We start from the raw sequence: 49,609 nt of genomic DNA, 5'->3' as shown, positions 1-49,609 counted from the left end.
CGACGACCGGCAGTCCTGCGGCGGCGAGGCCGGCGGCGACGACGGTCTCGAAGCCACCGGTGGCTTCGAGACCGATGGCTTTGGGCTGAAGCGGCCGCAGGCGCTCGACGAGGGCGGCGATGCCGTCAGCGTTGCGGGACACGGCGAAGGGCTCCGCCTGAGGATAGCAACAAACGTCGAGCCGATCCTTCGAGACATCGATACCAATGACGAGGGCGTCCATCTTTACCCATCCTTGCGCAAGCGGGCTTCGCGAGCGGCCCAGGCGACTGTTCGGGTTCGATGGAACGGCAGGCGAAGACCCTTGCTCTCCTACGGGCTTGGGGGCCCTCAGGGCTGTCGGTCTCTCGCCTGCCACCGCAACCGGTAGTCTACCAGATGTGGATGAGCCGAAGTTACAAGGGTTCGTCTCCCTCTCCGCCCTCCGGGGGGAGAGGGCCGGGGTGAGGTGGGGAAGCCCGGTGTCGCCCGTTTCTCTCAACCTTACTTCTGCAGCGCCGCCTGCGCCGCGGCAAGGCGGGCGATCGGCACGCGGTAGGGCGAGCAGGAGACATAGTCGAGCCCGACCTTCTCGCAGAAGAAGATGGAGGCCGGATCGCCGCCATGCTCGCCGCAGATGCCGAGCTTGAGGTTGGGCCGTGTCGCCCGGCCGCGCTCGGCCGCGATGCGGACCAGCTCGCCCACGCCGTCCTCGTCGATCGAGACGAAGGGGTCCTTCTGGAAGATGCCGGCGCGCAGGTAATCGTCCAGGAAATGGGCGGCGTCGTCGCGCGAGATGCCGAAGGTGGTCTGGGTCAGGTCGTTGGTGCCGAAGGAGAAGAATTCCGCCGATTCGGCGATCTCGCCGCCGCGCAGCGCCGCGCGCGGCAATTCGATCATGGTGCCGATCAGATAGGGGATGTCCTTGCCCTTTTCGGCCGCGACCGCCCTGGCGACGATGGCGATCTTGCCCTTCAGGATGTCCAGCTCGGCCTTGGTCGCGACCAGCGGGATCATGATCTCGGGCGTCACGGTCGAGCCGGCGCGCTCGCCGACCTCGATCGCCGCCTCGAAGATCGCGCGGGCCTGCATCTCGTAGATCTCGGGATAGGTGATGCCGAGACGGCAGCCGCGATGGCCCAGCATGGGGTTGGATTCCGCCAGCTCATGGGCGCGCGACTTGATCACGCTGACCGGCACCCCGGCGGCGGCGGCGACCTCGGCCAGTTCCGCGTCGGTGTGGGGCAGGAATTCATGCAGCGGCGGATCGAGCAGGCGGATGGTGACCGGCAGGCCGGCCATGATCTCGAACAGTTTCACGAAATCGCCGCGCTGCACCGGCAGCAGCTTGGCCAGGGCGGCCTCCCGGCCCTTGATGTCGCTCGACAGGATCATTTCGCGGACGGCGAGGATGCGATCCGCCTCGAAGAACATATGTTCGGTCCGGCACAGGCCAATGCCCTCGGCGCCGAAGCGCCGCGCGGTTTCGGCATCGAGCGGGGTTTCCGCGTTGGTGCGCACCTTCAGGCGGCGGACAGAGTCGGCCCAGCCCATCAGGATCGAGAAATCGCCGGAGAGTTCTGGCTGCACCGTCGGCACTTCGCCCAGCATGACCTCGCCGGTCGCGCCATCGATGGTGATGACGTCGCCGCGCTTCAAGACCTTGCCCAGCACGGTCATGGTCTGGGCGGCGGCGTCGATCTTCAGGGCGCCGGCGCCCGAGACGCAAGGCCGGCCCATGCCGCGCGCGACCACGGCGGCGTGGGAAGTCATGCCCCCGCGCGAGGTGAGAATCCCCTGCGCCGCGTGCATCCCGTGGATGTCTTCCGGCGAGGTTTCGGCGCGCACCAGAATGACCTTGCGGCCCGAAGCTGCCAGCTTCTCGGTATCGTCGGCGGTGAAGCTGATGATGCCGGAGGCGGCGCCGGGCGAGGCCGGCAGGCCGCGCGTCAGGATTTCGCGCGGGGCCTTGGGGTCGAGGGTCGGGTGCAGCAGCTGGTCCAGCATCTGCGGGTCGACGCGCAGGATCGCGGTCTCGCGGTCGATCAGGCCTTCACCGGCCAGTTCGACGGCGATCTTCAGCGCGGCCTTGGCGGTGCGCTTGCCCGAGCGGGTCTGCAGCATCCACAGCTTGCCGCGCTGGACGGTGAATTCGATGTCCTGCATGTCGCGGTAATGCCGCTCCAGCGTGTGGAACACGTCGACCAGCTGAGCGAAGACTTCCGGCATGCTCTCTTCCATCGAGGGCTTGGTATCGCCCGCGCCGACGCGGGCCGCCTTCGACAGATATTGCGGGGTGCGGATGCCGGCGACGACGTCCTCCCCTTGCGCGTTGATCAGATATTCGCCGTAGATCTCGGCGGTGCCGGTCGACGGGTTGCGGGTGAAGGCGACGCCGGTCGCCGAGGTCTCGCCCATGTTGCCGAAGACCATGGCCTGGACGTTGACCGCCGTGCCCCAGCTTTCGGGAATATCGTTCAGGCGGCGGTAGGTCTCGGCCCGGGCATTGCGCCACGAGCCGAAGACGGCGCCGATGGCGCCCCACAGCTGCTCGTTCACATCGATCGGGAAGGGCTTGCCCAGTTCCGCCGCGACCTTGGCCTTGTATTCGGCGATCAGGGCCTTCAGGTCGTCGGTGGTCAGGTCGGTGTCGAGGGTGTAACCCCGCTCTTCCTTGTGGATCTCGAGGATTTCCTCGAAGTGATGATGGCCGACGTCGAGCACGACGTCGGAATACATCTGGATGAAGCGGCGATAGCTGTCATAGGCGAAACGCTCGTCGCCCGCCTGTCTGGCGAGGCCGGCCACGGTCTCGTCGTTGAGGCCGAGGTTGAGGACCGTGTCCATCATGCCCGGCATCGACGCCCGCGCGCCCGAACGGACCGAGACGAGAAGGGGATTGTCCTTGTCGCCGAAGATCGCGCCGACCTTGGCGCCGACATCGGCGACGGCGGCCCGGACATCGCCGTTCAGCGTGTCGGGATAGGTTTTGCCGTGGTCGTAATAATAGGTGCAGACTTCCGTCGTGATGGTGAAGCCCGGCGGCACCGGCAGCCCCAGATGGGACATTTCGGCGAGGTTCGCGCCCTTGCCGCCCAGAAGGTTCTTCATCTCGGCCCGGCCGTCGGCCTTGCCGTCACCGAAGGTATACACCCACTTGGTCATGACCTTATCCCTCGATACGCGAGAAATCGGCGATCCCGTCAAGGGCCCCGCGGATTTCCGCAAGCAGCTTCAGGCGATTGGCGCGAAGGGCCACATCGTCGGCATTCACCGTCACCTTCTCGAAGAAGGCATCGACGGGGTTACGCAGCAGCGCGAGCGCCTGCATGCATTCGGCGAAACCTTCCTTCCGCAGGGCCGCGAGGGCCAGCGGCATCGCCTCGTCGAGACGGGCGCCAAGCGCCTTTTCCTCTTCGGCGGCGAACAGGCTTCGGTCGGCCGGGCCCTGGTAACGCGCGCCATCCTTCTTTTCCTCGATGCGGAGGATGTTGGAGGCACGGCGATAGGCGGCCAGCAGGTTCCGCCCGTCCTCGGTCTCGAGGAAGGACTTCAGCGCCGAGACCTTTTCGACAAGGCGGGTGAGGTCGTCTTCCGCCCCGGTGCCCAGCACGGCGTTGATCAGGTCATGGGCGACGCCCTGATCCTTCAGCGAGACCTTGAGCCGGTCGTGGAAGAAGTCGAGCAGGCTGTCGGCGACCGCGCCGAACAGCGGCCGCAGCGGCAGGCGAAGGCCGTTCTCGACGATCAGCCGGATGACGCCGAGCGCGGCGCGGCGCAGCGCGAAGGGGTCCTTGGAGCCCGTCGGCTTTTCGTCGATGGCGAAGAAGCCGGTGAGCGTGTCGATCTTGTCGGCGAGGGCGACGGAGACCGCGACGAGGTCGGACGGGCATTTGTCGGACGGGCCCTGCGGCTTCCAATGGTCGGCGATGGCCTCGGCGACCACCGCGTCCTCGCCGTCCTTCAGGGCGTAGTAACGCCCCATGATGCCCTGGACCTCGGGGAATTCGCCGACGATGTCGGAAACGAGATCGGCCTTGGCCAGCAGGGCGGCGCGGGCGGCCTTGGTGGGGTCGGCGCCGATCGTGCCGGCGATCTCGACCGCCAGCTTCTCGATCCGCTTCACCTTCTCGCCCACGGTGCCGAGCCTGGCGTGGAACACGATGCTGTCCAGCCTGGCGACGCGGGATTCGAGGGTGGCTTTCAGGTCCTGATCCCAGAAGAATTTGGCGTCCGACAGGCGCGCGCGCAGCACGCGCTCGTTGCCCGCCGCGATGGCGGCGCCGCCGTCCCTGGCCAGCAGATTGGCGACGGTCAGGAAGCGGGGCGCCATCTTGCCGGTCACGGGATCGCGCAGGGCGAAATACTTCTGGTTGGCCCGCATGGTCGAGGTCAGGACCTCGGCCGGGACTGCCATGAAGGCATCGTCGATGCGGCCCATCAGGGGCACCGGCCATTCGACGAGGCCCGCCACTTCGTCGAGGAGGGCGGGATCGGGCGTCACCTCGAGGCCGGCCTGGGCAGCGATCTTCTCGGCGTCGGCCCAGATGATCTTCTTCCGCTCATCGGGGTCGATGATGACATAGGCGGCGCGGAGCCGGGCCTGATAATCGGCGAAACCGCTGACCTCGAACGTCTCGCGGCCCATGAAGCGGTGGCCGGCGGTGACATTGCCGGCCCTGATGCCATGGCCGGTATCGTCATTGCGGGCGAGGCTGAAGGGCACCACGTCGCCGCCGAACAGGGCGATCACCGTGTGGATCGGCCGCACCCAGGTCAGTTTCGACGATGGACCGGCGGCCTCGGCACCCCAGCGCATGGACTTCGGCCAGGGGAAACTCCACAGGGCGCCGGTCAGCAATTCGGCGATCACCTCGGTGGTCGGGCGGCCGCGCCGCTCGATCTGGGCGATATAGAAATTGCCCTTGGGGGTTTCCTGGACCTGCAACGCCTCGCGGGCGACGCCGGCCGAGGTGCAGAAACCGGCGATGGCGGCTTCCGGCGCGCCGACGCGGGGGCCACGACGCTCTTCCCGCAGGTCGGCCTGGGCCGCGTCCAGCTCCTCGATCACGACGGCGAGGCGGCGCGGGGTCGAATAGGCGCGGGCGGCACCGAATTTCAGGCCGAGGGCGGTGAAACCGTCGGTGAAGATGCGTTTCAGGTCGTCGGCGGCCTTCACCTGCATCCGGGCGGGGATTTCCTCGGAGCGGATCTCGATCAGAAGCTCGGGCATCACTTCGCCTCCTGCGTAACGACCCAGGCTTCGCAGCAGCCCTTGGCGAGGGCGCGCACCCGGCCGATATAGGCGGCGCGTTCGGTCACGGAAATCACCCCGCGGGCGTCGAGCAGATTGAACAGATGACTGGCCTTCATGCATTGGTCATAGGCGGGCAGGGGCAGGGCCTTCGCGAGAAGGGCGGCGCATTCGGCTTCCGCGTCGCGAAAATGCTGGAACAGCACCTCGGTATTCGCGTGCTCGAAATTATAGGCGGAGAATTCCTTCTCGGCCTGGAGGTAGACGTCGCCATAGGTGACGCCGCGGCCGTTCCAGTCGAGGTCGTAGACCCGCTCGACACCCTGCACATACATGGCGAGGCGCTCGAGACCATAGGTGATCTCGCCGGCCACGGGATCGACGTCGATGCCGCCGACCTGCTGGAAATAGGTGAACTGGGTCACCTCCATGCCGTCGCACCAGACTTCCCAGCCGAGGCCCCAGGCGCCCAGCGTCGGGCTTTCCCAGTCGTCCTCGACGAAGCGGATGTCGTGATTGTCGACATCGATGCCGAGCGCCTTCAGGGAGCCGAGGTAAAGGTCGATGACATTGTCCGGGCTCGGCTTCAGGATGACCTGGAACTGGTAATAATGCTGGAGCCGGTTCGGGTTCTCGCCATAGCGGCCGTCCTTGGGCCGGCGCGAGGGCTGGACATAGGCCGCGTTCCAGGGCTTGGCGCCCAGGGTGCGCAGCGTCGTCGCCGGGTGGAAGGTACCCGCGCCGACCTCCATGTCGTAGGGCTGCATCAGGATGCAGCCCTGACGGGCCCAATAGGTCTGAAGGGTCAGGATGAGATCCTGGAAGGGCGGGGCTTTCGCCGCCGTCTGCGCCGACATGAGATGGGCTACCTGAACAAGGCGTGAAGGTGGCCGCACGTTAATGACGCGCCCCCCCTCGGGTCAACCCTGCCCTTCGGCGGCGCTCCCGCCCGGTGAGCGCATGGCGGCGCCCTCAGCTCCGGTTGGTCGGGCAGTCGGGGGCGGCGCAGGGCTGGCCGGCGGCGTTATAGGTGCCGCAGGCCGGGCAGCGCACCATGTCGTCCGCCTCGATCACCGGGGGTTTTTTCGCCGGCTGCGGCGGCACTTCGGCCGCCTTCTTGCGCTGCGGCAGGAAGGCGCGCTTGATCGAGACATAAGCAAGGCCGAGGGCCAGCAGAATGGCGAAGGCCTTGATCAAGAGGCCGAGCATGGCCGAATTCCCCCAGGGTCATTTTCAGAACGATTGAACAGGAACCTTCGTCGCTCCGGCGAAGGCCGGAGCCTTTTTACGAGAAAGGCTCCTTTGCCGGAACGAGATCCCGGCCTTCGCCGGGATGACGACGAGCTGGCCGCGTCGCTTCCGCCATGCTTCTAGAGACCGAAACGGGACCACAGGCCGCGCGCCTCGACCGTCGACAGCGCGTCGCCTGCCAGACCACCCCCATCGAGACCACCCCGGCGCGTCAGCAGCCGGCCGAGGGCGAACATACGCTTCTTCGGCGCGATCGGCACCAGCCGAACCTTCTCGCCCAGTTCCGCCTTCAGGGTCGAGCGAATCTCGCCCAGTCCGTCGATCAGGCCGAGCTCGAGGGCGCGGCGCCCGGTCCAGACGTCGCCGGTGAAGAGATCGCCCGCCGTCTCCTTCAGGCGCAGGCCCCGGCGGCCGGTGACCATGTCCTTGAAGATCGCGTGGATATCGGCCTGCAGGCTTTTCAGGTGGGTGATATCGTCCGGGTTTTCCGGCAGGAAGGGGTCCAGCCGGTGCTTGTTGGCGCCGGCGGTATAGATCCGCCGCTCGATTCCCAGCTTGCTGATCGCCTTGTCGAAGCCGAAACCGCCGGAAATCACCCCGATCGAGCCGACGATGGACGTGGGATGGGCGATGATGCGGTCCGCCGCCAGCGCCAGCATGTAGCCGCCCGAGGCCGCGACATCCTCGCAGAAGGCATAGACGGGCACCTTCTTTTCCTCGGCGAGGAGGCGAATGCGCTCGTGGATCAGGGCCGACTGGGTGGCGGCGCCGCCCGGCGAATTGATGACGAGGGCGACCGCCGACAGGGGCCTGACCTTGAAGGCGCGGTCGATCAGGGCGGCGGTGCCGGCGATGGTGAGGCCCTGACGCAGGCCCCCCATGGCGCCGATGACGCCTTCGAGGCGCAGCACGGCGACGGTGGGCGGACGCTTGCCGCCCAGGAAGGACGGCAGCAGGCGGCGGAGGGCGGTCGATACGGACATGATGGCGACAACATGGGGCGCGGCCGCCGCCGGCTCAAGCCCTATCGCCGCCCAGCGTCATCAGCGCCGTGGTGACGATGGCCAGCGCCCGGTCCACCGGCTTGTCCCGGCGCCGCGCCAGGGCGATGACCCGGGGCAGGGCCGGGTCCAGCGGCCGGACCACCAGTTGATCGCGGGCGACGCCATCCTTCGTCGCTTCCAGCTGGATGATGGAATAGCCAAGACCGGCGGCGACGATCGCCTTCACCGCCTCCAGCCCGTCGTATTCCAGGATGGGCGCGGGGGTCACGCCGCCGGCCGCCAGCCAGTCGAGGACGAGCCGGGTCAGGTTCGAGCCCCGGTGCTCGATGACCAGGGGCAGGCCCTCCAGATCCGCCGGGCGCAGAACCGGGGGCAGGGCGCCCTGCGCCGCCGGCAGGATGGCGACCAGTTGCTTGGTGTCGATCACCGTCAGCTCGATGCCCGGATGGCTGACCGGCAGGGTGACGATGCCGATATCCATCCGGTTGGCCATCAGGTGGTCGATCATGTCGTCGGTGGTGCCGGTCGCGACCGAAACCTCGATCTGGGGATAGGCGCCGCGCAGATCCCGCAGCACGGGCGGCAGCAGATAGGTCAGGGTGGCGGCGCCGGTGCCGATTCGCACCCGGCCCAGCCAGCCGTCGCGGTGCCGGCGCATGGCCGATTCCGCCGCCTCGACCGCCGCCATGATGCCCTGGCCGTGTTCGACCAGTTCGGCCCCGGCCGCGGTCGGATGGGCGCGTTTGCCCAGCCGGTCGATCAGTCGCAGGCCCAGCCGGCTCTCCAGCTCGCGGATCTGCACGCTGACCGCCGGCTGTGACAGGTTCAGCCGCCGCGCCGCCGCGGAAAAGCCGCCGGCCTCGACAACCGCGAGGAAGGCGCGCAGCTGGTCGAGGTTCAGGTCACGCATTCATAAACAATGACTATGATTTCAATAAAAACAATAAAATTGCCGAATTATCAGCCTCATGGTCCTGTGTCGTCAGGCCGGGTCCTGACGGGGCCTCGCCCCTCGAAACACAGTGAAACGATCCATGGATGGCGCACCCCCGCGCCCTGAAGGAGGAGTCATGTCCAAGGCCAGCACCCTGTCGCAGGTCGTCCCTCGCCGGTCGCGGCCGCCCGGCCTTCGCGCCCTGGTGGCGGCCTTTCTCGCCTATCGGGAGCGGCGGCGGGCGGCGCGTTATCTTGCCGGGCTCGATGATTTTCTGCTGGCCGATATCGGCGTTCAGCGCGCCGATATCGAACGGGTGGTGCGCGGCGCGTGATCAGCCGAGGCGCTGGCCGCCGCGCAGGATCGCCTCAGCCGCCGGGGTGAAGCGACCGTCCGCCTCGTGAAGGACGAGGCCGGGCAGCAGCCGCGCCGGTGTCCGCCGGTCCAGCCGGCCGGTGACGATGACACGGCGCGCCTCGGCTCCCGCCTTCGGCCACAAAGGCAGGATCTCGATGGCGCCGAGGCGGGGCGCGATCAGGGCCAGGATCTCGGGCAGGCGATCGGCCCGATGGATGATGTGCAGGCTGCCCTTGGGGCGCAGGGCGCGGATCGCCTCGTCCAGCCAGCGGGCAAGGTCGGCGCGGCCTTCCATATGGGCATCGCGCCTTACGTTCGCCGGGGCGGTGCCTCGACCGGGGTCGAGATAGGGCGGATTGGTCATCACCGCGTCGAAGGCCTGGCGCGGCAGGCCATCCTCGACCGCCTGGCGCAGGAAGGTGCTGCGACCGGCCATGTCGTTCAGGGCGGCGCTGCGCTCCGCCAGGGCGAGGGCCGTTTCATCGGCGTCCAGCCCGACAAGGCGAAGATCCGGCCGCCGCCAGCCGAGGCAGAGCAGGGCGGCCCCGGTGCCGCAGCCGAGGTCCAGCACCCGCGCGCCTTCCGGTATGGCGACCGATGCCGCCAGCAGCACGGGATCGATCGCCGCGCGGTAGCCGTCCTCGGGTTGCAGCAGGCGCAGGCGCCCGCCCAGCAACAGGTCTTCCGTCACGGTCATGGCGGTCACGGCCAAAAGCCGGTGCCTTTCTCGTGCAATTCCTGGCCAAGGCCCGCTTCGGTCAGCAGGCGGCGGGCCCGCGCCTGATCGTCGTCGCCGACCATCAGGCGGCGCGGCACCATGCCGATCGAGCCATCGATCACCGACGAATGCGAATCGAGGACCAGAAGCGGGATTCCCTCGGCCTTCAGCAGGCTGTCGACATAGGAAATCAGCACGAGATCATTGGTCCGGATCAATTCCTGCACCGTGATCCCCTTCGATGGTTTAATGAGGCGCGAGGCGCGCCGCTACCGCTGCGGTTGACCGCCCTCTTCGGGCGCTCCTATGCTGCGCCCGCATCTTACCGGCAGGAGCATGGGTTTGGGCGTGGTCGTATCACTGGAAGAGGGGCGGGACAAGGACAGCCAGGGCGCGGCGCCGGCCAATGCGCTCGAAGTGCTGCTGCGTCTCGTCGCCGAGGATTTCGCCAAGGTCGATACCGAGATCCGCACCCGCATGGTCTCGGACGTGCCGCTGATCCCGGAACTCGCCGGCCATATCATCGCCTCCGGCGGCAAGCGCCTGCGCCCCGTGTTGCTGATCGCCGCCGCGCGGCTCTGCGGTTATCAGGGGGAGCGGCACATCCGCCTCGCCGCCTGCGTCGAATTCATCCATACCGCCACCCTGCTGCATGACGACGTGGTCGACGAATCGGCCCTGCGCCGGGGCCGGGCCACCGCCAATATCGTCTGGGGCAATCAGGCCAGCGTCCTCGTCGGCGATTTCCTGTTCAGCCGCTCGTTCCAGCTGATGACCCAGGATGGTTCGATCGCCGTGCTCGGCATTCTCTCGGAAGCCTCGGCCATCATCGCCGAGGGCGAGGTGATGCAGCTGACCACCGCCAACAACCTGGCGACCACCGAGGACGATTACCTGCAGGTGATCGCGGCCAAGACCGCCGCCCTCTTCGCCGCCGCGACCCGCGTCGGCGCCGTCGTCGCCGGCCGCCCGGCCGAGGATGAACTGGCCCTCGCCGACTATGGCCGCTATCTCGGCATCGCCTTCCAGCTGATCGACGACGCCCTCGACTATCAGGCCGACGAGGAGACGCTGGGCAAGACCGTGGGCGACGATTTCCGTGAAGGCAAGATCACCCTGCCGGTCGTCCTCGCCTTCGCCGCCGCCGACGAGGCGGAACAGGCCTTCTGGCGCCGCTGCATGGAAGCCCGCGACCAGAAGGACGGCGACCTCGAGACCGCGCTGCGCCTGATGCGGCAACACGACACGCTGGACGCCACCGTCGACCGCGCCCGCCACTATGGCAACATGGCCCGCGCCGCCCTCTCCCGCTTCCCCGACGGGGAGTATCGCCGCGCCCTCGAAGGCGTGATCGATTTCTGCATCGAGCGGGCCTATTGAGAATTCTGAAACATTGGCTTGAACAGGGCCGGCCCCGGTGCTACAAGGCCGGCCTCCCGGTCGGAGTGTAGCTCAGCCTGGTAGAGCACTAGCTTCGGGAGCTAGGGGCCGGAGGTTCGAATCCTCTCACTCCGACCAATCTCTTCACAGAGATTATGTGCAAGGCCGCCTTCGGGCGGCCTTCTCATTTGTGGGGTTTGCCCGTGTAGCCGCCGCAGCCGGGACTATCGTGGGCAAGAGTTGAGGACTGCGGCCGGGGAAATTCGCGCTCACGGCCGCATTACCGCTTCGTCCACCACCGAATCGGTGGGCCTATGAGCTGTGCGCGGAGATGCTTATCATTGCCGCGCGGTAGCCAGCGGCGGATCATCCAGCGACAATGTGGGAATGGTGCCGTATCGGTCACGACGGTGTGCATTTCGGAGGGGCGAGCTTGACTGATCAAACGCGCGCGCTGGCGGAACCTGACGCCTTGGCCGCAGGACCCGAGGCGGATGGCGCCCAGGCCTCGGTGTTGCTTACGGCCCAGCTCGTAAGGGCCTATTGCATCGGTAACAAAGTCACGACCGCCGACCTGCCCGCGCTGATTGCTCGCGTCCACGCGGCGCTCGACGACTTGGGGCCGCCGCCGCAGGCGCTCGCAGCGCCCGATGTCCCGGCAAAGCCCGCGGTCCCGATCAAAAGCTCGATCAGCGACACGCACCTCGCCTGCCTCGAAGACGGTCTGAAGTTCAAGTCGCTGAAGCGGCACCTGCGCGTCAGCCACGGTCTCACGCCGGACGAGTACAGACGGAAATGGGGGCTGGACGATGCCTACCCGATGGTGGCCCCCGCCTATGCACGCTATCGCTCCGCCCAGGCCCTGTCGCTTGGCCTCGGCAACAAGGCTTCCGCCGATGCAAAGGGACCGGAGGCCGACGTCGCGCCGCCGGGCCTCCCGAAGAAGACACCTCGAAGGGCCGGCGCCAAAGCATCGGCCCCGACCGAGACCGGCCCGGTCAAGCAACCGGCGAAGCAACCCGTGACGTCCCCGGCGGCATCGAAAGCCAAGACGAGTCCAGATGCGAAAGCGACGGCCGGCGAGACAAAGACGCTCCCGCCCTTCCGCTATCCCGCCAGCCGCTACGCGAAGAAACCCGACTGACGGCAGGTCCGGAGATCGCCGACCCTCAATAGAGGTCTTTTCTGTTTGACGGAAGCCGTGAAACGCCTTGTCGTCATCCCGGCGCAGGCCGGGATCTCGTGCCGACAAAGGCACCTTCCTCGTAACCAGGCCCCGGCCTTCGCCGGAGCGACGAGCGTTCTCACTCAATCATCCTGAAACAGGCCCCAGGGTGTTCGCTTTTTGGGCCGCCCGCGACAGCAGCGCGCCCAGGTCTCCCTCCGGCACCGCGTTGTCCGAGGCAGCGGATCAGATCACTCGGCTTCGAGCAGGGCGTCGAGATGGTCATGCTCCGAAGACATGCGGCCCGCCGCGATGGCCTCGACTTTCTCGGAAGGCAGGTCGGCAGTGGCAAACGAGTGGCCTGCCAGCGCCTTGTAGCGTTGCAATTCTTCAAACTCGACCGCTGACATGAAGTAACCTGCGGCGCGTCCGTGACTGGTAACGGCGATCGGCTCGCGCTGGGCGATTTCCCGATACTGACCGAAGTTCTTCGCGAGCCCGGTCGATGGAGCCTCACGCATGTTTGCCTCGCTTGAATTTCCGCAACTTGCGGACTTTGCGGAATTATCGAGAGGTAATCGCGCGGACAAGCAGGGGGGGACGCCGTGGCCCGCAGGTCAACCCCGCCGGATCATCTCGCGAAACGCTTCCCCCCACGTGTTGGCGCCGGTTTCCTTAGACGAAAGTCGCGCATGCCCGTCGAAAAATTTTCACCTGACATGGTTCTTCGAGACCTGTGATTGATTGAAGTCAATGTCCATAGCTCAAAAATTGCATTCACTCCGAAAGCGAATTCAAGTTGAGCGCGACCCCTGCGCCGGCTCGCTTCTCGGGAGGGCATGTCATGTACATCCGGACGGGTCCCGCACTCATCGCGAACGCGGAGGCGCAGGCCGCGACGGTCGATAACGCTGGCATGACCGAATTCTTTTTCCAGACAGGGGGGCGCCAGAGCTTCATCGTCAGCGGACTGGAAATTGACCGGTCCGGCCGCATAATCGACCGGGCGGGGCAGGTGCTAGGGGTTGGATATACCGATCCATCCCTACCGAAGATATATTCCCATCCATACGGTCATGGCGCCAGTGATCCGACCATGCAGTTTACTTCCGCCTTGACCGAGGCGAACGGATCGATCCTGCTGTTCTCGCTGAACCAAAGGTCGACTCGCTCCTATGATGAAGAATATAGTTCGCCGTATATCTATGTGACATCCAATCTCAAACATCAGATTTTCACAGCCTATCGTCTCGGTGACATGGCTCCCGGGGAAAACGGGCTTATCTCTTATGCAGACTATGCCTTTACCATCGTGGGAAATTCCGAAGTTGCTCACGACGAGCTCATTTGGGAGGACGAATCGCATATTTTGGATGGCGTGAGCTCGACCGAAATCGTGGATCGGTCGGTACTCACCTTCGACAGCGGCGCGATGCTGGTGTCTTACCGTCTCGACATGAAGGCCGATGGTTCGATCATCACGGAATACTGGCCGGACCCGCCAGTTGAAGGTTCATATCACACCGAGTCCTCCACGATTTCCTACCAGTTCGTCGACATGAATGCGGAGACCACGCCGGCTGCCGTCGTGCTCGATGATACGCCAGTCGGCGTCAGTGTCGTCGTCGATCGACCTGCCGATCAGCTCGGTGTCATCTGGATCGACTCCGCCAGCAGCAGCCTCTTTCGCCTCGCGATGGTGTCGGTCGACGCCACGGGACAGGTGGCGCGCAATTTCAGGACTTATATCGTTGCTTCGGACCTCGAGGGCGCCCCGACGCTCGGCGACATGACCGTGCTCGATGCCGCTGCCGCCGTCGATGGCAGCATCGTCGCCATCATCGAGAACGCCGGCCGTCCCTACCTCGCCTTGTTCGACCGCGGCCTGCATCTGCAGGGTGAAATCTCGGCGATTATAGGTGGACGTTGGGCCGGCTCTTCCGCCGAGCACGTCAGCGAGACTTCGATCGTTCGGCTTCCCGATGGTGGCTTCGTACTGGGGCTATCGCTCGAAACCGATCTGATCGCGGGTGGCGCGGATCATCGTCTCCTCATTCAGCAATACGACTCCGATGGCGTACAGATCGGCCGGTCGGTGAAGGTTTCCGCCGATGGCGCCTGGTTCAACCTCTCAGACATGGGCGATGGCGTCCTCAGTCTTGCCTGGACGGATGGCGGCAATACATATTCCGAGATTCTCGACACACGGCTGGCCGGGATAACGGAGGTGGGCACGGATGGCGTGGATCTCCTGCTCGGCACCGCGTTCGGTGACGTTCTCCAAGGCTATGGGGACGCCGACCTTCTCATCGGGGCCGCTGGGCGTGACCAGTTGTACGGCGGTGCCGGCAACGATGTGTTGATCGGCGGTGACGGCGCCGACCGGCTGGACGGCGGCGAGGGGCGCGACACTGCCCGTTACGATGCCGCTGTCATTGTCGACCTTCTCGATCGCAGCCTGAACGCCGGACAGGCCCGCGGCGATCTCCTGATCTCGATAGAAAAGGTGAGCGGTTCGTCCGAGGCCGACAGTTTCTTCGGCTCCGACACGGTCGATACCCTGGAGGGCAAGGGTGGCGACGACACTCTGGTCGGACGCGGCGGTGACGATATTCTCATCGGCGGCGTCGGAGCCGACCTGTCGCGAGGTGGCGCCGGGGCGGATCAGTTCCGCTTCACGACCCTTTCCGATGGCCGCGATACGATCGCCGATTTCGTCTCCGGCGAAGACAAGATCGCCATCAGCAAGGCTGGCTTCGACATCGGAGCGATCAATCTCGTAACCAACATCCAGCCGAGCCCGTCCGACGCCGCCCCAGTGTTTCTCTTCGAAAGGGACACCGGTCTGCTGTCCTTCGATGCAGACGGCAATGGCGTCGGCAAAGCGGTGGACATTGCCTTTCTGGTCGGCGTCACTCAACTCCACATCGAGGATTTTCTCCTGATCTGATCGGTCATAGGCGCTCGTTGAGCGGGGCTGAGTCCGTCGAAAGCCCTGAGTGGATGGCATCGCCATCCGAAGGTGTTGCGCCAAGGGCCGGCCAGATCGTGCCCGAAAAGCGCTCCCCGCTCCCTGCCGCCGGTTTCCTTAGACGAAAGTCGCGCGTAGCCCGTCGAAAAATTTTCACCCGGACTGCTGGACAATCGCACCCGACCGCATCTAGCCTTGAAACCAAGAGATCGGATGGGCCGACTGGAAAACCAGCGCCATCCAGGAGGGGTGATCTTGGGTGATGGCGTAGGCTCCTGTACTCCCGCGATCGAGGCACGCTCGGTCGTCAAATCCTTCCCGGGCGGGGCGGTCGCCCTCGATCACGTCTCGATCGATATCCGCCCGAATGAATTCTTCACGCTTCTCGGGCCTTCAGGCTGCGGCAAGACCACCTTGCTGCGCCTCATCGCGGGTTTCGAGCAGCCGACCGCGGGCGAGATCTATCTCGACGGCGAGCGGATCGAGCATCTGCCGCCCTTCCGCCGGCCGATCAACACCGTGTTCCAGTCCTATGCCCTGTTCCCGCATATGACCGTGGGCCAGAACATCGCCTTCGGCCTCGAGATGCAGGGCATCCCGAAGGCCGAGATCAAGCGCCGGGTCGGCGAGATGCTGGCCCTCGTGAAGCTCGAGGGCTTCGAGGGGCGGAAGGCCGACCAGATGTCCGGCGGCCAGCAGCAGCGCGTCGCATTGGCCCGCGCCCTCGCCAACAAGCCGAAGGTCCTGCTGCTGGATGAGCCGCTGTCCGCCCTCGATCTCAAGCTGCGCAAGGAAATGCAGTTCGAGCTGAAGCGCCTGCAGACCGAGACCGGCATCACCTTCGTCTTCGTCACCCACGACCAGGAAGAAGCCCTGACCATGTCGGACCGCATCGCGGTCATGTCGGCCGGGCGCGTGCTCCAGGTCGGGGCGCCGCGCGATATCTACGAGAATCCGGAACACCGCTTCGTCGCCGATTTCATCGGCGAGACCGATTTCCTCGACGCCATGGTCGAATTGTCGGACGAGGCCGGGGTGCGCTACCGCCTGTCGTCCGGCGCCTTCATCGATGGCCCGGAGCAGGATTTCAATCCGGGCGCCAGCGTCGCCCTGTCGACCCGGCCGGAGCGGCTGCACCTCGGCGCCGCCGAGGGCGAGGGCCTGGCCGGGGTGATCGAGGCCCTGGTCTATTTCGGCACCGACACGACCTTCCATGTCGCCCTCGACGGCGGCGCGGGCACGATCCGCGTGCGGGAGCAGAATATCGCCGGCAAGCCCTTCGCCTTTTGCAAGGGCGACCGGGTCTCGATCCAGTTGCCCCGGGCCGCCGTCCGCGCCTTTCGCGACTTCAAGGGCTGAGGCGGGGGGGCGAAGATCGTGATCGACTACTTCCGCCGTACCCCCGCCGCCCGCCGCACCGCCCTGGTCTCCCCCGCCGTCGGGGCGATCCTGCTGTTCATGGTGCTGCCGCTCGGGTTGATGCTGATCTATTCGTTCCTGCAGCGCGCGACCTATGGCGGCGTGATCTGGACCCTGTCGTTCCAGAGCTATATCCAGTTCCTGTTCGAGCATGATCTCGACGACAGCCTGATCTTCAATTCCGCCTATCTGCAGATCTATGCCCGCTCCTTCATCCTGGCGGGCATCACCACCGTGCTCTGCGTCATCATCGGCTTTCCGACCGCGCTCTATCTCGTGCAGCAATCGGAGAAGCGGCGGAACATCCTGATGTTCCTGGTGACGATCCCGTTCTGGACCAACCTCCTCGTCCGCACCTATGCCTGGATATTGCTGCTGCGCCGGGAAGGGCTGGTCGACTATGGCCTGCAGGCGGCGGGCATAACCGACGCGCCACTGGGCCTTCTCTATACCGATGTCGCCAATCTCATCGGCCTCGTCTATTCCTTCCTGCCCTTCATGGTGCTGCCGATCTATTCCAGCCTCGAGAAGCTGGATTTCCGCCTGGTCGAGGCGGCCTACGACCTCGGCGCCAACCGGATCACCGCGCTGCGCCGCATCGTCATTCCCCTCGCCATGCCCGGGATCGCGGCGGGCTGCATCCTCGTCCTCGTGCCTTGTCTTGGCGCCTATGTCACGCCCGAGCTGCTCGGCGGCGGCAAGGCGCTGATGATCGGCAACCTGATTCAGCAGCAGTTCGGCGCCTCGCAGAATTGGCCCTTCGGTGCCGCCCTGTCCTTCGCCCTGCTGGCGATCGTGCTCGTCGCCCTCATCGCCTATTCGCTGCGCTTCGGCCGCGGCGCCCTGACGGAGGGCCGCTGATGTCCGACAACCCCTTGCGCCGCTTTCCCGGCACCGGCACCGCCGCGCTCGCCTTCTTCGTCTTCCTCTATGCCCCGGTCATCGTTCTCATCGCCCTGTCGTTCAATTCCGGGCGGGCCTCGACGTTATGGGAAGGCTTCACCTTCCGTTGGTATGCCGTCGTCCTCGACAATCCGGACATCCTGCGCGCGGCCAAGAATTCGCTGATCGTCGGCTCGATTTCGACCGTCCTGTCGACAATGCTGGCGACGATCGCGGCGATCGGCCTCGACCGGGCGCGCTTTCGCGGCATGAACGCGGTCAATTCGGTGATCGCCCTGCCGCTGGTGGTGCCGGAAATCGTCACCGCCGTCGCGACCCTGATCTTCTTCCTCTCGATCGGGCTGAAGCTCGGCCTCGGCACGGTCATCCTTGCTCATGTCGTGTTCTGCATTCCCTTCGCCTATCTGCCGATCAAGGCCCGGCTCGAAGGAATGCCCGTCGCCTATCGCGAGGCGGCGGCCGATCTCTATGCCAACGAATGGCAGACCTTCCGGCGGGTGACCCTGCCGCTGCTGTGGCCCGGGGTGATCGCCGGGGCCATGCTGGCCTTCATCACCAGCCTCGACGATTTCGTCATCACCTATTTCGTCGCGGGGCCGGGGGCGTCGACCCTGCCCATCTACATCTTCGCCAGCCTGCGCATGGGCGTGACGCCCGAGGTCAATGCGATCTCCTCGCTCATGCTCGTCGTCTCCATCCTGTTCGTGTCCGTTTCGGCCTGGATCGGCCGCCGGTCGAAGTGACCGGCTTTTCCCAAACCTGAGGAGGCTCACATGTCGCTCAATCTGTTGAAGGGTGTCGCCGGGGCGGCGCTCACCGCCGTCGCCGTGCTGGCCATGCCGCTCGCGGCACAGGCCCGCGAACTGGTGCTCTACAACTGGTCGGATTACACGCCGCCCGAGCTGCTGAAGCGCTTCACCGCCGAAACCGGCATCAACATCACCCTCGACCTTTACGATTCGAACGAGTCCATGCTGGCCAAGCTGAAGGCCGGCGGTTCGGGCTATGACGTCGTCGTGCCGTCCGACTACATGATCAAGATCATGGCCGACGAGGGCATGTTGATCGATATCGGCGTGCACGACATGCCGAACTTCAAGAATGTCGAAGGCCCGCTGAAATCGCCCTATTTCGATCCGGAGCGGAAATACACCGCGCCCTACATGTATGGCACCACCTCCTTCTCCTATGACACCGGCGCCATCAAGGGCCTCGAGGCGAGCTGGAAGGAATTCTTCGAGCCGCGCGAGGAGTTGCGCGGCAAGATCGCCGTCCTCAATGACCAGGTCGAGGTCATCAACAATGCCTCGCGCTACCTCGGCCTGCCGCTGTGCAACGAGAACCCGGCCGACATGAAGAAGGTGCAGGAGCTGCTCCTGAAGCAGAAGCCCTTCGTCGCCCTCTACAATTCGGACGGCACCCACGAGCGCCTGGCGGCCAAGGAGGTCGTCATGCACATGCAGTGGAACGGCGCCGCCCACCGCGCCAGGATGGCCCTGCCCTCGGTCGAATATGTCTATGCCAAGGAAGGCATCAGCCTCTGGGCCGACAATTTCGCCGTGCCCGTGGGCGCCAAGAACATCGAGGAAGCCAAGGTCTTCATCAACTGGATGATGGATCCGAAGAATATCGCCGAAGCCTCGAACTTCACCGGTTACATGGGCGCCATTCCCGCCGCAGCGCCCTATCTCGACGACGCGATGAAGGCCGACCCGGCCGTGGTGCCGCCCGAAGGCATGGACAAGCTGTTCGTCATGGCCCCGCCCTGCGGCGTGAAGGCCAAGGAGCTGATGGACAAGGTCTGGACCAACGTCCGCAAGTAAGTCGGCGGCTCCCTATGGCCCCCTCTCCGCCCGCTCGCGGGGGGAGAGGGCGGGGGGGGAGGTGGGTCTGGCCGGGTGATTGCCGGGTGTGGGTTTGTGACCATATGGATATCGGCGCCGCCCACCTCACCCCGGCCCTCTCCCCCCTGAAGGGCGGAGAGGGAGATGAGACGGGAAATGTCTGAAACACTGACCATCGCCCTCTGGGCGACCAATCTCGAACCCGCTCTGTCGTCGATGGACGCCTGGGCGGCCGGGGTCGAGGCGATGCTGGCGCGGGCGGCGGCTGACGGCGCCGCGCTGCTGGTGATGCCGGAATATGCCTCGGCGCAATGGCTGGCTTTCGCGCCCGCGCTGCCGCCCACGGGGGAAATTCCCTGGCTGGCCGCGCAGGAGACGGCGGCGCTCGACCTCCTTCGCCCGCTCGTCGCGCGTCATGGCGTCGCCCTGCTCGCCGGGACGATCCCGCATGATGACGGCGCCGGGCGTTACACCAACCGGGCCCATGTGCTGTTTCCCGACGGCAGCCACCTCGTCCAGGACAAGATGGCCCTGACCCCGGGGGAGCGCGACCCGGCGGCCTGGTGCCTCGGCGCCGGCGCCACCCTGAAGGTGATGGAGATCGCGGGCTGGCGTTTCGCCGTCGTCATCTGCCTCGACATCGAATTGCCGGCGCTGTCGGTCGTTCTCGCCGGGCTCGATCTCGATTTTATCGTCGTGCCGTCGATGACGCGGCTCGCCTCCGGCAATGCAAGGGTCTTCGGCTGCGCCAAGGCGCGGGCGGTCGAATTGATGACTGTCGTTGCCGCCATCGGCGCCATCGGCAACCGCCCCCTGTCGGGGGAGGCGCATCCCAACACCTCGGGCGCCGCCGTCTATTACCCTTGCGAGGAAGCCCTCGGCTTCACCGGGCTCGGCCCCGCGACCGCCATCGCCGAAAAGGCGGCGGGGGCGGGCCCCTATCTGCTCTGCCGCGACCTGCCGCTCGGGCTCGTCCGAGCCCTGCGCCATCAGGGCGCGGAAGTCTGGCCCGGCGCCTGGAGCGCGGGCCATCTCGTCATCGAGGACCTGTGATGAAGACGATTTTCAACGCCGACCACAAGCTGCACGACGCCGCCTTCGAGCTGATCGGCGGCAAGATGATGCCCGCCTTCGAATGCCCGCGCCGGGCCGAGATCGTGCTGGAAAAAGTGACCGAAGCGAAGCTGGGCCCGGTGATCGCCCCCACGGCGACGGGCATTTCCGCCGCGGCCAAGGTGCATGATCCCAAGTTCGTCGCCTTCCTCGAAAAGGCCTGGGGCCTGTGGTCGGAAGAACATGGCGACAGCGATGCCCTGCCCATGACCTGGCCCGCCCGTTCGCTGCGCCAGATCGAGCCGGATTCCATCGACGGCAAGCTGGGCTTCTATTCCTTCGACGCGGGCTGCGGCCTGACGAAAACCTCGTTCCAGGCCATCGCCGCCGGGGTCGAGACGTCACTGACCGGCGTCGACCTGATCCTCGCGGGCGAGATGTCGGCCTTCGCCCTCAGCCGGCCGCCGGGCCATCACGCGACCTCGGACCAGATGGGCGGCTATTGCTATCTGAACAATGCGGCGATTGCAGCCCAGGTCCTGGCCGAGGCCGGGCGCCGGGTCGCCATCCTCGATGTCGACTATCATCACGGCAATGGCACGCAGGCGATCTTCTACGAACGGGGCGACATCTATTTCGCCTCGATCCACGGCCATCCGACTCAGGAATATCCCTACTTCCTCGGCTATGCCGACGAGACCGGGGCGGGCGCGGGCGAGGGGGCGAATCTCAATCTGCCGCTTTACTGGGGCTCGGCCTGGGACGCCTATGGTGCCGCGCTGGACAAGGCCTGCGAGGGCATCAGGGCTTTCGGCGCCGATACTTTGGTGGTCTCCCTCGGCCTCGATACCTTCGAGGAAGATCCGATCTCCAAATTCAAGCTGAAGTCCGAGGATTACCTGCGCATGGGCGAGAGGATCCGCAAACTCGGCCTGCAGACCCTCTTCGTCTTCGAGGGCGGCTATGCGGTCGAGGCGCTGGGTATCAATACCGCCAATGTCCTGATCGGCTTCGAGAGCTGAGACGTCATGCCCCCGCCGCCGGCCCCTGGTGGATCGGCAGGCGGGCGGCCTCTTCCATGTCCGCCCGCAGCCGCGCCCGCAGCCAGTCGCCGAAGCGGCGCACCGCGGGCGAGGGGCGTTTGCGCGGCGGCGCGACCAGCCAATAGCCGTGATCCTGCATGGCGGCCCGGGTGAGGCGGATCAGCCGGCCCGCCGCCCGGTCGTCGAAATCGAGCACGGAATCGCCGAGCGCGATGCCCTGGCCGAGGGCCGCCGCCTCGATCGCCAGATGGGTGTCGTGCAGCATCAGGCCGGACGGCGCGGCGGCCGTGACCTCGCCGCCGGTGAAACGGCCCCAGCGTGCCCAAAGCTCGCCGTCCTCATGCAGCAGGGTGAAGGGGCGCAAGGATTCCAGGCCGGGCTCCGCCGGCAATCGCGCGGCGATGGCGGGGCAGGCGACCGGATAGACTTCGACCACGGTCAGCAGTTCGGCCTCGACGCCGGGCCAGCCGCCCCTTCCATAGCGGATGCCGAGGTCGATGCCTTCCGCCTTCAGGTCGGCGAGACGGTCGCTCGGCGCCAGCACCAGCTCGACCTCGGGCGCGAGGGCGCGGAAGTCGGCCAGCCGGCGCAGCAGCCAGCGCTGGGCGAAGACCGGCTCCACCGTCACCATCACCCGCTGGGTGAGGGCGGCCGCCGGCCGCTCCAATTCGAAGGCGGCCGTCATGGCTTCGAACGCCGGGGCGAGGGCGGCGCCCAGCCGCTGGCCGGCGGCGGTCAGGGCGATACCCCGGGGTTTTCGCTCGAACAGGGCAAGGCCCAGCCAGATTTCCAGATCGCGGACATGGCGGCTGATCGCGGCCGGGGCGACGTTCAGCTCCTCGCCCGCGCGGGCGAAGGACTGGTGCCGGAACGCCGCCTCGAAGGCGCGCGCGGCATTGAGGGGCGGCAGGCTGCGGCTCATGGTCAAGGCTAACTTTTTGTTGGGCATGGCGCAACGGGACGGCGTTTGAGCGAGGACGCCCCCGGGCCGATGCTGTGCCCGGACCACAGGAGATCCCGCCATGTTCACCTTCATCTACGAAGCCTTCGCCCTGTTCCTCTCCGCCCTTCTGTCGGGGCCATCCCGGCCGGGCGGCGGCCGCGACTATTGACCGGGGCTTGCCATACGTCGTTTTAATCGCTGGAATAGCGTTGGTGGGGTCTCTCCGATCCCGCCCCCGAAGGGACAGTGATTTGGCACGCGAGAGCACCCAGCGCCACAAGGCCGACAACAGGACGTCCGAGACAGCGGAGCAATTGCTCCTCGCCGCCGCCGCCCTGATGACCGAACGCAACACGATCGATGTGCCGGTCGCCGATGTCGCGTCCCGCGCCGGGCTGAACGCGGCTTTGGTGAATTACTATTTCCGCACTAAGACCGGGCTGCATATCGCCCTCGTCCGGCGCGACGCCGCACAGTCGGTCGCCGAAATGCAGCGCCTGCTGGCGACCGATCTGCCGCCGGCCGAGAAAATGCGCCGTCACCTGACCGGCATCATCCGCACCTTCTATCGCTGCCCCTATCTCTACCGGCTGATGCGGGCGCTGATGCGCGATGCCGATTCCAAGGCGGCGCGGGAGCTGAGCGAATTCTTCAGCCGCCCGGTGGTCGAGACCCAGAAGGCGATCATCGCCGAAGGGGTGGCCACGGGCGCCTTCCGGCCGATCGACCCGATGATGTTCCACCTCTGCGCCATCGGCGCCTGCGACCATCTCTTCGCCGAGTCGAGCACGCTGCGCTATACGTTCGGCGTGACCGAGATCGACCAGGACCTGTGCAACCGCTATGCCGAGACGGCGGTCGATCTCCTGATGAACGGTTTCCTGGCGAAAACCGCCTGAGGGGTCAGACCAGCTTGCGTTCCGTCATGAACAGGCGGAGGGCAAAGCCGAGGAAGATCACCCCGGACAAGGCCTCGACCCCGGCGCGGAACCAGCGGTTGGCGGCGATGCGGTTGGCCGCGCGGGCGGCGAAGGCGGCGATGACGAGCAGATAGAGCCCGCCGATGATCGCCACCATCTGCCCCATGATGAACATCTGCAGCGCGACATGGCCGAGCTGCGGCGCGACGAACTGGGGCAGGAAGGCGAGATAGAACAGGATCACCTTGGCGTTCAGCAGGTTGGTGACCAGCGCCTGGGTGAAGATGCGCCGGGCGTCGAGCCCGGCATCCTGACGCACCGCGCCGGCGGCGCCGTGATGCTTCCAGTGGTGGCGGGCGGCGATCAGCGCCTTGACGCCGAGAAAGGCGAGATAGGCGGCACCTGCCGTCTTCAGGCCCTGGAACAGCGCGGGCGAGGCGGCGACCACCGCCGAAATCCCGGCGGCGGCCAGGGTCGAATGGGTGAAATTGCCCAGCGTGATGCCGGCGATGGCGGTCCAGCCGGCACGTTTGCCGTCGAACAGGCTGCGCCCCAGCACCAGAAGGAAGTCCGGTCCCGGTATCAAGATCAGGATGACGACGGCGACGAGATAGAGCTGGAACAGATGCGGATCGATCGGCAGGTCCATATCGTCACCGGAAGGGTCAGAGCGCGGGCTTCGGCAATCCTGCCTGGGCGCAGGCCGCCGTCAAGCAATTGGCCAGCAGGCAGGCGATGGTCATGGGGCCGACGCCGCCGGGCACCGGCGTGATATGGCCCGCGACCTCGGCCGCCGAGGCATAGTCGACATCGCCGACGAGGCGGGTGCCGCTGCCGTCCGCTTTGGGCACGCGATTGATGCCGACGTCGATCACCGTCGCGCCCGGCTTCACCCAGTCACCCTTCACGAGTTGAGGGATGCCGACGGCGGCGACCAAAATATCGGCGCCGCGGGCGAGGGCGGGCAGGTCGCGCGTCTTGGAATGGGCGATGGTGACCGTGCAGCTTTCCTTCAGGAGAAGATGCGCCATCGGCTTGCCAACGATGTTGGAGCGGCCGATGACGACCGCGTTGAGCCCGGCCAGATTGCCGCCCAGCCGGTCCTTGATCAGCATCAGGCAGCCCAGCGGGGTGCAGGGCACTAGCCCCTCGGCGCCGACCGCCAGCTTGCCGGCGTTGACGACATGGAAGCCGTCGACATCCTTGGCCGGGTCGATCAGGTCGATCACCTTGGCCGCGTCCATGTGTTTCGGCAGGGGTAGCTGGACAAGGATGCCGTTCACGGCGGGATCGGCGTTCAGCGCCGCCACCCGCTCCAGCAATTCCTGTTCGGTGGCATCGGCGGACAGCTTGAATTCGAAGGAATTCATGCCGGCGGCCTTGGTCTGCTCGCCCTTGTTGCGGACATAGACCTGGCTGGCCGGATCCTCGCCGACGAGAACGACGGCGAGACCGGGGGTGATGCCATGTTCCGCCTTCAGACGGGCGACCTCGCCGGCGACACGGGTCCGCAGTCCGGCGGCGAATGCCTTGCCATCGATTACCTGTGCGGTCATGGAAATCCCCGTCGGTCTGGCGGCGCCCGGCCGCGTTCAGCGCTTCACAGGCGCGGGGTTAAGCCATTTGTGAAGGCGCTGCAACAGCGTCTCGGTCGACCCTGCTATGACGAGAAGTTTTTGCCGCGAGCTGTGGCCGGAGCGGATCGAAACCGCGGATTTCGGCACGTCCAGCGCATCGGCGATGAAGCGGATCAGGGCTTCGTTGGCGGCGCCGTCGACCGGCGGTGCATTGAGCCGGATGGCCACCGCCGCGCGTCCGTCCGCCCCGGTGACGATCCCCTCGAGACTGTTGCGCGAGGCCCGGGGCGAGAGCTTCACCGCGAGGCGAACCGCGTCGCCGCCCGCCTCCGCCGTGAAGGGCAGGGCGGTCATCACATGCCCAGCAGCACTTCGGGAATGAAGCGGCGCAGGAAGAAGATGACGATCAGCAGGATGACCGGCGAGAAATCCATGCCGCCGGCCGAAGGCACCACACGCCGAATCGGCCGCAGCAAGGGCTCGGTCACCACATGCAGCCCCTGGCCGATGGAGCGTACCGCCGGACTGTAGGGATTGATCACGTTGAACGCGATCAGCCACGACATCACCGCCGTGCCGATCAGCACCCAGGTGTAGAGGGAGAGAATCAGATCAATGGTCTGAACAAGGGCAATCATCGCGTCCATCCGCTGGCCAACCCCTGCCGATGTAGGGCTTCAAAAGCCATCGCGCAACCCGCTTGACAGACGATATTGCCTTGAGCATTATCCGCGCCTCGCAAGCGGCGGGTGAGGGGCTGTAGCTCAGATGGGAGAGCGCCTCGTTCGCAATGAGGAGGCCAGCGGTTCGATTCCGCTCAGCTCCACCAACCGTCACCCCGCTGCGAGATTTCAAGACATCACGAGTACCGGGTCCGGAAACAGCCGCCATCGCGCCGCTCCCGGTGCCGAACCATCACATCCTCATGACCGTGGATAAGCCGATCGCCGGGTGATTGACGGCAGCTTTTCGTCGCCCCGGCGCAGGCCGGGGCCTTGGGACGAGAAGGGCGACTCGCCGGCTCGTCATGCCGGCTTTCGCCGGCATGACGCGTTGGGGGCCGCTACCCGTCCCGCCCTACAGATCGAGAACCAGCGTGTCCTTGCCGGTGCCGCGCGAGACGCAGGGGATCATGTGGCGGCCGCTGGCGCGTTCCTCGTCGGTCAGCACCGAATCGCGGTGCTCGATCGTGCCGGACAGCACCTTGCAGCGGCAGGTGCCGCAGATGCCGCGCCGGCACAGGGTGTCGACCGGCAGCCGCGCCGTCTCGAGTGCGTCGGTGAGCGGGGTGCCGGCCGCGACCTCGATCCGGCGGCCGCTGCGCGCCAGCTCGACCGTGAAGGCATCGCCGGGTGACAGGGGCACGGGGGCGAAATTCTCGGTCGAGATCGCGTCTTCGGGCCAGCCGAGGCCGGCGGCCACCTGCGCCACCCGGGCCATGAAGCCGGAAGGGCCGCAGAGGTGGATCCGGTCGCACGCCTGCCAGGGGCCGATCGCCGCCGCGATCTCCTGATCGGCGAAGCCCTTGCCCTCGTCGTAATGCGGCTGGATGCGGGCGGCGAAGGCGAAGCGCGCCAGGCTGGTGCCGAAGGGCGCGCCGGCCTCGTCCCTTGCGAAGAGATGCAGGGTGAAATCGCGCTCGCCCAAGGCATGGGCCATGGAGATCAGCGGCGTCATGCCGATGCCGCCGGCGATCAGGACATGGCGTCCGCCATCATCCCGCAGGGGGAAATGGCTGCGCGGGCGGCCGACCTCGACGATGGCGCCGGGCACCAGCTGCTCGTGCACGGCGATGGAGCCACCACGCCCCAGGGCATCCCGCTTCACCCCGATCTGCCAGATCCCGGCCTGCCCGGGCACGCCGATCAGCGAATATTGCCGGACGAGATGGGGCGCGAGGCGCAGATCGACATGGGCGCCGGCCTCGAAGGCGGGCAGGGCGCCATCGCTGGCGGTGGTCAGGGTGAACAGGCTGATGCCCGCGGCGATCTCCTCGACCGCGGTCACCCGGGCGAGGCGCCAGGGACGTTCCGCTTCCGGCAGCTCCAGGGGCTTGCCGTCGATCACGCCCCGGAACAGCACCCCGCGCGGGGCCAGCAGACGTTCCGCCGCGCGCCAGCCGGCTTCGAGCCGGTAGAAGGGCAGTTGCGGATAGAGGTGATGGATGAGATGCGCGCTCTGCCCCAGCATGAAGGACAGCACCAGCGGATTGCGCTCGATCATCACCGTCGCGTGAATGGGATGCGCCCGCTGCTCGATCCCCGGCGGGTGCTGGATATGGGCGAAGAGATAGGCGGTCAACCCAAGCCCGAGGCGCTGGGGCAGCAGCCAGACCAGCAGCCATTCCTGGGCGTAGGGCGAGGCGATCCAGGCGACATGCCAGGTCACGAACAGCGAGAAGCCCAGCAGGAAACGGGTGTTCTGCAAGGCGGTCCAGCGGTTGAAACGCTTCATGTACCAGAGGAACCAGATGACATCGATGAAGAACAGGGCGGGCAGGATCTTCAGGACCGGCCCGACCAGGATGTCGTCCGGGTCCTCGCCATGCTCGCCGGTGTTCTTGTGGTGCTCGAGATGCAGGTGGCGATAGACCGCGACCTCGAGCCCCGGCAGCAGGAACTGGCCGCCCAGCGTGCCGATGATGTCGTTGACGAGGGGGCTGCGCGAAATCGCCCGGTGTGTGCCGTCGTGCAGCACGGTGAAGGAGGCATAGACCAGCACCGAGCTGATCGCGATGGCGATCGCGGGGTGCAGCACGCCGGCCAGCATGGCCCAGCCGGACAGGCCGAAACCCGCGACGCAGGCGGTCAGCAGGGCCAGGGTCGGGACCGGGAACAGAGGCAGGACGTGAAGCTCCCGCAGGGTTGGGGTACTGCGGGCCTGGCCGGCCAGGCTCCAGTCCGCTGATGCTTGCGCTTGCATGTCTCTCCTCCGCGTTTTCGGGGAGCCTGACGACATCGGCACCCGCCTCCTACCCCCCTATTCGAGGTGCTGGACGCCGCCGCCCCGGATGGCTGTTCTAACCCCCAGAAAACAAGACAAAACCAGGGAGAAACGGCGCCATGGAATTCGATTATGTCATCGTCGGCGGGGGCTCGGCCGGCTGCGTCCTGGCCAACCGCCTGACCGAGGACGGCCGCAGCACGGTCTGCCTGATCGAGGCGGGCACGGGGAAATCGTCGCCGCTGGTGCGCTGGCCCGGCATGTTCGGCATGAACATGCTGACCCATCGCTACAACTGGGCCTTCAATTCCGTGCCCAATCCGGCAACCGGCGGGCGCCGCCATTTCCTGCCGCGCGGCAAGGGCCTGGGCGGCTCCTCGGCGATCAACGCCATGGTCTATATCCGGGGTGATGCCTCTGATTACGATACTTGGGCGCAGAGCGGCAATCGGGGCTGGGCCTACCAGGACGTCCTGCCCTATTTCCGCCGGGCCGAGGACAATGCCCGGGGCGCCGACGATTACCACGGCGAAGGCGGCCCCCTGCATGTCTCGGACACCCATCACGGCTATGTCCCCAACCTGAAATTCATCGAGGCGGCGGAACAGGCGGGCTTCCCGCGCAACGCCGATTTCAACGGCGCGCGGTTCGAGGGCGTCGGCCTCTATCAGTTCACGATCAAGGACGGGCGGCGCTGGGGCGTGCGCCAGGCCTATCTCGAACCGGTGCGCGCGCGCCCGAACCTGACCGTGCTGACCGATGCAAGGGTGCTGAAACTGGTGATGGACGGGCGCCGCGCGACCGGCGTATCCATCGACCGGAAAGGCAAGCGCGAGACGATCAAGGCCGGGCGCGAGGTGATCATGGCCGCCGGCAGCTTCGGCACGCCGCAGGTTCTCCTCCTCTCGGGCATCGGCCCGGCGGCGGAACTCCGCGCCAAGGGCATCGGCGTCGTCCACGACCTGCCGGGGGTGGGGCGCAACCTGCAGGAACATCCGGATGTAGCCGCCGTCTATTCCTCGAAGCAGCGCGACGGTTTCGTCATGAATGGCGCCGGCCTGATGAAGATGGCGGGCGCCGGCCTATCCTACATGATGGGGCGGCGCGACAACATGCTGGGCCGCTCCGTCACCCAGGCCGGTGGTTTCATCAAGTCGGATCCGAGCGTCGACGTGCCCGACCTCCAGCTGCATTTCGTGCCCCTCGTCTTCATCGACCATGGCCGCGACACCAAGGCCATGGGCCAGCACGGATTGTCGCTGCACGCCTGTTTCCTGCGGCCCTACAGCCGGGGCAGCGTGACCCTGGCGACGGCCGATCCCTTCGACGATCCGGCGATCGATATCGGCCTTCTGTCCGACGAGCGCGACGTCGATCGCCTGATCAAGGGCGTGAAGCAGTGCCGCCGCATCCTGCGGCAGCAGGCCTTCGCCGCGCATCTCGACCGGGAGCTGATCCCGGGGGTGGAGGTTCGCAGCGATGCCGAACTGGGCGCGGCGGTGCGCCAGCATTGCGAGCACGTCTATCACCCGGTGGGCACGGCGAAGATGGGCAGCGATCCGATGGCCGTCGTCGGCGACGACCTCAAGGTCCACGGCATCGCGGGGCTTCGCGTCGTCGATGCCTCGATCATGCCGACGCTGGTCTCGGGCAATACCAACGCCCCGACCATCATGATCGCGGAAAAGGCCGCCGACCTCATCCTCGGCCGCATCGCCCTGCCGCGGGAAGAGACTCGCAACGTCGCCTGAGGGCCACGCCCGCGCGGGCATGAAAAAGGGGCGGGTCGCCGTGGCGGCCCGCCCCTTCGCGTTTCCGATCAGTGCTGGGCGACGGGCAGATGCACGGTCATCCCCGCGAGGCAGGGCGAGACCTTGATCTGGCAGGCGAGACGCGAGCCCTCGGTCGGATTGGGCGCGAATTCGAGCAGCGAGTTTTCCATGTCGCTCTTCGCCGGCAGGCGCTCCAGCCATTCCGGATCGATGTGGATATGGCAGGTGGCGCAGGCGCAGGCGCCGCCGCAGTCGGCGTCGATGCCGGGGACCATGTTGGCGACGGCGCCTTCCATGATGCTGTGGCCGTCGGCGATCTCGACTTCGTGACGGGTGCCATTGTGTTCGATGAAGGTGATCTTGCTCATGATGTCTCGCTCTTTCAGGCGCGGATACGGACGGGCATGGATTCGTAGCCCTTGACGAAGCAGGAATAGACGCGTTTCGGCTCGTCCATCACTTCGATCGGACGGTCGGGCCAGCGCTTCAGGATTTCTTCCCAGACGATGCGCAGCTGCATTTCGCCGAGGCGGTTGCCGACGCAGCGGTGGATGCCGAAGCCGAAGGACAGGTGCTGGCGCGGGCGGGCGCGGTCGATGATGAAGTCATTCGGCCGCTCGATCGCGTCTTCGTCGCGATTGCCCGAGACGTACCACATGACGACCTTCTCGCCGGCGCGGATCGTCTTGCCGCCCAGCACCGTGTCGACCTTCGCCGTGCGGCGCATATGGGCGAGCGGGGTCTGCCAGCGAATGATCTCCGGCACCATGCTGCTGATCAGGGCCGGGTTCTCGCGCAGCTTGCGGTACTGGTCGGGGAACTGGTTCAGGGCCAGCAGGCCGCCGGTGATGGAATTCCGGGTGGTGTCATTGCCACCGACGATCAGCAGCAGCAGGTTGCCGAGGAATTCCTCCGGCGACATGTGACGCATGGCGTCGGAATGGGCCATCATCGAGATCAGATCATTGCCCGGCTCGGCATTCACCCGCTCGTTCCACAGGCGGGTGAAATAGGCGCCGCATTCCATCACTTCGGCCATCTTCTGCTCGTGGCTGTCGATGATGCCCGAGCCGGGCGTCGCGGTCGCGACATCCGACCAGCGGGTCAGCTTGCGGCGGTCTTCCCAGGGGAAATCGAACAGGGTCGCCAGCATCTGGGTGGTCAGCTCGATCGAGACCCGCTCGACCCAGTTGAAGGTCTCGTTCACCGGCAGGCCGTCGAGAATCGTGCCCACCCGGCTGCGGATGGTCGATTCGAGCTTGGCCAGATTCTCGGGCGAGACGATGGGGCTGACGGTCTTGCGCTGCTCGTCGTGCTTGGGCGGGTCCATGGCGATGAACATGGGCAGGCCCAGCTTGGCGTTACCATCCTCTATGGTGATGCCGCCACGCTCCGTGTCCGACGAGAAGATGTCGTGGCTCGTCTCCACCTGCATGATGTCCTTGTATTTGGTCACCGACCAATAGGGACCGAACATGCCGTTGGCGCACCAATGCACCGGGTCTTCCTTGCGCAGGCGCTCGAAGAAGGGCCAGAAACTATAGTCCCGGAAGCGCGCGGGATCGCTGACGTCGATGTCGGCAAGCGGCATCGCGTAAGCATCGGTCACGCTGTCCAGTTTCAAGGCGGCTTCGCTCATTTCAGCACTCCCTGTTACCCGCGAGCGGGCTGTGGACCTTTATTGTCTTGGCGGAAGTTCCGCTGTCGCATCGGGTCCCCGGTGATGCGCGGACCTGATCGATCCTCACTTTCGGGCAAGGCCGGGCCGGCGGCCCCCCCCTCGATCGAGGGGAAATCGGCGGTGGCCCCTGGCTCGGATCAGTTTCATTCCAAATCGGGACGAATCTCGCACCGCCCACCCCATACGGGTGGGGGGCAGGCCCCCCTGATCCGTCGCACCCTCTGGCAACGGCAAGACATCGCACCAAGCGATGCCGCCTAACGACGAGGCGCCGGAGCAACCGGACGCACAGGGAGGAAGAGATGACGCGAACACTCGCGTTGGGGGTCTATTCGCGGGCCCGCCATCACATCACGCCAAGGGCCGCCAGCCCGATGTTCCACCGCTAGTCAGGGGGCTCGTGGGCCAGTGCAAAATTTCAGCTATCGCCTATCGCACGCGATCATGACCAATCGGGGTTTCTCGATCCTGATCATCGCGCTCGTCACCGCCTTCTTCGGCTGGGGCTGCCGCAACGTCGAATTGAAGACGATCTTCTCCGACCTCCTGCCGGCGGATCACCCCTTCGTCGAGACCTTCAAGGATCACCCGAACTTCGGCAATCCGCTGACCATCACCATCATGGTCAAGCGGACCGACGGTGATATCTACAATATCGAGACCCTGCAGAAGATCTGGAACCTGACCCGTGAAGTCGACCTGGCGCCCGCCGTCGACCATGATCAGGTGATCTCGATCTCGACCGAGAAGGTGCGCTACGCCGAGGCGGTGCCCGGCGGCATCGATACCCAGCCGGTCATGGGCGATACCATCCCCTCGACCCAGGCCGATATCGACGAATTTCGTCGCCGCGTCGACATGGCGCCGCTGGCCCGCCGCTTCTATATCTCGGAAGACGGCACCGCGACCCTGATCACCGCGACCTTCATCGAGCGACTGCTCGATTATGGCGCGACCTTCGAATACATGCAGAAGATCGTCGAGGAAGCGCGCGACGATCGCCACGAAGTCCACATGGCGGGTATGCCGGCGCTCACCGGCTGGGTCTACCGCTACCAGCAGCAGATGCTGGGCATTTTCGCCATCACCGGCTTTGCCCTGCTGTTCTGCCTCATCCTCTACATGCGCAATTTCGCCGGCGTCATCACGCCGATTACCACGTCGATCATCGCGGCGATCTGGGGCTTTGGCTTCGTCGGCTGGCTGGGGCTCGCGATCGAGCCGCTGATCATGGTCGTGCCGTTGCTGCTGGTCGCGCGATCGTTCAGTCACAGCGTCCAGTTCACCGAACGCTATTACGAGATCTATCTTCACGTCGGCGACAAGCGGAAGGCCGCTGAAATCGCGCTGTCGGTGATGATGGCGCCGTCCATGCTGGGCATCTTCACCGATGCCGCCGGCCTTTTGCTCATCGCCCTCGCGCCCATTCCGGCGATGGAACGTTTCGCCGTGTTCTGCGGCTGGTGGGCCTCCATGCTGGTGCCGGCCAACGTCTTCCTGTCGCCGCTCATCCTCTCCTTCCTGCCGGCGCCGAAGAACGTGCGCAAGATCACGGGCATGGACGGCGATCACGGCTTCCACGCGGCGCTGAAGCGCTTCCTGGGGCGTGTCGCCACCATTACCTACGGTCGTGCCGCCCGGGTAACCACGGTGGTCTTCCTGATCATCACCGGTGTCTCGGTATATGAATTCCTGCAGATGCAGGTCGGCAATCCGGTCGAGGGCAGCAACATCCTGTGGGAAGACGGCGAGTTCAACACGGCGGTCGCGGCGATCAATCGCAACTTCCCCGGCGTGAACACGCTGGAGATCGTGCTCGAGGCCAAGAACCCGATCAATCCGAACCGGGTCGCCCGCCAGGCCGAGACCATCGCGACCATGGCCCAGATCCAGTACGCGATCGAACATATGGACCACCCGCCCGAGGCGACCCTGTCCTTCGCCGATTACCTGCCGGAAGCCAACCGCCTGTTCGCTGGCGGCAATCCGAAGTGGGCGCCGCTCGATCCGACCGATGCGGCGACGGGCGCCGCGGTAGGCGCGGTGATGTTTGGCACCAGCCCCAAGGCCTTCCTGCATGTCGCCGACTTCGAGCAGCAGAACGCCACGGTCTCGCTCTGGTACAAGGACAACAAGCAGGAGACGGTCGATCTCGCCCTGGCCCAGGCCCGCAAGGCGGTTGAACTCGTCGGCGTCGACCATCCCGAGTTCACGGTCCGTCTCGCCACCGGCACCATCGCCCTGCAGCAATCGATCAACGACACGGTCGCCCAGTACGAATATGTCATCCTCGGCGCCCTCAACGTCATCATCCTGGTCGGCTGCGCCATCGCCTATCGCTCCATCATGGCGGGCTTCTTCCTGCTGATCCCGGTCAACCTCGCCAATCTCTATCTCGGCGCGGTGATGGTCGAACTCGGCATCGGCCTCGACGTCAACACCCTGCCTATCGCTTCGATCGGCATCGGCGTCGGCATCGACTACGGCATCTACCTGCTCTCGCGCATCTGCGAGGAATATCAGGCGACCAAGCGTTACGACACGGCGATCCGGGCCGCGATCATGACCACCGGCAAGGCCATCCTGTTCACCGCTTCCATCGTCGCGGTCGGCATCCTGCCCTGGTATTTCCTGTCGGACCTGAAGTTCCTCGCCGACATGGGCCTGCTGCTCGTCATGGTCATGACCATCAACATGGTCCTCGCCATCGTCGTGGTGCCGCTGCTGGTCTGGCTGTTCAAGCCGCACTTCGTGACCCGTGACGACCTGCTGGTCGGCGAATCCATCGACCTCAGCCAGTACACCGAAGGCCGCAGCCTCGATCAGGCGGCCTTCGCGAAGTAACCCGAAGCCTAACAAGAAAAACCAACCAGAAAACCCAGTCCGGGAGGAAGAGCAATGCATATCACCAAGTTCGACAAGGGCTACAGCCGCCGTCAGTTCCTGTCCAAGACGGCGCAGACCGGCCTGTCGCTCGGCATGTTGACCGCGCTCTGGCCGGAAATCGCCCGCTCGGGCGACATCACCAAGGTGTACCCGGAGGAGCTGCTCTCGATCGACGCCTACACCAAGGGCAAGATCAAGACCGGCGACATCGTCGACGCCAACAATGTCGACATCGTGAAGGACCTGCTCGATCCCATCGCCTACAAGCAGGTGAAGGAAATGGGGCGCAAGATCCGGATCGTGAAGACGACGACCGATGTCACCCGCATGTTCCCGCACAAGTATCTGGAAGCGACGCTCAGCAACAAGGGCAAGGCCAAGTTCGACGCGACGGGCAATGTCGTGATCGACAATGGCGACCCCTGGATCGGCGGCAGCCCGTTCCCGGACGCCAAGACCGGCCTCGAGGCTTTCGCCAACATCACCCTGTCGTGGGGTCGCCACGACCAGACGCTCTACGCCATCAAGGACTGGGACATCTCGCCGAGCGGCACCGTGTCCTACCAGTATGATTTCTGCTGGTGCGAACAGAACACCACGGGTCTCCTCAGCAATCCCGAAGGCCCCTACTGGCAGGGCAAGAAGGATCGCGCCCGCTATCAGTCGGTGTGGTTCGTCTCGCCGAACGACGTGCGCGGCACCTCGTTCCTGAACGAATGGTATTACGACCAGACCCAGTTCCCGGATCTGTTCGGTTACCTGCCCGCCTTCAAGCGCGAGCGCCGCTTCCCGACCAACCAGCGTTTCGAGCCGCTGGTGCCGGGCATCACCATCTTCCTGTCGGACGCCTGGGCGGCCGGCGATCCCATGCTGACCTGGGGTAACTACAAGGTCATCGAGACCAAGCCGCACCTCGGCGCCGTCTCCGAGAACTGGGCGGGCGACGATCCGAACTGGGAAAAGCCGGCCCATGGCGGCCCGAAGGATCAGACCTTCTGGCTCTCGAACATGGAACTCTGCCCCGAGGTGCTGGTGGTCGAATGCGAGCCGACGGGTTACCCGCGCGCGCCCGTGGGCAAGAAGCGGGTCTATATCGACACCCGCAACATGATGTTCGTCGCCTATCTCACCTACGATCGTCGCGGCGAGATGTGGAAGTCGTTCGAGCCGGCGTTCAGCCTCTACGACACCGGCAAGAACAAGGTGATGGACGGCGACCATGTGCATTGGTCGTGGGGCCATTTCACCTGCCACGACATCCAGTCGAACCGCATGAGCCGCGCGCTGAAGGCCAAGGAAATCACCGGCGGTTACAAGTCCGGCTTCAACCAGGGCGACGGCCTCCACGACCAGTATCTGACCATTCAGGCGATCCGGCGCCTCGGCGCCTGATCCCCGGTCGGAACAGCAGCAAGAAAAGCAACGATGGGCCGGCGGGATCAACCGCCGGCCCGACAGGGCGGAAACAGGGGTAACAGGATATGGGAAGCAGGATCGGGGGCATCGGTATCGGCCTTGTCGCGTCACTCGGCGGTCTGCTGATGGCGGCGGGCGCGGCCATGGCCGGGGCGGGCCCGGCGCTCGACACCGTGCGTCAGGGCACGACTCACGAGGCCATCTACTGTCTGTCCGAGAACGGCAACGAACGCCTGGCGGCGGGCGTGCCCAACTTGCTCTTCACGAGCAGCGATGCCGGCCAGACCTGGCAGCGCGTGACCGAGGTCAACAGCACCAGCGCCTATCTCGGCTGCGCGCTGAAGAATGATGTCGCCCTCGTCGTTGGGCAACAGGGCGTGATGCTGCGGCGGGACGCCAAGGGCTGGGCCAAGATCGATGGCGGCACCGATGCCCGGTTGTTCTCGGTTGATGCCAACGACGCCGGGCGGGCCATCGCGGTCGGCGCCTTTGGCACCATTCTCGTTTCGTCCGATACCGGACGGAGCTGGAAGAAGATCGATTTCGACTGGTCGCGCACCAACGACCAGGGTTTCGAGCCGCATCTCTATTCAGCCAGCATCGCGACCGATGGCACCATGACCGTGGTTGGCGAATTCGAGCTGATCATGCGCTCGAAGGATGGCGGCGCGACCTGGGACGTCACCCATATCGGCACCGCCTCGCTGTTCGACCTGAAGATCGAGAAAAGCGGCACCGGCTATGCCGTCGGCCAGGACGGCAAGGTCCTGCGCACCCGCGACGGCGGCGCGACCTGGGACACGGTCGACAGCGGCAGCAAGGCCAACCTCCTCGGCATCGCCCGGGGCGAGGACGGCAAGACCCTGATCACCGGGATGCGCACCATGCTGGTCGCGACCGACGAGGCAACCAAGCTGGTTCCGTTGGTGGCGGGCGACGTGGCCACCACCTGGTATCAGCCGGCGATCGCCGCCAAGGGCAGCGGCTGGATCGTTGGCGGTCACACCGGGCGTATCGTCCGCGTCGGCCAGAACTGAAGACCGCGCGTCAGGGACCAGGGGGGGAAACCATGTCCAGAAAGAAACAGGCGGGCACCGCCGGCATCATCGCGGGCAGCATCATCGGCGGGGCCTTGTTCGGGCTGGTGGTTCCGGCGCTCGCGATCGATTTCTCCATCTCCGGCTTCATTCGCCAGGAAATGGCGATCAAGCTGAGCGACAAGGAAAACCAGGCCAATAATCACGGCAACCCGTTCAACGGCAAGGATGTCCCGCTCGAGCCGCTCGGCCTCGATCTGTCCACGGTGACGGGCGTGAACAATCTGCTGGGCAGCCTTGGTCTTCCGGGGTTGAGCGATATCACCCAGCCCCTGTTCGGCTCGGCGGCGACCCTGCCGCCGACCGGCCGGCGCGATGTCCGGACCGCGAAGAATGATTTCAATCTCTTCGCGACCCGCCTCGAGGTGAACATGGCGGCGGCGATCGACGCGAACTGGAGCGCGCGGCTGACGGTTCGGGGCTATTACGACTGGAACACCTATGACGACAACGCCGATGTGAATTACTTCGAGACGCAGATGCGCAGCGGTGGTGGCGGCACCCCGCTCGAATACGCCGAGAAGGATTTCATGATCGACCTGCCGGTGGCGACGGTCGATTACACCAATGGTCCGCTGTTCGTCCGCATGGGCAACCAGCAGATCGCCTGGGGCGAGGCGATCTTCTTCCGCGTGATGGACGTGCCCGCCGGTCTCGACTATCGCCGGCATCTGATCTTCGAGCCGGCGATCGAGGAATATGGCGACAAGCGCGTGCCGGCCCTCGGCATCCGCGCGTCCTATCAGGTAACGTCGGAATGGGAAGTCGAAGGTTTCGTCCAGAAATTCGAGCCGACGCTCTATCCCAATCCCTCGTCGCCCTACAACGTGGTGCCGGACCAGTTCACTGTGCACGAGCGCTACAAGGGCTACGCCGATGACCTGTGGAATGTCGGCGGACGCATCCGCGGTCAGATCGGCAACCTCGGCCTGCAGTTCATCGCCGTCTCGCGTCACAATCCCGACGGCGTCTACCGCTGGACCAAATCGGGCGTGAATCGCGATCTGCCGGTTCTGCCGGGTTCGGGCGCCACCCTGGCCGAGACACCGTTCGAGGTCGATCAGGAGAACGGGGTGAAGAGCCAGGAGGAATGGTACTGGTACGCCAACAGCATCCGGCTCGACGGCACCCACGGTCTCAATGCCGCGGTCGACGATTTCCAGCCGGCGACCGGCGCCCTGACCGCCTATAACGTCGGCGACAGCGATGCCCTGGCGCGCGGCGAACTCGACACGTTCTTCTGGCTGTCGGGCGGCCTGCGCGGTCACCTCGAGCGCGTTTTCCCCTACGAGAATGTCTTCGGCGCCAGCGTGAACTATGTCTTCGACGCGGAGCCCGGCACATTCCTCGAACAGCTGATCGCCCGCCTCGAGGTCACCTATACCCCGGACCGGACCTTCACCAATCCGACCCTCGCCCAGGAGTTCATCAAGGAAGACCAGTGGGCCTTCGCCGCCGTGTTCGAGAAATGGCACCGCTGGAGCGAGGATTTCCCGGCGGCCTACATGGTCATGCAGTTCATGTACAAGAACGGCAGCGACATCTTCGACGTCGGCACCCGCCACCTGTCGGGTTATGACTCGACATCGACGTCGCCGCCGACCGGTGTCGACTATTCGGCGGCGATCGCCTTCGCCGGGTTCCAGCCCTCGCCCTCGCTCGAATGGAAGTTCGAATGGGCGGTGCTTTATGAAATCGACGGCGGCTGGTTCTTCCAGCCGGGCCTGCGCTGGAAACCCAACGACAAGTGGGAGGCGAATATCTACGCCAATATCGTCGTCGCCGAGGAGGATGGCCGGTCCGCCATCGCCTTGGTCGATTACGTCGACGAAGTGGCCCTGCGCGTAACCTATCAGTTCTAGTTCGGTCCCCGGCCCCCCAGCCGGTACTCGGGGAGGAGGAGGAACCTCCACGCCTCCTCCCCTTTTTTTTGAATACGGGGTGAAACACGGCGACTATAAGATTGAAGAAATAAAGGCACCGGCATCAATGCCGGGCACGAAGTCGGGGGGAAATCGATGGGGACGAAAAAGCCGCCGTCACTGGTCAGGAGCGCGAAGGCGCGGCCGACACCGTTGCGGCAATGGACCGTGCGGCGGGACGGATTGCTGGCGAGACTGTCGGCGGAAGCATCGGGAATGCAGGCGATCGTGATCGAGGCGCCGCCCGGTTACGGCAAATCGACCGTGATGCGGCAATGGCTGGAGATGCGGACCGAGCAGGGCTGGCGCACGGCCTGGCTGTCGCTCGATGTGCTCGATGACGAGCCGGGGCGCTTCGCCTCGCTCATGATCGGTGCCTTTCCGGGCCTGTGCCGCCAGTCGGTCATTCTCGGGTCGGGCGAATTGCAGGAAATCGAGGATGTGGTCGACCGTCTGCTGTCCCACGACTTCAGCGAGCGTCCGGCCGCGCTCTTCATCGACGATTTCCACGTCGTCACCAATGCCTCTATCCATCGGGCGATCGGACGGCTCGCCGCCCAGGCGCCGGAAGGTCTCCAACTGGTGATGAGCAGTCGCATCGCCCTGCCCATGGCCCTCGCCAAGGCGCGGCTGGCCGGCGCGGTCATGGTGCTGCGCGAATCCGATCTTGCCCTTGACGCCGCGGAGGCGCGGCGTCTGCTCGGCAATATCTGCAAGCGCGAGATCGATCCCGGACAGTCGGAGCGGTTGCGCCATCGCGCCGGCGGCTGGGCCGCCATGCTGCAGATGGCGGGCCTCGCCCTCGAAGCCTCCGAGAGTCCGAGCCTGTTCGTCGACGAATTTTCGGGCACCGACGTCGAGGTGTCGCGCTATCTGTGCGAGGTCACCCTCGACCTGCAGCGGCCCGAGGTGCGGCGCCTGCTGCTCGCGACCTCGCCTCTCGACATGTTCTCGCCGGAACTCTGCACGGCGCTGACCGGGCTGGAGAATGCCCGCGCCCTGCTGGCCGAGATCGAGGATCGCCACCTGCTGCTGATCCCGCTCGATCGTCAGCGGCGCTGGTTCAAGTATCACGCGCTGTTCCGCGAATTCCTGGAATCCCGCCTCGATGTCGACCATCCGGGGGAAAAACAACGCCTGCTTTCCGCGGCCAGCACCTGGTTTCACGGGGTGGGGGAGGTGGAACTGGCGGTTGAACATGCCCTGCGCGCGGACGATCACGAAAAGGCCGCCGCCTTTGCCTCGGACCGGGTGACCGACATCGCCCTGAACCGGGGCGAACATGCGACGGTGCAGCGCTGGATCAGCAACCTGCCGGGCGAAATCATCGACCGTTACCCCTCGCTGAAAATCGGCCTCGCCTGGGCCTTCACCTTCCGACAGCGTCATGCCGAGGCCGGGCGTCTGTTGGCGAGTGTCGAGGCCGATGTCCAGGCCGCCCTCAACCTCGACAAGATCACCGAGGAACAGGCGGCGGAAACCCTGTCCACCTGCGACATGATCCGGGCGATCGCGGCGACGGCCGCCGATCGCTACGCCGTCGCCGGCAAGCTGTTCCGCGCCTTCGACCGCAAGTGGACGCGGACCGGCCTCATGGAACAGGCCTCGATCATCATCGGCAATGCCTATACCGCCCTGGCCCTCGGCCGGCCACGGGAAGCCCGGCGGCTTCTCGAACAGTCGGACGATGTGGTCGTTCGCAGCCGGGCGCCCTACGCCTATGGCTGGAGCTCGATCGTGAAGGCGCGCCTTGCCCTGTTCGAGGGCAAGCTGACGGAGGTGGTGGAGAAATCGACCATCGCTCTCGAAAGCAAGGATGTCGACCTCCGTCCGGTCGGCTTCGTGCGCGAATTGATGTCGGCCTGCCTCGCCGAGGCGCATTACGAGGCGAACCGCCTCGAAGAGGCGCGCCAGGCGATGGACGAGGCCGGCGAGGCGGCCCTTGGCCATGTCACGGTGGAACTGGGCGAAAGCGCCAGCCGGGTGTTGGCGCGGCTGGCCATGGCCTCGGGCCAGGTGGAGGAGGCGCTGTCCATCCTGCGACGTTCGATCGGCCTTGCCCAGCAGGCGGGGCTGCCTCGCCTCGTCGATCTTCTGGGCGGCGAGATGGCGACCTGCCTGATCCGCGCCGGCCGGCTGGAGGAGGCCTTCCTGGTCGATCAGGAAATGGGCCTGTCCCAGCCGACGACCGAGGAATTCGCGGCATCGATGGACATGCGCCAGCTGACCCAGGCGCGCCTGTCCCTGGCGCGGGGCGATATCGGCCGGGCATCCCGCCTGGTGGCGACCCTGTTGAACCGGGTCCGCTCGACCGGGCAGGTCCGGCTGGAAATCTCCACCCTCTGCATCGCGGCCGGGGCCCAGGCCCAGCTGGGCGACGCGGCGGAAAGCCGGCGCCTCGCCACCCAGGCCAAGCTGACGGCGGCCCAGGCCGGTTTCCGCCGCTCGGTCATCGACGAGGATTACCTGCTCAATCCCCTGACCGAGCGCCAGCCGACGCCGACCCCCGATTTCGCCCTGCCGGACGTCGGCGCTGTCGGCGGGCTGAACGGCCTGTCCCACCGCGAGGGCCATGTTCTCACCCTGATCTCCCAGGGCCTGACCAACCGCGATATCGCCGAGGCGCTGGTCCTGTCGGAAGAAACGGTGAAATGGCACATGCGCAACATCACCAAGAAGCTGAATGCCCGCAACCGCACTCATGCGGTGCAGATCGCGCGCCAGTCGGGGCTGCTCCATTGAGGTTGGAATTAATCTATTTCAACTGACAAAGGTTTCCCTATAATGCGGCCGGCGCCGGCCCGTCGGCCGCGCAAAGACCCCGGTGCACGGGGCTTGGACAAGACCGGCCGGGGCGCGCAGCCCATGGCTCATCCGGGGGAGAGCCGATGGCGCTCGAGCATGTCGATGTATTGATCGTGGGCGCCGGCCTGTCCGGCATCGGTGCCGCCTGGCACCTGAAGACCTATTGCCCGGGCAAGAGCTACGCCATTCTCGAGGGGCGGGAGCGGCTGGGCGGGACCTGGGACCTGTTCCGCTATCCCGGCATCCGCTCGGACAGCGACATGTATACCCTCGGCTATTCCTTCAAGCCCTGGACCGACGCCAAGGCGATCGCCGATGGTCCGTCCATCCTGCGCTACATGACCGAAGTCGCGAAGGACGGCGGCATTCGGGATCACATCCGTTACGGCCTCAAGGTGAAATCCGCCGCCTGGTCGTCCGAGAATGGGGCCTGGACGGTCGAAGCCGAGAAGACGGCGACCGGCGAAGTGGTGCGCCTTTCGTGCAGCTTCCTTTACGGCTGCAGCGGCTATTACAATTACGACGAAGGTTTCACCCCCGAATTTCCGGGACGCGAGGCGTATCAAGGCCGTTTCGTCCATCCCCAGCACTGGCCGGAAGACCTCGATTACACCGGCAAGAAGGTGGTGATCATCGGCTCGGGCGCGACCGCGGTGACCCTCGTGCCGGCGATGGCGAAGACGGCGGGGCACGTCACCATGCTGCAGCGCTCGCCGACCTATGTCATCTCCCGCCCGGGCGAGGACAAGCTGGCGAATAGTTTACGCAAATATCTGCCGGCCGGGCTCGCCTATGGCATCACGCGGTGGAAGAACGTCGCCCTCGGCATGTTGTTCTTCCAGCTGTCGCGCCGCCGCCCCGAGAAGGTGAAGCAGCAGATCATCGGCCTCATCCGCAAGCAGCTCGGCCCCGATTTCGACGTCGAGAAGCATTTCAGCCCGGCCTACAAGCCGTGGGACCAGCGCGTCTGCCTGGTGCCCGACGGCGATCTGTTCAGGATGCTGCGCGAGGGCAAGGCCTCGGTCGTCACCGACCATATCGAGAGCTTCACCGAAAAGGGCATCCGCCTGAAATCGGGCGAGGAACTGGAGGCGGATATCATCGTCTCGGCCACCGGGCTGAAGTTGCTGTTCCTCGGCGGCATGACGCTGTCGGTCGACGGGCGGAAGGTCGTGGCCAGCGAGCTTTATAACTACCGGGGCATGATGTATTCGGATGTGCCCAATCTGGTCACCGCCTTCGGCTACACCAATGCCTCCTGGACGCTGAAGGCGGATCTCACGGCCGAGCGGGTGTGCCGCCTGCTGAACCACATGGATCGGCACGGTTACACCAGCGCGACGCCGCGCCTGACCGATGCCGAGGTGAAGCCCGAGCCTTTCATCGATTTCTCGTCGGGTTACGTTCAGCGCGCCTTGCAGGACTTTCCGCGTCAGGGCTCGAAGCGGCCGTGGAAGCTCTACCAGAATTATCTGCTCGATATCTTCACCCTGCGTTACGGCAAGCTCGACGACGGGGCGCTCCAGTTCGGGGGCAAGACGAAGGCCCCGGCCCGCGCCGCGCCGAAGGAAGCGGCGTAAGGCGCCGCCCTCACGTCCGCAGCAGGATCGACCCCGTGGTCCTGCCGGATTCGAGGGCGCGGTGGGCCTCGGCCGCATCGGTCAGGGGGTATTCCGCGCCGACGGTGATGCGAAGCCCGTCCTCGATCATGTCGAACAGATCGGCGGCGGCTTCCCGATAGGACGCGGGATCATGGGCATAGGCAAGGACGCTGGGCCGCGCGAGGGCGAGGGAGCGGCGCGGCCCGAGGTCTGCGACCTTGATATCGGGCAGGCTGCCGCCCGCCTGGCCGATGCTGACGACGGTGCCGAACAGGCCGACCGCGTCCAGCGTCTTCAGCAAGGTCTCGCCCCCGATGCCGTCATAGGCGACATCGGCGCCCTTGCCGCCGGTCAGGCGGCGCACCTCGGCGACGAAATCCTGCTCCTTGTAGAGGATCGCGTGATCGAGCCCATGCTCCATCGCGATCCGCGCCTTGTCCTCGCTGCCGACGGTGCCGATCACCCGGGCGCCCAGGCATTTGGCCCATTGGGTCAGGACAAGGCCGATGCCGCCCGCCGCCGCCTGGACGAGAAGGGTTACCCCCGGCCCGACCGGGAACACCCGGTGCAGCAGCATGTGGACGGTGATGCCGCGCAGCATGGCGGCGGCGGCCGTCGCCGTGGCGATGGAGGCGGGCAGGGGGATCAGGCGCTCGGCCGGGATATTGCGCACCTCGGCATAGCCGCCGATGGGCAGGCCGGCATAGGCGACGCGCTGGCCGACGCGAAGGCCGACGACATCGGGGCCGATGGCCTCGATCACGCCCGCGCCCTCGACACCGGGCACGGCGGGCAGGCCGGGCACCGGATAAAGCCCCTGGCGGTGATAGATATCGACGAAATTGACCCCGATCGCGCCCTGGCAAAGGCGGACCTCGCCCGCGCCCGGCAGGGGCACGTCGGCGTTCCGGGGCAGCAGGACCTCGGCGCCGCCATGGGCGGCAAGGGCGATGGAAAGGGACATGGCGCGCTCCTGTCGGGGAAAGGACGGGGGCAGGTTAGGACCGGGGAGGCACGCTGAAAATCTGGTGATGTCGCGCCCGATCTGTGCGAATTTGCGCAGATGAGCAATTGGGACGATTTGCGCTTCTTCGCCGCCCTCGCGCGCCTCGGCAGCCTGTCGGCGGCGGCGCGGGCGCTGCAGACCGATCACACCACGGTGGCCCGGCGCATCGCGGCGCTGGAGGCGCGCCTTGGCGTCAAGCTGTTCGATCGCTTGCCGCGCGGCTATGCCCTGACCGACGAGGGGGCGGCGCTGACTGCCCGTCTCGGCGCGGTCGAGGACGCGGTGCTGGCCTTCGAGCGCCAGGCGGGCGGCGCCGGGCAGGAGATCCGGGGCGTGGTGCGCCTGGGGGCGCCGCCGGCCTTCGGCAGCCAATGGCTGATGCCGCGCCTCGCGCCGCTGCTGGACCGCCATCCGGGCCTGGTGCTCGACCTCTCGGTCGCCAATGCCGTGACCAATCTCTCGCGGCGGGAGGTCGATCTGTCCTTGCGTCTATACCGCCCGGAAGACCGGGGGCTGGTCGCGCGCCATGTCGGGCGCCTGACCTATGGGCTCTATGGCCGGCGCGACTATGTCGCGCGAGGGGATGATTGGCGTTACATCGGCTATGACGGCGAGCTGGCCGATGTGCCGCAGCAATGCTGGCTGCGCGAACTGGCGGGGGCGGCCGGCATCGGCCTGATGACCAACGATCTGACGGCCATGCTGGCGGCCCTGCGCGCCGGCATGGGCGTCGCGGTGGTGCCCCATGTCCTTGCCGAAGGGGACGAGCTGGTCTGCCTGCGCGACGGGCCGGAGGCGACGCGGGACCTCTGGCTCGTCGTGCATCCCGACATGCGGCGCAGCCCCCGCGTCCGCGCCGTCATGGATGCGCTGGTCGAGGTCACCGCCCCCCTGCGGGCCATCACTTCCCGATGAAACCGGCGAATCCCGCGAGATAGGGGCCGAGCTGGGCGGCGACATCGGCGTCCTGCAGGGCGTTCTCGGCATCGAAAGCCTTTCCGGCGCGGGAGACCATCAACCGCCCCTCGGACCAGTGTTTCGTGCCGAGGGCGCGCAGGACCTGCAGCCAATGCGTCTGGGACAGGATGGTGCCGAAGCCGCCGGGCGAGGCGCCGGCAAGGGCGACCGGCTTGCCGGCGAAGAGCTTGCCGCCGGCGACCCCGCCCCGCGACAGCCAGTCGATCGCGTTCTTGAACACGCCGGGCATGCCGTTGTTGTATTCCGGCGTCGACAGGATCACCCCGTCCGCCGCGGCGATCCTGGTCGCGAGGGCCGCCACCGCCGGCGGAATGCCGTCGGCGGCTTCCGCGTCGCCATCGTAGAGCGGCACGCCGTGCAGCGTCGCGATCTCGAATTCGACCCCATCGGGCAGATGCCGCGCCATGGCGTGAAGCAGGGCGGTGTTGAACGAAGCCCGGCGCAGGCTGCCGGAAATGCCGAGAATGCGGGTCATGTCATCCACCCCAAAAAAAGCGGCGCGGCGGATCGCGCCGCCGCGCCATGGTCCGTGTTTCTTCAGGCCGCGTCCACCAGGACGACTTCCGCGTCCTCGATCGCCCTGACCGTGATGCGGTCGAGGCCGGTGATGGCCGCGCCGTCGCGGGTGTCGACGATCACGCCGTCGATCTCGACCTTGCCCAGGGAGGGCACCAGATAGGCGTGGCGCTCGGGCGTCAGCTCATAGGTCGCGCTTTCGCCCGCCTTCAGGGTCGCGCCCAGCACCCGCGCGTCGGTGCGGATGGGCAGGGCATCCTCGTCGCCGAAGCCGCTGGCCAGCGTGACGAAGCGGCCGGCCCGGTCATCCTTGGGGAAAGGCTTCGCCCCCCAGGACGGCGCCGCGCCGCGGCTGGTCGGATGGATCCAGATCTGGAAGATCTGGGTATCCTCATCCTCCAGATTATATTCCGAATGGCGGATGCCCGAGCCGGCGGACATCACCTGCACGTCGCCCGCCTCGGTCCGGCCGGCATTGCCCAGGCTGTCCTTGTGGCTGATGGCGCCCTTGCGGACATAGGTGATGATTTCCATGTCGGCATGGCCATGCGGGGGGAAGCCGCTCTGGGCCGCGATCGTATCGTCGTTCCAGACCCGGATGCTGCCCCAGCCCAGGCGGCTGCGGTCGAAATAGTCGCCGAAGGCGAAGTGATGCTTGGCGCGCAGCCAGCCATGGTCGGCGGCGCCGAGGCTCTTGAAGGGGCGAAGTTCGATCATGGTCCCATCTCCCGTTTTTGCGGGCCACCCTTGGCGGCCGTCCATGGACAGAAGGTAGGGGGTTTCCTGATCGTGAAAAATGGGGCGCCACGAAAGGGATTGTTTCCCTTTCGTGGTCAATGGCCCTGGGCGTGTCCCCTCAGTTCACCTGGCGGTCGCGGCCTTCCCAATAGGGTTTGCGCAGTTCCCGCTTCAGCAATTTGCCAGACGGGTTGCGCGGCAGGCTGTCGGCGAAATCGACGGTCTTGGGCGCCTTGTAGGCGGCGATGCGTTGGCGGGCGAAGGCGATGATGTCGGCGGCATCGGCGCTTTCGCCCGGCTTCAGCACGACGACGGCCTTGACCGCCTCGCCCCATCTGTCGTCGGGCACGCCGATCACCGCGACATCGGCGATGGCGGGATGGCCATAGAGCGCGCTCTCGACCTCGGCCGGATAGATGTTCTCGGCGCCCGAGACGATCATGTCCTTCACCCGGTCATGGATATAGACGTAGCCGTCGGCATCCGTGTAACCGGCATCGCCCGTGTGCAGCCAGCCGTCGCGAAGGGTTTTCACCGTCTCGTCCGGCCGGCCCCAGTACCCGAGCATGTTGAGGCCGGACCGGGTCACGATTTCGCCGACCTCGCCCGGCGGCACATCCTGGCCGAGGGCATCGACGATCCGCACCTCGACGCCGGGCAGGGGCTTGCCGCAACTGCGCATCCGCGGGCTGCCGGCCGGATCGTGATCGGCGGGCGGCAGGCAGATGGCGGCGCCACAGGTCTCGGTCAGGCCATAGCCCTGCACGAAGTCGCAGGCGAACATGTTCATCGCCGAGCGCAGCAGGTCGAGGGGAATGGGCGCGGCGCCGTAGAGGATGGTCTTCAGGCTGGAGACATCGGTGTTGGCGGCCGCCGGATGCTGGACGAGGAACAGCACGACCGCCGGCACGAAGAGGGCGCGGGTGATGCCCTCCCGCTCGATCGTCGCCAGGATCCTGGCCGGATCGACCTCCGGCAGGACATGGACCGAAGCGCCGACCGAGAGGCCGAACATGCCCCAGTTCGAGCCGGCGACATGGAAATTCGGCATGCACATGATCAGCCGGTCGACCCCCGGCAGCCAATGGCCATAGGTGCCGATCTCGGCCGCCTTCATGGCTTCGAGGACATTGCCGTTGGTCAGCATCACGCCCTTGGGGTGGCCCGTGGTGCCCGAGGTATAGAGCTGGATCGCGACATCGTCGGCCGTGGTCGGCAGCAGGGGGTCTGTCGCGGGTGCATCCGCCAGCCAGTCTTCCCAGCCGATGCCATCGGCGCCGCCCTCGCCCATGACGATGATGCGCCGGACCTGCGGCAATTCGGGCAGGATCTGGCGGATCAGCGGCAGGAACTCCGGCCCGACCATGAGGATTTCGGCGCCGCTGTCCCTGACGATATAGGCGACTTCCGGCGGCGCCAGGCGCCAGTTCACGGCGACGAGAACCGCATTGGCCTTGGCCGCGCCGACATAGGCTTCGTAATACCCGTCGGAATTCCTGGCGAAGAAGACGATCCGGGCGCCGGGGCCGGCGCCGTCGCGGATCAGGGCATTGGCGACCTGCGAGCAGCGGTCGTTCCAGCGCGCGAAGGACGATACCCGTCCGTCGAAGACAAGGGCGGTGGCATCCGGCCGAAGTTTCGCGTGGTGGCGAGGAATATCACCGACCGTGCGAATGAGCCCGTCCGTTACCGCCATCGATCCCGTGGCCGCTCCCCCGTCCATATGCGCGCTCCCCTATCATCTGCTTGTTGTGGTTCGAACCCTGTCGCGATGACTTGGTCCTGTTTATGGGGAAGGCGAGGGCCGGGCGCAAGCCACCCGGTGCCGCGGGCGGCGACGTGAACACAGTGTTTCCCGGAAAAGGCCGGGCTTCCCGGGAAGGGCCGTCAGGCCTCGGTGTCGCCGACGGGTTCGAGATCGATCACGGCGATATTGATCAGCCTCTTGCCCGCGTGTTCGAAATTGACCGTCACCCGCGCGCCGACGACGCTCTGCACCTGGCCGATGCCCCAGTCCGGCTCGCCCGGGTGGCGGACCCGCGCGCCGGGCGTCAGCAATGTCGTGGCGGTGTGTCCATGCATGGTGGTCTCCCGGCCCCGGGCTTGGGGCGCCGGCCCTCCCTCGCAGTAGCGCGGGGGGCGGGGCTGGTTTATGGTGCGGTCGCGCCAGTGTCGTCCCTTGCCGCCATGGCGGCAATGCCCCGCTGTTTCCTTGTCCGTCTTTCGTGGCCTTCGATGACTGATCCTCTCCTGCTTGCCGGCCTGCTCTGTTCGCGTTTGTGCCACGATCTGGTCGGCCCGGTCGGGGCTGTCGTCAACGGGGTCGAGCTTCTGACGGATACCGATGAAGGCGCGGACGAGGAAGAGCTGCGGGATCAGTCGATCGCTCTCGTCGGTGAAAGCGCGGCCGAGCTTTCGGCGCGTCTGCGTCTGTTCCGGCTGGCGTTCGGTGCCGCCGCCGATGGCTCCATCGTCGGACATGACGAGATCGCCGACGTGCTTTCGCCGGTCATGCAGGGCCGGCGCATCACCGTGACGATCGACGGCGCGCGCGACGGGCTTGAAAGATCCGTCGCCAAGATCGGCCTGCTGATGGCGCTGATCGGCGCCGATTGCCTCTATCGCGGCGGGCGAATGTCGCTTGGTTTCGGCGCCGATGGCGGCATCCTGGTGCGGGTCGCCGGTGATCGCTGCACCTTGCCGGCCAGCCATGCCGCGGTCCTGGCCGGGGACGAGGCGGACATCGAGCCGCGCACCGCGCCCATCGCCTATGTCCTTGGCATCGCGGCGCAGGGCGGCCGCCGCCTCACCTGCGCGACCGGCGAGGCGATGGTGGAGTTCCGCCTCGACTGAACGGGCGGTGGCCGGAATTGCCGGCGGCGTTCATCGAATCTTTACTCCCCCGGCGGCAGCATTGGCCCCATCGAACGAGATGTTTTCGCGCAACGGCGGCTGCGAGCCTGTCGGCGCCTGACTTCGGGGGTGCCCGTGGACGACCTGCTCCAAGAATTCCTCACCGAGACGGCGGAGAACCTCGACGTCGTCGACGTCGAGATCGTCAAACTTGAACAGGATCCGAACAACCGCGAGGTCCTGTCCAACATCTTCCGTCTCGTCCACACCATCAAGGGAACCTGCGGCTTTCTCGGCCTGCCCCGGCTGGAAGCGGTCGCCCATGCCGGTGAAAACGTGCTGGGCAAGTTCCGCGCCGGCGAGATGGAGGTGACCGAGGACGCGGTCAGCCTGATCCTCGAAGCCATCGACGCGATCAAGGCCATTCTCAAGGTGTTGGGCGAAACCGAGCAGGAACCGCCGGGCAATGATGCCGCGATCATTTCCCGGCTCGACGATCTCGCCGAAGGACGCCACACGCCGGCCCCGGCATCCGCTCCGGCCCCGGCGCTGGTCGTCCCGACGATGCCCCCGCGTGCCCTGAAGCCGGGCGAAGTGTCGCTGGACGAGCTCGAGGCCGCCTTCCAGATGGCGCCCGGGCCCGACGCGATCGCCGCCGGCGCGGCCCCGCTCCTCTCGGA

The 49,609-nt window shown here is 66.1% G+C and carries 43 protein-coding genes, 2 tRNA genes and 1 pseudogene; 23 read left to right on the top strand and 23 right to left on the bottom strand.

What is annotated here, in order from left to right; genetic code table 11:
* The 7 genes and pseudogenes from WAZ62_RS19235 to WAZ62_RS19205 form a co-directional block, all read right to left on the bottom strand.
* A pseudogene (locus WAZ62_RS19235) lies at positions 1 to 223 on the bottom strand (IS110 family transposase); the annotation flags it as partial.
* A 260-nt stretch (positions 224 to 483) separates the two neighbouring features.
* Entirely contained in the window at positions 484 to 3,144 is a 2,661-nt protein-coding gene (gene ppdK, locus WAZ62_RS19230; RefSeq protein WP_422645146.1) for a pyruvate, phosphate dikinase, read from the bottom strand.
* 4 nt (positions 3,145 to 3,148) lie between these two features.
* Complete coding sequence (glyS, locus tag WAZ62_RS19225) at positions 3,149 to 5,212, bottom strand: glycine--tRNA ligase subunit beta (RefSeq protein ID WP_422645145.1); 2,064 nt, start codon at positions 5,210 to 5,212, stop codon at positions 3,149 to 3,151.
* Complete coding sequence (locus tag WAZ62_RS19220; RefSeq protein WP_422645144.1) at positions 5,212 to 6,090, bottom strand: glycine--tRNA ligase subunit alpha; 879 nt, start codon at positions 6,088 to 6,090, stop codon at positions 5,212 to 5,214. Before WAZ62_RS19220 ends, glyS begins: the two co-directional genes overlap by 1 nt.
* Positions 6,091 to 6,205: 115 nt before the next feature.
* Positions 6,206 to 6,442, bottom strand: a complete 237-nt coding sequence (locus WAZ62_RS19215; protein ID WP_422645143.1) for a hypothetical protein — start codon at positions 6,440 to 6,442, stop codon at positions 6,206 to 6,208.
* A 161-nt stretch (positions 6,443 to 6,603) separates the two neighbouring features.
* Positions 6,604 to 7,467 carry a S49 family peptidase gene (locus tag WAZ62_RS19210; RefSeq protein WP_422645142.1) on the bottom strand — a complete coding sequence of 288 codons (864 nt, stop codon included), beginning with the start codon at positions 7,465 to 7,467 and terminating at the stop codon, positions 6,604 to 6,606.
* Positions 7,468 to 7,501: 34 nt separating this feature from the next.
* Positions 7,502 to 8,398 (bottom strand): LysR family transcriptional regulator, encoded by an 897-nt coding sequence (locus WAZ62_RS19205; RefSeq protein WP_422645141.1) that lies wholly within the window; start codon positions 8,396 to 8,398, stop codon positions 7,502 to 7,504.
* A gap of 160 nt (positions 8,399 to 8,558) precedes the next feature.
* Between WAZ62_RS19205 and WAZ62_RS19200 the strand changes: the two genes are divergently transcribed.
* A complete protein-coding gene (locus tag WAZ62_RS19200) occupies positions 8,559 to 8,756 on the top strand; it encodes a DUF1127 domain-containing protein (protein WP_422645140.1) in 198 nt (65 codons plus the stop codon).
* Here WAZ62_RS19200 and WAZ62_RS19195 read toward each other — a convergent pair whose 3' ends face one another.
* Together WAZ62_RS19195 and WAZ62_RS19190 are read right to left on the bottom strand one after the other, a co-directional pair.
* Positions 8,757 to 9,476 (bottom strand): tRNA1(Val) (adenine(37)-N6)-methyltransferase, encoded by a 720-nt coding sequence (locus WAZ62_RS19195; RefSeq protein WP_422645148.1) that lies wholly within the window; start codon positions 9,474 to 9,476, stop codon positions 8,757 to 8,759.
* Between the two features lie 5 nt (positions 9,477 to 9,481).
* On the bottom strand, positions 9,482 to 9,724 hold the full coding sequence (locus tag WAZ62_RS19190; protein WP_422645139.1) for a DUF2007 domain-containing protein: 243 nt from the start codon (positions 9,722 to 9,724) through the stop codon (positions 9,482 to 9,484).
* A gap of 115 nt (positions 9,725 to 9,839) precedes the next feature.
* Here WAZ62_RS19190 and WAZ62_RS19185 point away from each other — a divergent pair, with 115 nt between their 5' ends.
* The 3 genes from WAZ62_RS19185 to WAZ62_RS19175 all read left to right on the top strand — a co-directional run bounded on the left by WAZ62_RS19185 (position 9,840) and on the right by WAZ62_RS19175 (position 12,021).
* Positions 9,840 to 10,877, top strand: coding sequence for a polyprenyl synthetase family protein (locus WAZ62_RS19185; RefSeq protein ID WP_422645138.1), 1,038 nt, complete (start codon positions 9,840 to 9,842; stop codon positions 10,875 to 10,877).
* 61 nt (positions 10,878 to 10,938) lie between these two features.
* A tRNA-Pro gene (locus WAZ62_RS19180) sits at positions 10,939 to 11,015 on the top strand.
* Between the two features lie 295 nt (positions 11,016 to 11,310).
* On the top strand, positions 11,311 to 12,021 hold the full coding sequence (locus WAZ62_RS19175; protein WP_422645137.1) for a MucR family transcriptional regulator: 711 nt from the start codon (positions 11,311 to 11,313) through the stop codon (positions 12,019 to 12,021).
* 272 nt (positions 12,022 to 12,293) lie between these two features.
* Here WAZ62_RS19175 and WAZ62_RS19170 read toward each other — a convergent pair whose 3' ends face one another.
* Positions 12,294 to 12,563, bottom strand: a complete 270-nt coding sequence (locus WAZ62_RS19170) for a hypothetical protein (RefSeq protein ID WP_422645136.1) — start codon at positions 12,561 to 12,563, stop codon at positions 12,294 to 12,296.
* A gap of 323 nt (positions 12,564 to 12,886) precedes the next feature.
* On the opposite strand from WAZ62_RS19170, the gene WAZ62_RS19165 reads away from it, so the two are divergent.
* The 7 genes from WAZ62_RS19165 (at position 12,887) to WAZ62_RS19135 (ending at position 21,254) form a co-directional block, all read left to right on the top strand.
* Positions 12,887 to 14,992: a calcium-binding protein gene (locus WAZ62_RS19165; RefSeq protein WP_422645135.1), complete on the top strand. Its 2,106-nt coding sequence runs from the start codon at positions 12,887 to 12,889 to the stop codon at positions 14,990 to 14,992.
* Positions 14,993 to 15,268: 276 nt separating this feature from the next.
* On the top strand, positions 15,269 to 16,372 hold the full coding sequence (locus tag WAZ62_RS19160) for an ABC transporter ATP-binding protein (RefSeq protein WP_422645134.1): 1,104 nt from the start codon (positions 15,269 to 15,271) through the stop codon (positions 16,370 to 16,372).
* A gap of 18 nt (positions 16,373 to 16,390) precedes the next feature.
* Positions 16,391 to 17,293 (top strand): ABC transporter permease, encoded by a 903-nt coding sequence (locus WAZ62_RS19155; RefSeq protein ID WP_422645133.1) that lies wholly within the window; start codon positions 16,391 to 16,393, stop codon positions 17,291 to 17,293.
* The gene (locus tag WAZ62_RS19150) at positions 17,293 to 18,078 is read left to right on the top strand and encodes an ABC transporter permease (RefSeq protein ID WP_422645132.1); all 786 of its coding nucleotides are present in this window, start codon (positions 17,293 to 17,295) and stop codon (positions 18,076 to 18,078) included. Before WAZ62_RS19155 ends, WAZ62_RS19150 begins: the two co-directional genes overlap by 1 nt.
* A gap of 30 nt (positions 18,079 to 18,108) precedes the next feature.
* Positions 18,109 to 19,158 (top strand): extracellular solute-binding protein, encoded by a 1,050-nt coding sequence (locus tag WAZ62_RS19145; RefSeq protein ID WP_422645131.1) that lies wholly within the window; start codon positions 18,109 to 18,111, stop codon positions 19,156 to 19,158.
* 177 nt (positions 19,159 to 19,335) lie between these two features.
* Positions 19,336 to 20,232: a nitrilase-related carbon-nitrogen hydrolase gene (locus WAZ62_RS19140; RefSeq protein WP_422645130.1), complete on the top strand. Its 897-nt coding sequence runs from the start codon at positions 19,336 to 19,338 to the stop codon at positions 20,230 to 20,232.
* Complete coding sequence (locus tag WAZ62_RS19135) at positions 20,232 to 21,254, top strand: histone deacetylase family protein (RefSeq protein ID WP_422645129.1); 1,023 nt, start codon at positions 20,232 to 20,234, stop codon at positions 21,252 to 21,254. The genes WAZ62_RS19140 and WAZ62_RS19135 overlap by 1 nt, the downstream gene beginning before the upstream one ends.
* 4 nt (positions 21,255 to 21,258) lie before the next feature.
* Here WAZ62_RS19135 and WAZ62_RS19130 read toward each other — a convergent pair whose 3' ends face one another.
* Complete coding sequence (locus WAZ62_RS19130) at positions 21,259 to 22,197, bottom strand: LysR substrate-binding domain-containing protein (RefSeq protein WP_422645147.1); 939 nt, start codon at positions 22,195 to 22,197, stop codon at positions 21,259 to 21,261.
* A 272-nt stretch (positions 22,198 to 22,469) separates the two neighbouring features.
* On the opposite strand from WAZ62_RS19130, the gene WAZ62_RS19125 reads away from it, so the two are divergent.
* Positions 22,470 to 23,117 (top strand): TetR family transcriptional regulator, encoded by a 648-nt coding sequence (locus WAZ62_RS19125; RefSeq protein ID WP_422645128.1) that lies wholly within the window; start codon positions 22,470 to 22,472, stop codon positions 23,115 to 23,117.
* A 4-nt stretch (positions 23,118 to 23,121) separates the two neighbouring features.
* Here the strand turns inward: WAZ62_RS19125 and WAZ62_RS19120 are convergent, their stop codons facing one another.
* Genes WAZ62_RS19120 through WAZ62_RS19105 form a run of 4 tightly spaced genes read right to left on the bottom strand, consistent with a single transcriptional unit; the run spans position 23,122 to position 25,353 of the window.
* Positions 23,122 to 23,787, bottom strand: a complete 666-nt coding sequence (locus WAZ62_RS19120; protein WP_422645127.1) for a LysE family translocator — start codon at positions 23,785 to 23,787, stop codon at positions 23,122 to 23,124.
* A gap of 16 nt (positions 23,788 to 23,803) precedes the next feature.
* Positions 23,804 to 24,694 carry a bifunctional methylenetetrahydrofolate dehydrogenase/methenyltetrahydrofolate cyclohydrolase FolD gene (gene folD / locus WAZ62_RS19115; RefSeq protein ID WP_422645126.1) on the bottom strand — a complete coding sequence of 297 codons (891 nt, stop codon included), beginning with the start codon at positions 24,692 to 24,694 and terminating at the stop codon, positions 23,804 to 23,806.
* Between the two features lie 36 nt (positions 24,695 to 24,730).
* Complete coding sequence (locus WAZ62_RS19110) at positions 24,731 to 25,069, bottom strand: DUF167 domain-containing protein (RefSeq protein ID WP_422645125.1); 339 nt, start codon at positions 25,067 to 25,069, stop codon at positions 24,731 to 24,733.
* On the bottom strand, positions 25,069 to 25,353 hold the full coding sequence (locus WAZ62_RS19105; protein ID WP_422645124.1) for a YggT family protein: 285 nt from the start codon (positions 25,351 to 25,353) through the stop codon (positions 25,069 to 25,071). The genes WAZ62_RS19110 and WAZ62_RS19105 overlap by 1 nt, the downstream gene beginning before the upstream one ends.
* 115 nt (positions 25,354 to 25,468) lie before the next feature.
* Between WAZ62_RS19105 and WAZ62_RS19100 the strand changes: the two genes are divergently transcribed.
* Positions 25,469 to 25,544: transfer RNA gene (locus WAZ62_RS19100), tRNA-Ala, on the top strand.
* 248 nt (positions 25,545 to 25,792) lie between these two features.
* Here the strand turns inward: WAZ62_RS19100 and WAZ62_RS19095 are convergent.
* Entirely contained in the window at positions 25,793 to 27,637 is a 1,845-nt protein-coding gene (locus WAZ62_RS19095) for a fatty acid desaturase (RefSeq protein ID WP_422645123.1), read from the bottom strand.
* A gap of 140 nt (positions 27,638 to 27,777) precedes the next feature.
* Here WAZ62_RS19095 and WAZ62_RS19090 point away from each other — a divergent pair, with 140 nt between their 5' ends.
* Positions 27,778 to 29,409, top strand: a complete 1,632-nt coding sequence (locus tag WAZ62_RS19090) for a GMC family oxidoreductase (RefSeq protein WP_422645122.1) — start codon at positions 27,778 to 27,780, stop codon at positions 29,407 to 29,409.
* A gap of 68 nt (positions 29,410 to 29,477) precedes the next feature.
* On the opposite strand, the gene WAZ62_RS19085 is transcribed toward WAZ62_RS19090, so the two are convergent.
* Both WAZ62_RS19085 and WAZ62_RS19080 read right to left on the bottom strand, forming a co-directional pair.
* Entirely contained in the window at positions 29,478 to 29,798 is a 321-nt protein-coding gene (locus WAZ62_RS19085) for a 2Fe-2S iron-sulfur cluster-binding protein (RefSeq protein ID WP_422645121.1), read from the bottom strand.
* Positions 29,799 to 29,812: 14 nt separating this feature from the next.
* Positions 29,813 to 31,069, bottom strand: a complete 1,257-nt coding sequence (locus WAZ62_RS19080; RefSeq protein ID WP_422645120.1) for a cytochrome P450 — start codon at positions 31,067 to 31,069, stop codon at positions 29,813 to 29,815.
* Positions 31,070 to 31,555: 486 nt separating this feature from the next.
* On the opposite strand from WAZ62_RS19080, the gene WAZ62_RS19075 reads away from it, so the two are divergent.
* From WAZ62_RS19075 to WAZ62_RS19050, 6 genes are all read left to right on the top strand, one after another.
* Positions 31,556 to 33,955, top strand: a complete 2,400-nt coding sequence (locus WAZ62_RS19075; protein WP_422645119.1) for an efflux RND transporter permease subunit — start codon at positions 31,556 to 31,558, stop codon at positions 33,953 to 33,955.
* 54 nt (positions 33,956 to 34,009) lie between these two features.
* On the top strand, positions 34,010 to 35,389 hold the full coding sequence (locus WAZ62_RS19070) for a DUF1329 domain-containing protein (RefSeq protein WP_422645118.1): 1,380 nt from the start codon (positions 34,010 to 34,012) through the stop codon (positions 35,387 to 35,389).
* An 89-nt stretch (positions 35,390 to 35,478) separates the two neighbouring features.
* Positions 35,479 to 36,450 (top strand): WD40/YVTN/BNR-like repeat-containing protein, encoded by a 972-nt coding sequence (locus WAZ62_RS19065; protein WP_422645117.1) that lies wholly within the window; start codon positions 35,479 to 35,481, stop codon positions 36,448 to 36,450.
* Positions 36,451 to 36,482: 32 nt separating this feature from the next.
* Entirely contained in the window at positions 36,483 to 38,372 is a 1,890-nt protein-coding gene (locus WAZ62_RS19060; RefSeq protein WP_422645116.1) for a DUF1302 family protein, read from the top strand.
* 156 nt (positions 38,373 to 38,528) lie between these two features.
* Positions 38,529 to 41,174, top strand: a complete 2,646-nt coding sequence (locus WAZ62_RS19055) for a LuxR C-terminal-related transcriptional regulator (protein ID WP_422645115.1) — start codon at positions 38,529 to 38,531, stop codon at positions 41,172 to 41,174.
* Between the two features lie 146 nt (positions 41,175 to 41,320).
* A complete protein-coding gene (locus WAZ62_RS19050) occupies positions 41,321 to 42,817 on the top strand; it encodes a flavin-containing monooxygenase (protein WP_422645114.1) in 1,497 nt (498 codons plus the stop codon).
* Between the two features lie 10 nt (positions 42,818 to 42,827).
* On the opposite strand, the gene WAZ62_RS19045 is transcribed toward WAZ62_RS19050, so the two are convergent.
* Positions 42,828 to 43,802, bottom strand: coding sequence for a quinone oxidoreductase family protein (locus WAZ62_RS19045; RefSeq protein WP_422645113.1), 975 nt, complete (start codon positions 43,800 to 43,802; stop codon positions 42,828 to 42,830).
* A gap of 99 nt (positions 43,803 to 43,901) precedes the next feature.
* Here WAZ62_RS19045 and WAZ62_RS19040 point away from each other — a divergent pair, with 99 nt between their 5' ends.
* Positions 43,902 to 44,759, top strand: coding sequence for a LysR family transcriptional regulator (locus WAZ62_RS19040; RefSeq protein ID WP_422645112.1), 858 nt, complete (start codon positions 43,902 to 43,904; stop codon positions 44,757 to 44,759).
* On the opposite strand, the gene WAZ62_RS19035 is transcribed toward WAZ62_RS19040, so the two are convergent.
* The 4 genes from WAZ62_RS19035 to WAZ62_RS19020 all read right to left on the bottom strand — a co-directional run bounded on the left by WAZ62_RS19035 (position 44,746) and on the right by WAZ62_RS19020 (position 48,158).
* Complete coding sequence (locus WAZ62_RS19035) at positions 44,746 to 45,297, bottom strand: NADPH-dependent FMN reductase (RefSeq protein WP_422645111.1); 552 nt, start codon at positions 45,295 to 45,297, stop codon at positions 44,746 to 44,748. The genes WAZ62_RS19040 and WAZ62_RS19035 overlap by 14 nt on opposite strands.
* Positions 45,298 to 45,359: 62 nt before the next feature.
* A complete protein-coding gene (locus WAZ62_RS19030; protein WP_422645110.1) occupies positions 45,360 to 46,055 on the bottom strand; it encodes a pirin family protein in 696 nt (231 codons plus the stop codon).
* 139 nt (positions 46,056 to 46,194) lie between these two features.
* The gene (locus tag WAZ62_RS19025) at positions 46,195 to 47,799 is read right to left on the bottom strand and encodes a fatty acid--CoA ligase (protein WP_422645109.1); all 1,605 of its coding nucleotides are present in this window, start codon (positions 47,797 to 47,799) and stop codon (positions 46,195 to 46,197) included.
* A gap of 164 nt (positions 47,800 to 47,963) precedes the next feature.
* Positions 47,964 to 48,158 carry a DUF3553 domain-containing protein gene (locus WAZ62_RS19020; RefSeq protein ID WP_422645108.1) on the bottom strand — a complete coding sequence of 65 codons (195 nt, stop codon included), beginning with the start codon at positions 48,156 to 48,158 and terminating at the stop codon, positions 47,964 to 47,966.
* A 153-nt stretch (positions 48,159 to 48,311) separates the two neighbouring features.
* Between WAZ62_RS19020 and WAZ62_RS19015 the strand changes: the two genes are divergently transcribed.
* Both WAZ62_RS19015 and WAZ62_RS19010 read left to right on the top strand, forming a co-directional pair.
* Positions 48,312 to 48,929 (top strand): histidine phosphotransferase family protein, encoded by a 618-nt coding sequence (locus WAZ62_RS19015; RefSeq protein ID WP_422645107.1) that lies wholly within the window; start codon positions 48,312 to 48,314, stop codon positions 48,927 to 48,929.
* A 135-nt stretch (positions 48,930 to 49,064) separates the two neighbouring features.
* Positions 49,065 to 49,609, top strand: a 545-nt coding sequence (locus WAZ62_RS19010) for an Hpt domain-containing protein (RefSeq protein ID WP_422645106.1), incomplete at its 3' end; no start/stop codon positions are given.

It is taken from the genome of Zavarzinia sp. (assembly GCF_049306435.1).
GTDB lineage: Bacteria > Pseudomonadota > Alphaproteobacteria > Zavarziniales > Zavarziniaceae > Zavarzinia.
The sequence above is the reverse complement of the archived record's forward strand: the minus strand, read 5'-3'. Positions and strand labels throughout refer to the sequence as shown.

Coding starts and splice junctions, on each gene's coding strand:
- WAZ62_RS19035 (WP_422645111.1), bottom strand. CDS start 45,297: ATGACCCGCATTCTCGGCATTTCCGGCAGCCTGCGCCGGGCTTCGTTC.
- WAZ62_RS19095 (WP_422645123.1), bottom strand. CDS start 27,637: ATGCAAGCGCAAGCATCAGCGGACTGGAGCCTGGCCGGCCAGGCCCGC.
- WAZ62_RS19110 (WP_422645125.1), bottom strand. CDS start 25,069: ATGACCGCCCTGCCCTTCACGGCGGAGGCGGGCGGCGACGCGGTTCGC.
- WAZ62_RS19065 (WP_422645117.1), top strand. CDS start 35,479: ATGGGAAGCAGGATCGGGGGCATCGGTATCGGCCTTGTCGCGTCACTC.
- WAZ62_RS19135 (WP_422645129.1), top strand. CDS start 20,232: ATGAAGACGATTTTCAACGCCGACCACAAGCTGCACGACGCCGCCTTC.
- WAZ62_RS19205 (WP_422645141.1), bottom strand. CDS start 8,398: ATGCGTGACCTGAACCTCGACCAGCTGCGCGCCTTCCTCGCGGTTGTC.
- folD (WP_422645126.1), bottom strand. CDS start 24,694: ATGACCGCACAGGTAATCGATGGCAAGGCATTCGCCGCCGGACTGCGG.
- WAZ62_RS19105 (WP_422645124.1), bottom strand. CDS start 25,353: ATGATTGCCCTTGTTCAGACCATTGATCTGATTCTCTCCCTCTACACC.
- glyS (WP_422645145.1), bottom strand. CDS start 5,212: ATGCCCGAGCTTCTGATCGAGATCCGCTCCGAGGAAATCCCCGCCCGG.
- WAZ62_RS19150 (WP_422645132.1), top strand. CDS start 17,293: ATGTCCGACAACCCCTTGCGCCGCTTTCCCGGCACCGGCACCGCCGCG.
- WAZ62_RS19140 (WP_422645130.1), top strand. CDS start 19,336: ATGTCTGAAACACTGACCATCGCCCTCTGGGCGACCAATCTCGAACCC.
- WAZ62_RS19090 (WP_422645122.1), top strand. CDS start 27,778: ATGGAATTCGATTATGTCATCGTCGGCGGGGGCTCGGCCGGCTGCGTC.
- ppdK (WP_422645146.1), bottom strand. CDS start 3,144: ATGACCAAGTGGGTGTATACCTTCGGTGACGGCAAGGCCGACGGCCGG.
- WAZ62_RS19075 (WP_422645119.1), top strand. CDS start 31,556: ATGACCAATCGGGGTTTCTCGATCCTGATCATCGCGCTCGTCACCGCC.
- WAZ62_RS19200 (WP_422645140.1), top strand. CDS start 8,559: ATGTCCAAGGCCAGCACCCTGTCGCAGGTCGTCCCTCGCCGGTCGCGG.
- WAZ62_RS19055 (WP_422645115.1), top strand. CDS start 38,529: ATGGGGACGAAAAAGCCGCCGTCACTGGTCAGGAGCGCGAAGGCGCGG.
- WAZ62_RS19210 (WP_422645142.1), bottom strand. CDS start 7,467: ATGTCCGTATCGACCGCCCTCCGCCGCCTGCTGCCGTCCTTCCTGGGC.
- WAZ62_RS19080 (WP_422645120.1), bottom strand. CDS start 31,069: ATGAGCGAAGCCGCCTTGAAACTGGACAGCGTGACCGATGCTTACGCG.
- WAZ62_RS19060 (WP_422645116.1), top strand. CDS start 36,483: ATGTCCAGAAAGAAACAGGCGGGCACCGCCGGCATCATCGCGGGCAGC.
- WAZ62_RS19040 (WP_422645112.1), top strand. CDS start 43,902: ATGAGCAATTGGGACGATTTGCGCTTCTTCGCCGCCCTCGCGCGCCTC.
- WAZ62_RS19070 (WP_422645118.1), top strand. CDS start 34,010: ATGCATATCACCAAGTTCGACAAGGGCTACAGCCGCCGTCAGTTCCTG.
- WAZ62_RS19165 (WP_422645135.1), top strand. CDS start 12,887: ATGTACATCCGGACGGGTCCCGCACTCATCGCGAACGCGGAGGCGCAG.
- WAZ62_RS19195 (WP_422645148.1), bottom strand. CDS start 9,476: ATGACCGTGACGGAAGACCTGTTGCTGGGCGGGCGCCTGCGCCTGCTG.
- WAZ62_RS19025 (WP_422645109.1), bottom strand. CDS start 47,799: ATGGACGGGGGAGCGGCCACGGGATCGATGGCGGTAACGGACGGGCTC.
- WAZ62_RS19050 (WP_422645114.1), top strand. CDS start 41,321: ATGGCGCTCGAGCATGTCGATGTATTGATCGTGGGCGCCGGCCTGTCC.
- WAZ62_RS19030 (WP_422645110.1), bottom strand. CDS start 46,055: ATGATCGAACTTCGCCCCTTCAAGAGCCTCGGCGCCGCCGACCATGGC.
- WAZ62_RS19215 (WP_422645143.1), bottom strand. CDS start 6,442: ATGCTCGGCCTCTTGATCAAGGCCTTCGCCATTCTGCTGGCCCTCGGC.
- WAZ62_RS19120 (WP_422645127.1), bottom strand. CDS start 23,787: ATGGACCTGCCGATCGATCCGCATCTGTTCCAGCTCTATCTCGTCGCC.
- WAZ62_RS19085 (WP_422645121.1), bottom strand. CDS start 29,798: ATGAGCAAGATCACCTTCATCGAACACAATGGCACCCGTCACGAAGTC.
- WAZ62_RS19170 (WP_422645136.1), bottom strand. CDS start 12,563: ATGCGTGAGGCTCCATCGACCGGGCTCGCGAAGAACTTCGGTCAGTAT.
- WAZ62_RS19020 (WP_422645108.1), bottom strand. CDS start 48,158: ATGCATGGACACACCGCCACGACATTGCTGACGCCCGGCGCGCGGGTC.
- WAZ62_RS19130 (WP_422645147.1), bottom strand. CDS start 22,197: ATGAGCCGCAGCCTGCCGCCCCTCAATGCCGCGCGCGCCTTCGAGGCG.
- WAZ62_RS19045 (WP_422645113.1), bottom strand. CDS start 43,802: ATGTCCCTTTCCATCGCCCTTGCCGCCCATGGCGGCGCCGAGGTCCTG.
- WAZ62_RS19015 (WP_422645107.1), top strand. CDS start 48,312: ATGACTGATCCTCTCCTGCTTGCCGGCCTGCTCTGTTCGCGTTTGTGC.
- WAZ62_RS19145 (WP_422645131.1), top strand. CDS start 18,109: ATGTCGCTCAATCTGTTGAAGGGTGTCGCCGGGGCGGCGCTCACCGCC.
- WAZ62_RS19220 (WP_422645144.1), bottom strand. CDS start 6,090: ATGTCGGCGCAGACGGCGGCGAAAGCCCCGCCCTTCCAGGATCTCATC.